Source organism: Flavobacterium sp. B167r (assembly GCF_056824315.1).
The window spans coordinates 1261742-1319412 of record NZ_CP124859.1; the positions used below are offsets into that span (position 1 = coordinate 1261742).

A 57671-nucleotide genomic window follows, 5' to 3' on the forward strand; every position below is an offset into this window, starting at 1 on the left:
AAAAAATCACTTTAAAAAATAGAATAGCGATCTCGCCAATGTGCCAGTATTCTGCAATTGACGGATTTGCAAACGATTGGCATCTCGTTCATTTAGGAAGTCGCGCAACAGGCGGCGCAGGACTAATTATTCAGGAAGCAACGGCCGTTTCTCCAGAAGCTAGAATTTCTCCTTCCGATCTTGGAATTTGGAAAGACGAGCACATCGAAAAACTAAAACAAATCAATGCTTTTATTGTTTCTCAGAATTCGATTCCTGGAGTTCAATTGGCTCATGCTGGTCGAAAAGCAAGTGTTTCTTCTCCTTGGTTGGGAAATAAAAAATTAGATTTCGCTCAAGGCGGATGGCAAACCGTTGCGCCAAGTGCGATTCCGTATCATGAAGGAGAGCCTTTTCTTCCTGAAGCATTAGACAAAAACGGAATCCAAAAAGTAATTTCCGATTTCAAAACCGCTACAAAAAGAGTGGTCGAAGCGGGATATCAAGTTGTAGAAATACATGCTGCCCACGGTTATTTATTGCACCAATTTTTATCGCCTTTAACGAATGTGAGATCAGACGAATACGGAGGAAGTTTTGAAAATAGAATTCGTTTTACCCTAGAAATTGTAGAAGCAGTACAATCAGAATGGCCTTCAGATTTGCCATTAATTGTTCGAATTTCAGCAACCGATTGGGCAGAAAATGGTTGGAATCCAGAAGAATCTGTTCAGCTTTCTAAAATATTAAAAGAAAAAGGAGTAGATTTAATCGATGTTTCGTCAGGCGGATTGGTTTCACATCAAAAAATAACATTAGGGCCAGGTTATCAAGTTCCTTTCGCAGAAAAAGTAAAGCAAGAAGCCAACATCGCAACAGGTGCAGTCGGATTAATTACTGAAGCAAAACAAGCCGAAGAAATTTTAAATTTGAATCAAGCGGATTTAATTTTATTCGCAAGAGAATCTTTGAGAAATCCGAATTTGCCTTTAGATTTCGCTAAGGAATTAAACGACGATATTCAATGGCCAAAACAATACGAAAGAGCTAAACTTTAAATTTATTAGCCACGAATTCACGAATTATAATTTTAAAATAATTCGTGAATTCGTGGCAAAAAAAAATAAACCAATGCAAAAGATTAAAACAGCATTATTATCATACGGAATGTCGGGAAAAGTTTTTCACGCTCCGTTTTTAGATATTCACGAAGGATTTGAATTATTGGGTTCTTGGGAAAGAAGCAAAAAATTAATTCAGGAAGATTATCCATACGTAAAAAGTTACGCTTCGCTAGACGAATTATTAAGCGACGATGTTGATCTGGTAATTGTAAATACGCCAGTTGGAACGCATTACGAATATACTAAAAAAGTGCTTTTGGCAGGAAAACATGCTGTGGTAGAAAAAGCTTTTACCACAACTGCTGCCGAAGCAAAGGAATTGGCTAAAATTGCCAAAGAAAAAGATTTAAAATTGGCTGTTTTTCAAAATAGAAGATGGGACAGCGATTTTAAAACCATAAAAAAAGTAATTGATGACGGAGTTTTAGGAGATTTAGTCGAAGCTGAATTTCATTTTGATCGCTACAATCCACTATTAAGTCCAAAAGTGCATAAAGAAACTGCCAATGATGGAGCAGGAGTTTTAAAAGATTTAGGCCCTCATATTATTGATCAAGCAGTAAGTTTATTTGGTTGTCCAAAAGCAGTTTTTGGAGACATTCGAGTAACCAGAGAAAATTCTGTTGTAGACGATTGGATCGATTTGTCATTGTTTTATTCTAATTTCAGAGTACGTTTAAAAGCTAGTTTTTTTGTTCGTGAAGCCAATCCAGCGTATACTATTCAAGGAAAAAAAGGTTCTTTCTTAAAGCCGAGAGGAGACGTACAAGAAGATGATTTGAAATTGGGCATGAAACCAAATTTAGATTCTTGGGGAACGGAAGATGAAAACCTTAAAGGGCTTTTGCATACCGAAATTGACGGAAAAATTGTGAGAGAAAAAATCCCAACGCTTCAAGGTAATTATTTCAGTTTCTTTGATGGCGTTTACGATTCGATTGCAAACAACAAAAAAGAACCAGTTACAGCAGACGAAGGCGTAAAAGTAATGCAGATTATAGAAGCGGCGATTGCGAGCAATGCACAGCAAAAAGTGATTAGCATATCATAACCATTCTGTAGGAATGTTTCGTCGGTAGAAAAATTATATTTGTAAAAGGAGTATTCTTAAAAATTGAGAATGCTCCTTTTTGCTTTAATAAAAAAATGAAGCAGATTATAATTCTACTAAACTCGAAATGTTGTAATTTTAATAAGATGAATTCAACTGAAAACCTTTGAATTTATAAACAATAACGTTGTAAATTGTGCATAACATTAGGTTTTATGGACTATAACGCACGTTTTTAGTATTTTTGACCACATTCCAATACAAACTCAGTATGCTGATAAACATTAATCCATTATCGCTTTTTCAAACCAAAGCCAAAATCAAGAAAGTATTTAGAGAAGCAAAAGCTTCATATTTAAACCGTATTCGTTTTGCCGTTGGAATGTTTTATTTCGGAATGGGTCTGAGTTTTGCCACGTGGGCCAGCCGAATTCCAGATATTAAAACCACTTTGCATTTAACAGAAGGCGATTTGGGTTCTATACTTTTTGCGCTTCCGGTAGGACAGCTAATCGTTATGCCTTTTTCAGGGAAAATGGTAACCAAATTCGGCAGCCATCGCATTCTGATTTTCTCTTTAATTATGTATGTTTTTTGCTTAATCAATTTAGGTTTGGCGACAACATCATTACAATTATCATTAGGATTATTTTTGTTTGGCGTGTTCGGTAACCTAGCCAATATTGCCGTAAACACACAAGGCGTTTATACCGAAGTGTTGTTCAAAAAAACAATCATGTCGTCTTTTCATGGAATGTGGAGTTTTGCCGGATTTACTGGTGCGCTTGTAGGTTTAGGAATGCTAGCTTTAGACTTAAGTCCGCTGCATCATTTTATTATTGTAGCCGGAATTGTTTTATTAATGGTGGCATTTAACTTTAAATTTTTGGTTAGGGCCAAAGAAAAAATAAAGCCAAAACAAGAAGGTAAAAAACTATTTGTAAAACCAGATACAGCGTTGCTATGGCTTGGAGTAATCGGATTTTGCAGTATGGCAAGCGAAGGGGTAATGTTCGACTGGAGCGGTGTTTATTTTAAAGATATTGTAAAAGCGCCAGGACCATTGGTAGTTTTAGGTTATACTTCTTTTATGATCATGATGGCAAGCGGAAGATTTTTAGGCGACGGCTTAATCAATAAATTTGGACGCGAACGTGTTATGCAGATTAGCGGTGTCATGATTTCAGCAGGACTTTTTACAGCTGTTTTTCTTCCTTACATAGTTCCGTGTACAATTGCATTTATGTTTGTAGGATTGGGTGTTGCAACAATTGTTCCTACTGTTTATAGTATTGCAGGTAAAAACCCAACAGTTCCTGCGGGCGAAGCCTTAACGATTGTGTCGAGCGTTAGTTTCTTAGGCTTCTTAATGGGGCCTCCAATAATTGGGCATATTGCGCAAAGTTTTGGATTACAGTTTTCTTTTGCCTTTATCGGAATTTTTGGAGTTCTAATTGCCTTTATGGTTTCTAAAATTAGAGCTTAGTATTAACTCTATTTTGCTTAACATTTATTAAAAACAAATAAATTTGTAAGAATTTATTTGTTTTTTAAATATTTTGTCTACATTTGAATTCAGCAATAGCTTGAGTTTTTAAAACTCTTTTTCCAAAAACCAATTTTATCTTTTGAATAAAGGATTTCAATCCTAAGATTATTTTCAAAGTAAATTGGATTTTTAATGGAAAAAAAATACGCAGTCTTTTTTATTGTATGGTTTTTTAATTTTGCTTTTTCGCAGAAGGAAATTACGGTAACAGGAATTGTTATTGATGCACGAACGCAAAATCCGCTAGAAAATGTAGTGGTGACGATACAAAATACGTCAGTGATGCAACTCACGTCAAAAACAGGGAAATTTGAACTTCATATATTTCCCCAAAAAGAGAAACTTCTTTTGCTGAGGAGTCAAGGTTATAAAGATTTCCTTTTAAAAGTTCAGTCCAATTCAGGGCAAAATATAGATCTCGGTATTTTACAATTAGAAGATACGTATTCAGATGAGGTTTCGGCCACATTGATTACGTTGTCAGACAATGATTTTTCAGAAGACAACAGTTCATCTGAAATGACATCAGGTCTTTTGCAATCTTCAAAAGATGCTTTTATGCAGGCATCGGCATTCAATTGGGGGCAAGCTAGATTTCGAGTCCGCGGTTTAGACAGCGAAAACGGAACAGTTATGCTCAACGGTATGGAGATGAATAAAATTTATGATGGCAGACCAAAATGGGGCAATTGGGGAGGTTTGAACAATGTGCTTCGTAATCAGGAATTTTCAGTAGGAACAGCCGCTTCCAATTATACTTTTGGAGGTATTTTGGGTACACAGCAGATTTTTACTCGTGCTTCTTTGTATCGAAAAGGATCATCACTTACGTTTTCTGGAAGTAATACTACTTATTTATGGCGTGCCATTGGAACTTATGCTTCTGGAATGAATGTTTCAGGATGGGCATTTGTGGTTTCAGCGGGAAAACGTTGGACAGATGAAGGTTATTTTGAAGGAACAGATTTCAATGGCAATTCTTTTTTTCTTAGCGTAGAAAAGAAATTAAGCAAGAAACATTCAATCAATTTTACAGGATTTTATACACCAAATTCACATGGGAAAAATTCATCCAATACCATCGAAGTTACTGAGTTAATGGGTGAAAAATACAATTCGTATTGGGGATTTCAGAATGGTGAAAAACGAAATGCCAGAGTAAAAAATATAGAAGAGCCGCTGTTTATGCTAAATCATTATTTTAAAATTGATAATAAAACCAATCTGAATTCGGCATTAATGTATCAGTTTGGTAAAGTAGGAAACAGTACAATTGATTATCAAAATGGCGATAGTCCCGATCCAGTTTATTACAAAAAAATGCCAAGTTATTTTACTTCGCTTTACGCGAAAGATCAAGGTGAATTTTCGGGTGCATTTACTCCAGATTATGAAAATGCAGAAAAAAGTAAAATTGCTTTTTTGACAAATTCGCAGATAAATTGGGATGAAATGTATTTTGCTAATCAGAAGCTTGGAGCCAATGGTTATGAGCATGCACAAAGTCACTATGTACTTTATGAAGACCGAACAGATGATAGGACTTTTGCCTTAAATTCAAATTTAAATACACAGATTACACCAAATATTTCCTTTGATGGCGGATTGACTTTTAAGAAATTAAAATCGCATAATTTTCAATATTTATTGGATCTTCTTGGCGGAGCATATTTTGAAGATATTGATCCGTTTTACAAAGGAAATCTTTCGCAATCAGATTTGCAGCATCCAAACCGTCAAGTCGGGAAAGGAGATATTTACGGATATAATTATAATTTACTGGCAAGCACTTTAGATGTTTTCGCGCAATTTAAATTTAGCTACAACAAAATAGAATTCTTCTTGGCGCAGTCTTATGCAATGTCAGATTATCAAAGGGAGGGCTTATATCAAAACGGACTTTATCCGACAACTTCTTTAGGAAAAAGCGATAAAGTGAATTTTGAAAATTTCGGTTTCAAAGGCGGGTTTACGTATAAAATTTCAGGAAAGCAATTGGTGTTTTTTAATGCGGCACATTTTACCAAAGCACCTTCGCTTAGAAATACTTTTTCGAATACGCGATTAAATAATAGTATTGTTGGCGGGATTGAAAACGAGAATATCAGTAGTGCTGAAGCTAATTATGTGTACCATGCTTCAAAACTCAAATTGCGTTTAACAGCGTATTATTCTGCAATTAAAAACACTTCAAAAACTTCTTATTTCTATGCCGAAGGAATTTTTGATAATGGCTCTGGCTACGATCTCACAGATGCATTTGTCAGTCAGACTTTGACAAAATTGAATAAGAAAAATACTGGAGCAGAATTAAGTTTTGAGTATCAAATTTCATCAACGCTAAAAACAACTTTATCTGCAGCTTTCGGAAATTATGTATATAGTAGCAATCCAAATGTGATGATAACAAATGACGCTAACAGAGCAAAAGATGGAGCCCAAACCACTTTTGATTTTGGATCAGCTTTTTTAAAGAATTACAAACAGCCAGGAACTCCACAGCAAGCATATTCTTTTGGATTAGAATATCGTGATCCGAAGTTTTGGTGGATAGGAGGAAACATAAATTATTTAGCAGAAAGTTATATTGATGTTTCGCCAATTTCTCGGACTTCTCAATTTTATATCAATCCAGTGAATGGCTTTCCTTTTTCTGAGGCAACTGCCGAAAGAGGAAATGAATTATTAAAACAAGAAAAATTTAAAGCTATAACGTTGCTGAATATTAGCGGAGGTAAATCTTGGCGTATTCATAAAAAATATATCGGGCTTTACGCCAGCGTTAATAATGTTTTGGATTTAATATATAAAACAGGCGGTTTTGAACAGGCAAGAAATGCCAATTTTAGGGCTTTAAATCAAGATGTGTCTAGCGGAACACCATCTTTTGGACCACGATATTATTACGGTTACGGCCGAACTTATTTTCTAAATCTTACAATCGGTTTATAAACTGAAAACTTATTTCCCATGAAAAAACTATTTTTATTTTTTGCCTTATCCTTAATATTCAGCTGCAGTAAAGAAGTTGAAAATCCAGAATTAGCTTGTACACAAACAAATTTTATCGCAAACGAAACAGTAGAAAAAGTATACGAGCTTACGGGGACAACGGCTAAGCAATATTTGTACGATGATATTATAGAAGCTTATGTAGTTTCGAGCGATGAAGGAGGAAATTTTTTCAAAACGATTTCATTGCAGACAAAAGAAACCGAAAAAGTACCAGCTATTGGTTTTAGTGTTCCAGTTGATGCTACAAATACCTATATTAATTATCGAGTAGGAAACAAAGTATACATAAAACTTAAAAATCAGTTTACAGATTTGTATTATGGCGGTTTAAGAATTGGGAGCTTGTATGTGAGCAATGCAGGAGATCCGACAATTGGAAGAATTTCTCAAAACGAGTACAAAAATGTACTAAACGGTTCGTGTACAAACATAGGGGAGAATCAGTTGGTAAAATCACTTTCTGTGGAGGAAGCGCTTTCAGATACTAAACTAAATACTTTGATTGAACTAAATGATGTCGAGTTTACGGAAGCAGCGCTGGGGCGTCATTATTTTGAAGAAGCGAATAATGTAGGAGGTTCAACCAATTGGTATTTGAGAGATAAAACAGGAAATCAGGTCATTTTTAGAACAAGCGCTTATGCAAAATTTGCAGATCATTTTGTGCCAGAAGGAAGCGGGAAAGCGAGAGGAATACTAACTAAATTTGGTTCAGACTATCAATTTATGGTTCGTTATGAAAGTGACATTGTGATGAACGGGAAAAGAAATACTCCGTTTTTTTCAGAAGATTTTCAATCAGTTAAAAATAATGTGAATTTTGTACTTCCTGGCTGGAGCAATATTGTAGAAAAAGCTTCGAAATTATGGGAAAGTACAGTGTATTCTGGAAATGGATATGCGGAATTTAATACTACAAGTACCGCTGCAGCTGAGAATGTGGCTTGGCTGGTTACGCCTAAAATAGATCTCACAGATTATAAAAAAACTATTCTTTCGTTTAGAAGTGCGCAACATGATTTGAAAGTTGATTCGCCTTTAAATGCTTTAGAGGTTTATATTTCAACCAATTTTGACGGGTCAAGCATTACCAAAGCAAGATGGATAAAATTGGAAGCAAAAGTTCCTACACTTTCAACACCTTCGCGTGAATTTATAAGTTCTGGAGGAATCGATCTTTCTGCTTATTCTGGAAATATAAATATTGCGTTTAAGTACATCGGATCTGGAAAGGATAAAACGTTAAACGGTGCTTTTATGGTAGATGACATAAAGATATTTGGGGAGAAGTAAGAACTAATTTAGAATAATGAAAATAATCTATTGATTTTTAGAGTATTATTGAAAAGTTTGTAGTTTTTGTATTTCAAAACGTGAAAATCTAATTGAATTTTGTATTTTGGCCGTCCCAAATCAATACAAAAACAAATATGAAAACCTACTTTATTGCCATCTTAATGATGGTGTTTCCTTGCTTGATGCACAGTCAAGATAACGTTAAACTAAAGCAGATTAACATTGTAAAGACAAATTACCAAAACTCTAAAGACGGAGAAATTGTTAACAAAACAATAGTTTTTAAAGAGGGTAAACTTCAAACCATAACTACTTCAGATGTTGTACAGCATTTCTATTACAACAAAAACGGATTGTTGGATATGACAGTAAAAGACAAAGTTGGAAGTGATTGGAAAGAAGTCATAAACTACACCTACGATGCTGATAATAACATCGCTAAATTTGTAAAAAAATACCAAGAAGGACCAAACTATATTACAAAAGTGGTGTCGTTTGTCTATGAAGGTGCAAGGGTTAAAGTAACAACTAAAAAGAGTACAAATCATCAGAATTTAGTAGACGATATTGAATATCTTGTCGAAAACGGAATTATTGTAAGACGTACTTCACGTGATAGAAACAAGGCTATTATTGGAAAATTAGAATATGTTTATGTAAACGATAATGTGTCGAGACATAAAGGATTGGTAGGAGATAAAATCTCTAAAACATATACTTATGATGATAAAAAATCGGTTGATCAATTAATAGTTCAAAGTCTTTTTGGAGATAATTACAAAGTAATCGTTCCGATGATTTCTTATCATGAAGAAGAATTTGAGTTTGAAGCAATCTCATATAACAATGAAATGAATTTCAGCCCATCATCAACAGCTTTGGTTGCGGTGAGTAGAAAATACAAATACAACAAATTAAATTACCCAATTTCTTGTTCTCAAATAGAAGAAAACGGAATTGTGAAAACGGAAAAAACGTTTATTTACGAATAAAGGTTTTAAACTTAGACCATTCATTTGAAAAGTGGAACTTTAGTTGAGTTTATCTTAACGGGTTCCATTTTTTTTTTTTTGGATTTATTTCCAAACCTTTTAGATGAAATTAATTTTATATAATTTCTCATAAGGGTTCTTTTAAATATAAATGTAAAAACAAAATTGTATAATTGATTGTAGCTGACAAATGATTAAATTTGCAACTTATTCGAGACTATGTTAGAAAAAGAAGTTATAAATTTTGAGAGAACAGTAATTGTTGGTATTGTTACTCAAAGTCAAAGTGAAGAAAAACTAAATGAATATTTAGACGAATTGGAGTTTCTAACTTTTACCGCAGGAGGTGAAGTTATTAAACGCTTTTCGCAGAAAATGGAACGTCCGAATCCGAAAACTTTCGTAGGAACGGGAAAAATTGATGAGATCAATCTTTTTGTGGTTGAAAATAAAATATCGACTGTAATTTTTGATGATGAACTAACGCCATCACAGCAAAAAAATATCTCAAGAATTATAGATTGCAAAATCCTAGATAGAACCAACTTGATTCTAGATATTTTTGCACAAAGAGCAGAAACTTCATACGCAAGAACTCAGGTTGAACTGGCGCAATGTATCTATTTATTGCCAAGACTTTCTGGTTTATGGACACACCTTGAACGCCAAAAAGGTGGTATCGGTATGCGTGGACCTGGAGAAACGGAGATCGAAACCGACAGACGTATTGTTCGTGATAGAATTTCGTTGCTAAAAGAGAAAATCAAGACGATTGACAAACAAATGGGAGTTCAGCGCAGCAACCGTGGCGCAATGGTTCGTGTTGCTTTGGTTGGATATACCAATGTTGGAAAATCAACTTTGATGAATGCAATTGGTAAAAGTGATGTTTTTGTTGAAAATAAATTATTCGCAACTTTAGATACAACAGTTCGAAAAGTGGTTATTAAGAACCTGCCATTTTTGCTTTCGGATACAGTTGGATTTATTAGAAAGCTGCCAACGCAATTGGTAGATTCGTTTAAAAGTACATTAGATGAGGTTCGCGAGGCCGATTTGCTTTTGCATGTTGTAGATATTTCGCATCCAGATTTTGAAGATCATATTGAATCGGTTAATAAGATTTTGCAAGAAATAAAAAGTAACGATAAACCAACGATTATGGTTTTTAATAAAATCGATACTTACAAACATCTTACAATTGATGAAGATGATTTGATTACAGAAAGAACTCGTAGACATTATACGCTTGAGGAATGGAAACAGACTTGGATGAGTAATGTCGGAGAAGATAAAGCGTTGTTTATTTCTGCTAGAAACAAAGAAAACTTTGAGGAATTTAGAGAGAGAGTTTATGAGTCGGTTCGCCAGATTCATATCACTCGATTCCCATATAATAATTTCTTGTATCCAGATTATAAGGATGCAGTTGAAAAAGACGAAGAAGAAGAATAAAAAAAAGCGCTCCAAAATTGAGAGCGCTTTTTTGATGCTATATGTTTGGTTTGCTTCGGATCATTAGAATCCAAAGCTAATTCCTAAACCGAATACTTGTCTGGTTTGGAATCCGCGAAATGCATTATCATCATATATTGCCTGAAACGAAAAATTCGCCGACAGGAATTTATTCACTTTCATGATAATATTAAGTGAATAATCCATGTCAACATTTTGCGGATCTTCTAAATAATTTGAATAAAGGTTTAAAGTGTTTTCTGCGGTAACATTTGTCATGATTGCTAATTTATAATACACTGACGCATAAAAACCTAGTTCATAACGCATGCTTTTGTTGGCATCTACACCAAAATAATATCCATCAGGATAAGGTAAGCCTGTCGCTGGATCAATCCCAGTGGTGTAAGCTTTGTCTACAAAGGTGAGTTTTGAGGTTAGAGGCGCAAAATTTATTTTAAGATTTTCATCTTTTGACCAATAGATACCAGGACCTGTTGTTAGATAACCCGGAGACATGAATTTGGTGTTTTCGGTTCTAATTTCTTTTCCGTTCGCATCTTGTCCGTAAAGATATCCGGTTGTAAATTGAGTTCTGAAATTTAGGAAATAAGAGTAATACCATTCTCCAAATGCTCTTTTTCCGACTATAGAGTTGAATTCGAGTCTATCGTCTGTTTTCTTTTCAAAATCGGCATTTTTAGTCTGCAATAAACCATAAGAAGCTAAAAGCTTATTGTCCCAAGTGATATCGTCTTTTTTGTAATTGAAATCGTAATTGACTCCCAATGTTCCAGAAAAGCTGTCTTCACCTCCCGCAATCCAGTTGTTAAAGCTGGACTGATTTAATAAGAGAGAGACAATTCCTTTCGTTTTCCATCCTTCTCCTTCTATGGTATCGTTAATTTTTTTAACTGCTTTTTCAGTATTTTTGACTAGCTCTTTTTCGGAATTTTGGGCTTGTACAAATGTTAAGTTTACTAAAATGAAAAGTAATAGAGTTAGCTTTCTCATGGTTTTTAGTTTAGAGTGTATTATCAAATATACTAAAAACCAATGGAAAGTTAAGGGATGTTAGCCTGTTATTGCAGGTTATTTCTTAGATTCTTTGTATAAAGGTACTGCTGAACATGCCTCGCCGTACATAATACTTCTTGCAAATGGCTGAAGATAAGTGGTAGCCAAAATGTAAGCACGCATTGGAACTGGTTTTTTAGAACAGCCTTTTACGATTACCGGTTTACTTTTATAAACTGAATAATCTAGTTTGCTTAAAATTTCTTCGTACAAACTTGCGTCAAGATCTTCGATGGTTCCGTTGACTACTTTTTTGGCAAATGGCGCCAAATGAACGCTAACCAAAATTAATGCCCAAGCCGGAATTATGGCGTCTGTACTGCAATGTACCGCCACATATTGATCTTGATATTGCGCCCAATCGTGATTTTTAAGATGTTCTCTAAAGTCTTTTTCTTTCAATAAAAATCCTTCCAAAAGCCATTGCGAAATGTCAATTTGCATACGCATTCCCTTTGGATAATAATCCTCTAAATCAAAGACTTCTAAAGCACTATTGGCAACTTTATTGATAATTTCTTCCATTTTTTTTTAAGTTTTCAGTCACAGTTTTCAGTCGCAGCTGAACACTGAGACTGAGACTGTAAGCTGTATACTTTTTTAAAGCATTCCTAATTCTAATTTCGCTTCTTCGCTCATTAAATCTTTGCTCCAAGGCGGATCGAAAGTAATTTCAACGTCTACATCTTTGATGTTTTCAATTGTTTTTACTTTTTCTTCTACTTCTCTTGGCAAACTTTCAGCAACTGGGCAGTTTGGAGAAGTAAGTGTCATTAAGATTTTTACTTCGTAATCTGTGTTTACCATTACATCGTAAATTAATCCTAATTCGTAAATATCTACAGGGATTTCAGGATCGTAAATGCCTTTTAAAACTCTTACGATTGATTCTCCTAATTCGTTTGTGTCTATTTCTTGTTCCATTTTTTTGTTGTTTTTTTGCCACGAATTTCACAAATTTCCCGAATTAAAAATTAGTGTTAATTCGTGTAATTTGTGGCGGAGAAAAATTTAATTTTTGTTTTTAGCATCAAAAGCCAAAGCGTACATTTTGATGTTTTTAATCATCGAAACCAAACCGTTGGCACGTGTTGCTGATAAATGTTCTTTTAATCCGATTTCGTCAATAAAATCAGTATCTGCTTCCAGAATATCTTTTGCTTTTTGATTTGAGAAAGCACGAATTAAAATCGCGATTATTCCTTTTGTCAAAATAGCATCGCTGTCTGCGGTGAAAACAATTTTATCATCTTGCTGTTCACCTTGCAGCCAAACTTTTGACTGGCAGCCTTTGATTAAATTCTCGTCGGTTTTGTATTCTTCTTTGATTAACGGAAGACTTTTTCCTAATTCGATGATGTATTCATAACGCTGCATCCAGTCATCAAACATTGAAAATTCGTCTATTATTTCGTCTTGAATTTCTTTTATCGTCATAATTATTCTTTAGAAAAATCAACTAATAAATTTACTAGTTTTTCGATTTCTTTTGGAGGAAAACCATTGTCGAAACCTGGAGTTTCATAGGTTTTTCCATCTTTTGTTACTTTTAAATTTCCTATTGCAGCACCATCATAAGTTCGTTTATCAGTAGGTGCTTTTAAAGTGCTTAAACTTTCCAAATTAATTTTTGAAAACGCATCGACGATTTTATTCCATTTTGCATCATCGATATTGTTTTTAACAGGTTCAGCGTTACGATCTTTAGCAACAGAAACTGTTTTGTCTTGAAGAGTTATCACTTTATAATAACCTCTTGAAAGGGCAGAATATTCAATTTGAGTCGATTTCATATCTGCTTTTTTTTGACTGCAGCATCCTGATGCAATAAAAAGTGTTACAAGTAATATTGATAGTATTCGCATATTTTTAGCTTAACATAGTTTGTGCTTTTTTCACAGCATCGACCATTGCGTCAATTTCTTCTTTTGTATTGTAGAATGAGAAAGAAGCACGAATCGTTCCTGGAATACAGAAAAAATTCATGATTGGTTGCGCGCAATGATGTCCTGTTCTAACCGCAATTCCTAATTTATCTATAATAGAACCAACATCATACGGATGGATTCCATCAATATTAAACGAAATTACAGAAGCTTTATTTTTTCCTGTCCCGTAGATTCTGATGCCTTCAATTTCAGATAAACGTTTTGTAGCGTGATCTAAAAGTTCATGTTCGTATTGTTGAATATTTTCAAAACCAACTTCATTTAAATAATCAATTGCAGTTCCTAAAACAATTCCGCCAGCGATATTTGGAGTTCCAGCTTCAAATTTATGAGGAAGATCAGCGTAAGTTGTTTTCTCGAAAGTAACTTCTTTAATCATTTCTCCACCACCTTGGTAAGGAGGAAGTTTGTTTAGCCATTCTTCTTTTCCATATAAAATCCCAGTTCCGGTTGGACCGCACATTTTATGACCAGAAAAAGCATAAAAATCACAATCTAATTCCTGAACATCTGGCTTTAAATGTGGAACAGCCTGTGCACCATCGATTAAAACGGCTGCACCAACAGCGTGAGCTTTGTCAATGATATATTTAATTGGGTTAATGATTCCCAATGCGTTTGAAATATGATTTACAGTAACGATTTTAGTTTTATCAGAAAGTAATTTGTCGAATTCATCGATGATTAATTCTCCGTTTTGATCAATCGGAATAACTTTTAAAAGAGCTCCTGTTTTTTCGCATAACATTTGCCAAGGCACAATATTGCTATGATGCTCCAAAGAAGAAACTACTACTTCATCGCCAGGTTTTAAAATAGAAGCAAATCCGTTTGCGACTAAGTTAATTCCGTGTGTAGTTCCTGATGTAAAAAGCACTTCGTGAGCATGTTTTGCATTGATGTGTTCTTTTACTTTTCCACGAGCAATCTCGTAAGCATCTGTTGCTAACTGGCTCAAAGTGTGAACGCCACGGTGAATGTTAGCGTTGATTTCTTGATAATATTTTACTTCGGCATCAATTACAACTTGTGGTTTTTGCGAAGTAGCTCCGTTGTCGAAATATACTAATGGCTTTCCGTTTACAGTTTGAGAAAGTATCGGGAAATCAGCTCTTATTTTTTGAATATCTAGCATGTCTTATTTAGAAAAAATCTATTTACAAAAGTACTAAAACTAAATTTGTTTATACAGAAATTCTATAATTTCCTTTTATGATGCCATTGTTTAAAGACGTAAATGTCGATTCTTTAAAAATCAATTCGGTTTTCTGAATTATCCGAATCAGAATTATAATTTGAGTTCTAAAAACGTGAACATAAATTATTTATATTGCAATAAAAATAACTTGATCATCATGAAAAAATTTCTCAAAGTATTATTGCTTGTAGTGGTTCTTGCTTTTTTATATTTCGGATTTACGACTTATCTGAAACTCGATTTGATTTCAGGATTTTCAGCTAAAAGTGTTGCTTCTGGGCATTTTATCGACAATCGTTCTTTGGATTTAATTGAGAAAACCGACAATGATATCAATATGGTTGATTTGGCTAAAAACACAATTGATGATGCTGGAAAATTTGCTGTTTCTTCGGTTTATGGATTGAAAGAAAGAAAAGCAATTTATAGAGAAGGTTTAGGAGCTACTTTGATTAATGATGATTTTGATGTTTCAAAACCATATTTGCTTCCGAAAAGAACGAAATTAGAAAATAATCTTCCTTTTCCATATGGAAATAACGAACCAAAAGATACGGCGTTTTCGAATGTTGATTATTCCAAATTAAAGAAAGCGGTTGATAATGCTTTCGACAAAACTAGCGGAAGAATTAAAAGAACTCGTGCGGTTGTAGTTTTATATAAAGATCATTTAGTAGCTGAAAAATACGATACAGGATTTAACAAATACAGTAAAATTTTAGGTTGGTCGATGACGAAAAGCATCACAAGTTCGGCTTTTGGCGTTTTAGCAAAACAAGGTAAAATCGATATTTATAAACCTGCTCCGGTTGCAGAATGGAAAAATGACGAACGTAAAAATATCACGCTAAACGATTTGCTTCACATGAATTCTGGTTTAGAATGGGAAGAGAATTATAGCACAATTTGCGACGCTACAAAAATGATTTTACAAGCCGAAGATATGGGAAAAATGCAATTGGATAAACCAGCGCAATTCAAACCCAATACGCATTGGAATTATTCGTCTGGAACAACCAATTTATTATCTTTAATTCTAAGAAGACAATTTAAAACACAACAAGAATATCTTGATTTTTGGTACAGCGCCGTAATCGACAAAATCGGAATGAATTCGATGATTGTTGAACAAGATATGAGCGGAACTTTCGTAGGTTCGTCATACGGATGGGCAACCCCACGCGATTGGTCAAAATTTGGATTATTATATCTCCATAAAGGAAACTGGAACGGTGAACAAATTCTAGACGAAAATTGGGTAAAATACACTGCAACTCCAACAAATACTTCGGATGGAAAATATGGTGCTCAATTTTGGTTAAACGCAGGCGGAAAATTCCCAGACGTTCCTCGTGATATGTTTTATTGTAGTGGTTATCAAGGGCAAATGGTGGCAATTATTCCTTCTTTAGATATGGTGATTGTGAGAATGGGAGTAAGAGAAGAAGAACCGGGATTTGATTTTAATGGGTTTTTGAAGGAGGTTATTGATAGTGTGAAGAAATAGTTGTCTATTCCTGCAAGGTTTTCAAAACCTTGTAGGGTATAAAGTTTTGAGTTTCGATACCTACGAGGTTTTGAAAACCTCGCAGGAGAGACGCAAGATACAAATGCAAAAAGTTCGCAAAGCTTAATAAAAACTTTGCGAACTTTGCGTAACCTTTGTGTCTTTGCGGTAAAACCCCGACTACAAATCAAATCCTAAATGCACGCCTAATTTCGTAGCAATGATTTTAGTAATTCTTTGTTTTAATTCTGGTATTTTAATGCTTTCGATAACGGCATTTGAGAATGCGTACATCAATAAAGCTTTAGCTTCTTTTTGCGGAATTCCACGAGACTGCATGTAGAACATTGCTGTTTCATCAAGTTGTCCAACAGTACATCCGTGAGAACATTTTACGTCATCAGCAAAAATTTCCAATTGTGGTTTTGCGTTGATTGTCGCTTTATCACTCAATAAAATGTTGTTGCTTTTTTGGAAAGCATTTGTTTTTTGAGCTTCTTTTTCAACCAAAACTTTTCCGTTGAAAACTCCTGTCGAACGATCAGAGAAAATTCCTTTATAATCCTGGAAACTTTCGCAATTTGGCGTTGCGTGGTTTACCAAAGTATAATGGTCAACGTGTTGTTTGTCATTCAAAATAGAAATTCCGTTAAGCGTACTTGTCAATCTTTCTCCAAAATGGTAAAAGTTCAAGTTGTTACGCGTAAGATTTCCACCGAATGAAAACGTATGAACGTAAGCGTGGCTTTCTTGTTGTTGAGAAACATAAGTGTTGTCAATTAAGTTCGCCTCGCTGTTGTCATTTTGAATTTTGTAATAATCAACAATCGCACGTTTTTGAGCAAAAATCTCTGTAACAGAATTTGTTAAAACCGGATTTTCATTCAAACTTTGGTGACGCTCGATAATTTGAACATGTGAATTTTCCCCCACAATAATCAAATTTCGTGGCTGAACCATTAATGCTGATTCGTTTCCAGTTGAGAAATACATAATCTCAATTGGTTTGTCGGCTACTTTTTTCTTCGGAATATTGATAAATGCACCTTCCATTGCAAAAGCAGTATTCAATGAAGTCAAACTGTCATCTTTGCTTGCAATTTGATTAAAGTAAGTGTCAATAATCATTTTATATTTTGGTTTGGTCAATGCCGATGACATCAAACAAACATCAATTCCGTCATGTGTTGTAGAAGACAAATGCGAACTGAAAACACCATCAATAAAAACTAATTTATAAGTGTCAATTTCATGTAAAAAATATTTTTTTACCTGATTGAATTCGATTGCATTTTCCTGCTTTGGAAAAACCGTAAAGTCATTTTTTAAGATGGCGTTTAGCGATGTATATTTCCAAGCTTCTTCTTTTTTGGTTGGGAAACCTTTATTTTCGAAGTTTTTTATAGCATTTGTACGGATGTCATGCAAATCTGAATGCACATCAACACGCTCTTCAAAAGCCATAAAAGACGATACTAATTTTTCTTTTAAATCCATTTCTTTTTTTAGTCTTAAAGTCGAAAGTCGAAAGTCGAAAGACTTTAGATTGTCGACTATTTTTGTGAAAAAATCATAAATTAAGTTGAGTCTGAAAAGACTTTACAACTTTTGACTTTATGACTTTTGACTCAAATATTTAATGAAACCGCTTAATAATTTCGATATTTCTGTAACCGATTCTAAAAGCATTTCAAATTCTTCCTTTATAATATATTCTAAATCAAAAGCTAAATATAATTGAGATCTAACTTCTCCTGCAGATGCTTTGGCTACATATAAAAAATAAACAAACTCTTTATCTGTATTTCTTTCAAAACCTTCTGCAATATTTGATGATATAGAAAGCGATGCTCGTCTTATTTGTCTAACGAAATCAAAGTCTTTTTTAAAAGTAGAATTTTCAGTAGCCAGATATATTTTTTTATTGAAGATTCTTGATTTTTGCCAAGAATTTATTTCTTCAAAAGATCGGAACTTACTCATCTAGTTTTGGACTTTATGACTTTAGACTTTAAAACTTTACGACTCAGAATTAATTCTCTGCTTTAATCCAGTCGTATCCTTTTTCTTCTAATTCGTAAGCTAACTCTTTTCCTCCTGATTTTACAATTCTTCCGTTGTAAAGAACGTGAACGAAATCTGGAACGATATAATCTAACAAACGTTGGTAGTGCGTGATAACGATAATTGCGTTTTTGTCGCTTTTTAATTTGTTTACACCATTTGCAACAATTCTTAAAGCATCGATATCAAGACCAGAATCGGTTTCGTCAAGGATTGCTAATTTTGGCTCTAACATTGCCATTTGGAAAATCTCGTTTCTTTTTTTCTCTCCTCCAGAAAAACCTTCGTTTAAAGAACGAGATAAAAATTTACGGTCGATTTCTAACAATTCAGATTTCTCACGAATCACTTTCAGCATTTCGTTTGCAGGCATTTCTTCCTGTCCGTTTGCTTTACGAGTTTCGTTGATAGCCGTTTTCATAAAGTTAGTTACACTAACTCCAGGAATCTCTACCGGATATTGAAAAGAAAGAAAAACACCTTTGTGTGCTCTTTCTTCAGGAGCTAAATCAGCAAGATCTTCTCCGTCAAGAATTACCTCTCCGTCTGTAACTTCATAATTTTCGTTTCCTGCGATAACAGCAGAAAGTGTACTTTTTCCAGAACCGTTTGGTCCCATTATCGCGTGAACTTCTCCAGCTTTAACTTCTATATTAATTCCCTTAAGGATTTCTTTATCACCAATCGCGGCGTGAAGGTTTTTTATTGATAACATTGTTCTTTATTTTATATAAATGTCAATTCTATTTTTGTTTGTTGGTTTAGGATGTTTGCATTGTAATGCGCGTGTCCTAAATATTCCATGCCTAAATAATCGGCTGATTTTTGAAACGGAATGTAAAAACTCTCTTCGATTTCATTATCGTGTGAATTTGTGATTACTCCGATTTTCTTTCCTCTTAGTTTTCTTCCGGTCTCTTTTTCAATTCGGATTAAATCTGAAATCCTGTCGAAAAAAACCTTCATAATTCCGCTCATATTATACCAATAAATGGGCGTTGCAAAAATTAAAGTGTCATACTTTTCGATAATTCCTCTTATCAGAGGCAAAAAATCATCGCCTATATTTTTGCTTTCGTAATCATAATAGGAAATAGTATAATCACTTAAATTAATTACATCTATGTTGTGTTCTTTCGAAATTTCATCCACAATTTTTGTTGTGTTTCCGTTTTTTCTTGAAGAACCTAAAATGATGACTTTTTTATTTTCCATTAATACTTATTCGTAATGTCCTTTTAGCGAAAGGATATTTAGTATTTCTATATTGTTTTCTTCAGTAATTCTGTAAATTATTCTATGTTCCTTATCAATTCTTCTTGACCATCTTCCAGCCAATTCATATTTTAATTGCTCTGGTTTACCAAGCCCTTCATAAGGATGAAGTAAAATATCTTCAATTAAACTTGTAATTTTATTCATTACCGATTTGTTTCCCGATTTCTTCCAAAAAATAATATCTTTTTGTGCTTTTTCAGAATAAATTATTTCCACAAATCTTCAACTTTTATTTTAACTCCTTTTCCTTCTTCAATACTTTTTTCTGCGTCAAGAATTTCTTTTACAAAATCTGAATTATATGGCTTCTCTTTCTCTTCAACAATTTCAAAACCAAGAGATTTAGCCAGCGATTTTAAAACTGGAAAATCTTTTTTCTTTACATTTTTTAAGATGATGTCCATAATTTTTGTTTTTTATTATCCTACAGAACCTTCTAAAGAAATCTCTAATAATTTTTGAGCTTCAACAGCAAATTCCATCGGAAGTTTGTTCAATACATCTTTACTGAAACCGTTTACAATTAAGGCAATCGCTTTTTCAGTCGGAATACCTCTTTGGTTGCAATAAAATACCTGATCTTCTCCAATTTTACTTGTAGTTGCTTCGTGCTCGATTTTTGCAGATGGATTTTTACTTTCGATATAAGGGAAAGTATGCGCACCACAATTGTTACCCATTAATAATGAGTCACATTGAGAAAAGTTTCTTGCATTTTCTGCTCTTGGCGAGATTTGCACTAAACCACGGTAGCTATTTTGTGATTTTCCAGCCGAAATACCTTTAGAAATAATAGTCGATTTAGTATTTTTTCCTAAATGGATCATTTTTGTTCCAGTATCTGCTTGTTGGAAATTATTGGTAACAGCGATAGAATAAAATTCTCCTACTGAATTATCTCCTTTAAGTACGCAAGAAGGGTATTTCCAAGTTACAGCAGAACCTGTTTCAACTTGTGTCCAAGAAATTTTAGCGTTAGTTTCGCATAAACCTCTTTTAGTTACGAAGTTGTAAACTCCACCTTTTCCTTCTTTATTTCCAGGGAACCAGTTTTGAACTGTAGAATATTTAATTTCAGCATCATCCAAAGCGATTAATTCAACTACAGCAGCGTGCAATTGATTTTCGTCACGACTTGGTGCTGTACATCCTTCAAGGTAAGAAACATAACTTCCAGCATCAGCAATAACTAGAGTTCTTTCGAATTGTCCAGTTCCTGCTTGGTTGATTCTGAAGTAAGTTGAAAGTTCCATTGGGCAGCGAACGCCTTTTGGAATGTAACAGAAACTTCCGTCAGAGAAAACAGCTGAATTTAAAGCAGCATAGAAATTATCTTTCTGAGGAACAACTGTACCTAAATATTTTTTTACTAATTCAGGATGTTCTTTGATAGCTTCAGAAATTGGACAGAAAATAATTCCTTTTTCAGCCAAAGTTTTTTTGAAAGTAGTTGCAACAGAAACAGAATCGACAACAATATCCATAGCGACATTGTTCATCATTTTTTGTTCGTCAACAGAAATCCCAAGTTTTTTGTACATCTCTAACAATTCCGGATCGACATCGTCCAAAGTTTTGTTAGGATCTACAGCTTTTGGAGCCGAATAATAAGAAATTGCCTGAAAATCTGGCTTTTCGTAGTGAACATTTGCCCATTCTGGCTCGATCATTTCTTTCCAAGCGCGGAAAGCTTCGATACGCCATTCGGTCATCCACTCAGGCTCTTCTTTTTTAAGAGAAATAGCTCTTACGATTTCTTCGTTTAAGCCAATAGGGAAAGTTTCAGATTCTATATTGGTATAAAATCCGTACTCATATTCTTTAGTTTCCAGTTCGATTTTTAAATCGTCTTCGGTGTATTTGCTCATTATATTTTAATGTTGTCTTAAAGTTGTAAAGTCATTCAGCAGTCTTTGAGACTTTATGAATTTCGGCTTTCGACTAAAGCGAAAATGATTCTCCACATCCGCAAGTTCTGCTTGCGTTAGGATTGTTGAAAACAAAACCTTTTCCGTTTAATCCGCCAGAAAATTCTAGAATTGTCCCAGCTAAATAAAGGAATGATTTTTTTTCAACAGCAATTTGTATGTCGTTGTCAACGAATATTTTGTCGTCTTCTCCTTTAGATTTGTCAAATTTTAAATCGTAAGACAAACCAGAGCACCCGCCACTTTTTACGCCTACTCTTACGTAGTCGTTTGCGGCATCAAAACCATCATCAGTCATCAGGTCGATGATTTTCTTTTTGGCAGTATCAGAAACTTTTATCATTTTATATAGTATTTATCTTTTTCAACATTCCTTTTAAATCATTCAAAAATAGTAATCAAATTATTACAATTAAAGTGCTGTATGTCAATGTTGAAATGAAATTATCTGCAAAGATACGACTTAAAAACCTTTTTCCATAACGGTTCACATTATTATAACAAATGTTAAAATAGATATTACTTATTTTGACAAAATTGAAGTCAAAATTAGAAAAGGAATTATTTTTTTTTTAATCGGGCCGCAAATATCGCTCCTAAATGTTAAAAAACAAGTATTTCTACTGATTATAGCCGTTTTATATTTGGTATTTTTGCGGAAAATTGTGAGTAATTATGAAAAAACAACAGAAAAATAAGTGGTTAAAACCCTTATTAGTAGTAATTTTTGTTTTTGGATTAGGTGCTGCAGTCCTAGTTTTTAGCAGTGAATCTGATAAAAAAGAAGATAAAATCGAAAATAAAAAAGACTTCGCGGTTAATAGCGAAACAACTGAGCAGGAAAACATTTTAGATTCATTAAACACACTGAAAACAGCTTATGATCTTACTATTCTTGAAAAAACGGCTTTATCTAAGGAGTTGGAATTAGAACGCAAGAATGTTGAAAATTTAATCGAAATAATTAAGGTTTCGCAAAACCCATCTGTTGATCAAATTAGAATTTATAGAAATCAACTTTCTGGATTGAGATCTTCGTTGGACAGTAAAGTGATGGAGATTAAAAAATTGAAATCTCAGAATAAAAATTTATTGACAGAAATAGAAAGCCAAAATGTTGTCATGTACCAGCAAAAGGCAGAAAATGACACATTAATTTCTAAACAAAAGGAATTAGAATCTACTCTTAAAGATGCTTCAAGGCTTTATTTAAGCAATTTTAAAGCAATTGCACTTCGCGAAAAAAGTTCTGGAGCAGAACTGGAAACGTCAAAGGCAAAGAGCACAAAAAAACTAAAAATTAGTTTTACCGTTAACGGAAATGCCGTTGCAAAGACAGGAAGAAAAGTCTTTTATGTTCAGGTTTTAGATCAAAAAAACACAGTTTTAGGAGACAATAAATTGATCGAATTTGGAAATGATAAAGCGCTGGTTTATAGTTTTATTGTCAGCGCCGATTTTCAAGGTAAATATCTAAATGCTTATGGAATTTTAAATGCTGATCAGTTTAAGAAAGGAACTTATTTTGTGAATTATTTTGATAAACAGGAAATAATGGGAAGCACTTCCATCACATTAGAATAATCGAAAAGTTTTTAATCTTAAATTTTTAGCAAAAGGAGTTTGAATTTTCTAGCTTTGTTCTTTTAGAAAATCATTCTCATGAAACTTTACCCAATAGAATCTGGAAATTTTAAGTTAGATGGAGGTGCAATGTTTGGCGTTGTTCCTAAAACAATTTGGAATAAAACGAATCCTGCCGACGCTAATAATCTTATCGATATTGCTGCGCGTTGTTTATTAATTGAAGATGGAAATCGTCTCATTTTAATTGACACGGGAATGGGCGATAAACAATCGGAAAAGTTCTTTGGATATTATTCACTTTGGGGGTCGCATTCTTTAGATAAATCTTTAGCAAAATACGGATTCAATCGTGATGATATTACAGATGTTTTCATGACGCATTTGCATTTTGATCATTGTGGAGGAAGTGTGCAATGGAATGCTGCCAAAACAGGTTACGAGCCTGCTTTTAAAAATGCTAAATTCTGGACAAACGAAAACCATTGGGAATGGGCAACAAAACCAAATCCTCGTGAAAAAGCTTCTTTCCTTTCGGAAAATATTCTGCCAATGCAGGAAAGCGGGCAATTGAATTTTGTTGAAAGACCAGAAACTGATTTTGGTTTTTCGAAGGAATTAAATTTCGACATTTACTACGTTGATGGCCATACCGAAAAACAAATGATTCCGTACATCAAATACCAAGATAAAACGATTGTTTTTTGTGCCGATTTATTAGCCACAGCTGGGCATATTCCGCTTCCTTATGTTATGGGATACGATACAAGACCTTTGCTGACAATGCCAGAGAAATCGAAATTTTTAAATTTAGCTGCAGATAACAATCATTATTTGTTTTTAGAACATGACGCTCATAATCAGATTATAACTGTTGAACACAAAAAAGGAGTTCGATTAAAAGAGGTTTTTACTTGTGAAGAAATTCTTTAAACAGAATATTGACTAGTCCTAAATAATCGATACAGATTATTAGACAAATATATTTAATTAAACACCTGTAATATTTTTTATTGCGGGTGTTTTTCTTTTATAAGTTCTCATCTTTACTACACTTTGTTGATGCATTTGACTTGGAGTGAGCATATAATTGGAATAATGTGGTCTTTTGTTATTATAAATGTCAATTGCATTTTTTACTAAAACCTTTATTACATCAAGTTTTAGATTAAACTTGTCAATATTAAATTCTTGTTTTAAAATTCCATTTATTCTCTCAGCTACTGCATTCTCATAGGGATCGGAATTTTCTGTCATACTGCATTTTATATTGTTTTTATGTAATAGTTTTTGATATTGATCAGAACAATATTGTATTCCTCTATCTGAATGATGTATTAATGTTTTGCCTCTATCTCTGCGTTTTTTTATTGCATTTTTTAAAGCTGTTAAACTACTATGAGCATTCATATTATCTGCGACATTAAAACCCATTATTCGTTTAGAGTAAGCATCAGTTATTAGACTTAAATAACATGGATTCTCTTTTTTTCCAATATAGGTTATGTCTGATACCCAGACTTGCTCCGGCCTGCAGATCTGTAGCTCTAATATTTGATTTTGATGTTTTCTAAATCTATGATGAGAGTTTGTTGTTATATGATAAGAACGTTTTGGCATTATCAGTAAATGATTTGCTCTAAGTATATCTATAAATTTATCTCGGCCTATTTTAAGTTGATTCAACTCGCTTTTTAAAAGGTAATACAGTTTTCTTGCTCCAATTCGAGGCATTGTATTTCTAATTTTCAAAACCATATTAACAACTTCTGAAGCCAAAAGCTTCCTGGAGTTACTTTTTTTTACTCGACGATAATAAACCTGCCGGTCAATCCCGAACAAAGTACAGGCAAACATTATTGTTTGTTGGTGTTCTTTTTTAAAATGGTCGATTGTTCGGGTGGTGAGTTTTTTCGAATGTCAATTTGATATTCTTTTTCTGCTATATCAATCATCATATCGAAAATAATAGCTTTTTTATCAGCGACGAAAGCCTGCTGTTCTAAAAATGCTTTTTGTTTTTCTAATAACTTCACTTTGGCTTCAAGTTCCATTATTTTCTGTTCAGGAGATTTTTGCATAATAGAAGGTGTTTGATTGTCCCAATCAAAGTTACCAAATTTTCGCAGCCACTGAACAATTGTTGAACGGGATTGAATAGCATAATCTTTTTTAACTTGAGTAATTGAGGTTCTTCCTTGTTCTATTTCTTGAACAATTTGAAGTTTAAAAGACATACTGTAATCTTTCTGGGTGCGCTTAATATATCGCAATTCTTGATCTTTTTCCATAATGATACTTTTTGTGTATCGCTATTTCAGGACAAGACATATTTTAAATATAAAAAATCCCATTTTCAACTGAATGAAAATGGGATTTTTTGATTTATTTAGTGATGATTATTCTACGATAACTTTTTTCGCAGAAGCGGCATCTCCATTAATTAAAAACACATAATAAACTCCTATAGGCAAGCCAGATAAATTGATTGTATTATCTGTGTTTGCATTGTTTAAAGTAAAAGATTTTACTAATTGTCCTAACGAATTGTAAACTGTTGCTTTGTCTAACGAAATGTTACTAATGTTTATCTCTCCTTTTGTTGGGTTTGGATAAATTACAGCTTGACTGCGAGTAGATTCATCAACGCCCAAAGTTTTACAAGTATTAGCATAAACCGTAGTAGATTCTTTAATATTTGACCAATTTGCATTTGAATAATTCTCATCATCAACTTGTATGCAGCTAAGAGTTGTAAGCCCTAAGAAAGAAGTATACAATCCAGAAGCAGATTTTTTACCAGTTGATGGAAGAATAAAATTAAGGTTATTTCCGTTTCGAATATTTAAAGAAACCAAAGGATTATTCACTGCATATACAATTGTCAGTTTCGTATTTTTGGAAACATCTAATGTCGTAAGCTGATTGTTACTCACGTCTAATGTTGTTAATGAAGTAAAATATTCAAGTCCAGTTAAATCTTTGATGTTGCTGTTTGAAAGATCCAAACTTGTAACAGAACTTACATCTGCAATTGAAATTTTTCCATTTAAGCCGTCAGTGTCAATTCCTAAATCAATTAATTTTTGTTCGAAATTAGTGTCCGAAAGCACCACAGTTGTTGTCTCACATGTGGTATTATAAGTTGCATTTGCATCTTTAAGAGCAGACCAATTTGCGTTTGAATAAACAGCGTCATCAACTTGAATACAAGTCAAATTTGGATTGTTTGTAAATTTTGTATAATTGGTTAAAAGAAAATTTTTATTATTTCCATTCTTCAAATTTAGACTCGTTAATTGATTAGAAACAGCATATAAACCAACCATGGAAGTATTTACGCTAATGTCTAAAGTGGTTAGTTGGTTTTTTGAACAGTTTACATATTCTAAAACTTTATTTTTGCTTAAATTCAAATCTGTTATTTGATTAGACTGACAATACAATTCTGTTAGAGTACTGATTTTAGAAACATCCAATGAGGTTAATTTATTTTCGCGGCAATCCAGCAGATTTAAAGCTGTATTATTACTTACATCTAAACTAGTTAATTGACTTGTATTACAGCCCAAAAATGTTAAAGCAGTATTTGAGCTTACATCTAAAGAAGTATATTGGTTTGAACCCGAATCTAATTTTGTTAACGCCGTATTTGCTTTAACATTTAAACTAGTTAATTGATTGGCATAACAGCTCAAAGTAAGCAAAGCAATATTATTACTTACGTCTAAAGAGGTTATTCTATTGCTACTACAATCTAAAGTAGTTAGAGCGGTATTTTTACTTATATTTAATGTTGTTAATGAATTTTGACCACAATACAAATCAGTTAATGATGCAAAATCTTGTATTCCTGTTAAATCTGAAATATTACTTTTGGTAACGTCTAAGAACATTAGAGTGCTAATATTCTTGGTAAGAACTTTTCCATTTAATCCATCAGTGTCAATTCCTAATTCGATTAATTTTTTCTCAAAATTAGCATCAGGAATCAAGGTATAAGATGGTGGTGCAGGAGTATATAAAGCAGAAAGTTCTGCTGGAGTCAAGACACGATTCCAAATAGCAATATCATCTAAGGTTCCTTCAAAAAAGTCTTTTTCATTGTTTTTTCCTATTCTTAATGAATCACCAAATCCGTTAGGGAACAAATCTGCAGTTCCAGACAATTCGAGAACATTATTGATATATAATGAAAAGAAATTAGTGTTATCATCAAAAGTCAAAGCAAAAAAGGTCCACTGATTATTGAAGTAATTTTTTTGAGATGAAAAAGTTTGTTTTTCAAAAATGACATCTAAATAACCTTTAGAATAAAAACTCATTTTAAAAGCGTTATCTGGATTGTTTCCGTAATTTATTACTGCAAAATCCATGCTTTTGCTAATGGGCGTAGAGGCTTTAAACCAGCCAGTAATAGTTCGGGTATTATTGACTTGAGGATTGTTTGCCAAATAAGGTTGCATGCTACTGTTTATTCCATTAAATGAATAAGCAGAATTGCTATTTCCAAACCGATCAGAGACAGGAGTTAGATTTGAAGGATTTCCGTTGATATTATGTCCGCTTATGTCATTTGCGTTTCCGTTAAAAGGATAGTAAAAAAGCAAACCATTTGCAGGAACATTCGAAGGGAGTGTTTGGGCAAAGGACGATAAACCGATAAAAAAAAGTAATAAAAGTAGTTTTATTCTCATAGAGTAGATTTTTGGTTTTGTTTATACAAGTATACAAATTAATCGTAAATGATTTTCTTACGAATTAAAACGTTTTTAGTCTATAAAAAATCCCATTATCAATAGAATGAAAACGGGATTTTTTGAATTTAACTAATTGTAATTTTAAGATTTAGTTGGTTTTGAATTTCCAAACTTGACCTACGGTTTCACCACCTTTATTGTCTTTTACAACAATTTTCCAATAATACTGCGTAGTAGGCTGAAGTGTAACATCAAATGATTTTGAACTTGCATTCTCGCTTACTTTTGCGGTTGGCGGATTTGCAGTTCCAAAATAGACATCATAAGTAAGAACATCAGAAGCGTCAACATCTGATGCGTTCCATTTCAAACTTGTGGTTGTTGTGCTCACAGCATTGATTGTCGGAGAAATCAATTCTGGCAAAAAAGGCAAATGATTCACAACAGCTTCTCCTGAAGTATAAAATTTAAATGTTGAAGAATGAGCGCTTGACAAACCTTTGCTGTCTGTTGCTTTTACTCTCCAATAATATGCTGTGTTTTTGTCTAATTGCAAGGCGCTTGTAGAAAGCGACGCATTGTCTAACGTAAGTGCAATTTGACTGAATGCATTGTCTTTTGCAATTTGAATCTGATACACAATAACATCTTTCTCTGCATCTGTAGAAGCCACCCATTGAAAGGATACGTTATTGTCTAGACATAATTTATTGTCAACAGGAAGCGAAAGAACAGGGACGCTTGGCGCGGTATTTTCTGCAGGTTTTGGGTCATCACCGCCTCCGCTGCAAGCTGCAAACGATAAACTGATAATCAACAGGTATATAGAGTTCTTCATTTTTTAGTTTTTTATAATTTTAATGTATTCTGGAGTTTCCGAATTGATCTTAGCGGCATAAATTCCTGAAGGTAATTTTTCAAGATTTAAAAGCACTTTTCCGCTTTCAGTATTGTAATTTCCTTTAGAAACCAATTGACCGCCAAAGTTGAATAATTCAATTGAAACTTCCGTTTTTGCATTTGGAATTTCGATTTCAATCGTACCAGAAGTAGGGTTTGGATATGCGGCAAGCATAGTTCCTAATTCATAAGAAGAAACTTTTTTGGCAAAAATACCTTCACAGGCTTTTGCCGTTGCCACTTCAACCAATCCTGCTTTGTCTAAAGCAACCGTAAAATTGGTGTCTGTTGTCTTAAATTGTTCAGTACCATCAACAAATACAGTAAAAGGAGCAGTTCCTTCTGTAATTTCGACTTCTACATTCTTAGCCGTTACATTTGATTTTCCTGTAGTAGTTGCCGCTTTCGGAATAGTTACTTTAAAGTTTTGTTCGAAAATTTCGTTCGGAATAGTAATAGAAATCGTATAGTTTCCAGGAGCTAAATTTGAATAGCTTAAAGTATTATTTGTAAATGATACTGTTTTGTCATTAATTTTTGCCTGATAAGCAAAAGACTCTTTAGCCGTAATGTTTATCGCTCCGTTATTTTCACCTTGACATGATTCTCCTTTTGCTTCAACAGTAAAATTATTAGGAAGAAGCGTAAGAGGTCCAGCGCAATCTTCAGAAAATCTAACATTTGGATCTGCATAATAAGCCCAATTTGTTTTGGCATAAGTTGCATCTGTCACCTGAATACATTTTAAATCAGGATTGTTTTTATAATTAGGAACTTCAAGATTGATATAAAGTTGCTGTATGCCATTTTGTAAATTTAAATTGGTAAGCTTGTTGCCATTGGCATTTACATAAATTACTTTTTTATTATTTGAAATATCAAATGTCGTTAATTGATTATTATAAAAATCAACATATTGTAGCTCTAAATTATTTACAATGTTTAAAACTTTAAGTTTATTATTCGAAATTAGTAAATATGATAATAAAGGATTTTTTGTTAGATCAATTTCTGTAATTTGATTTTCAGATACATAAACATCAGTTAGTTTTGAATTTTTAGATAAATTAATAGCTGTTAAATTGTTTATGGCAGCCGTTAATTTTTTTAATTCAGGTAAAAATGTAACATCCAATTCGTTTAACTGAAGATCACTACAATCTAATTCTCTAAGTTTTAAATTTTTTGAAATATCAAATCCTGAGATCGTATTTGTTCCGCACGCAAGAGTGGTTAGATTGACATTTTTGGTAACATCTAAACTAGTCAATTTGTTCTTTGAACATTTGAATTCTGCTAATGATGTTGATGAAGTTATATCAATATCGGTCAGTAAATTATTTGTGCAATTAAAGTAAACTAAATTTGGCTTATTGGTAGTATTTAATGTAGTAAGCTTGTTATTTTCAACATATAGTTGCGTTAATCCGCTTTGGTTAGAAAGATCCAAACTGCTTAATTCATTAGTGCCGCAAGACAATAAAGATAATTTGCTGTTCGTTACATCTAGATTTTTTAATTTATTATCACTACAGCTAATTTGATATAGCTTTTTATTATTAGTAAGATTAAGTTCTGTCAAGTAATTGCGAGATACATCAATAGAAGACAATTCTAAATTATTTGAAATATCTAGAGATGTTAATTTGTTAGAAGAACAATATAGATTTATCAGCTTTGTATTTTTGCTAACATCCAAACTAGTTAATTGATTTCCCTCACAATATAATTGTGTCAAAGCAGTGTTCTTAGAAACGTCAAGTTTAGTAATTTTTCCGCAGCCACCACCGCTTGTAGAGATACAGCCGCTTCTGCATTCAAATAATTCTAATGCAGTAAAGTCTTCGATACCAGTTAAATCAGCAACTAGAGTTGGATCAACTTTTAATGATTTTACAGTGGCGATTCTTGAAGTTAAAACTCTTCCATCAGCTGTTCCAGAATCGATGCCTAATTCAATCAATTTTTTTTCAAACTCTTTATCAGGAATAGCGGTATATGTAGGAGCAGAACATGCACTAGTATAGTTTACATATGCATCTTTTTGTTTCCAATTTAGAGTAGAATAATTTACATCATCAACTTGTATGCAATATAGACTTGGGTTTCCTGTTAAATTTATACCTGTAATCTTGGTATTATTACCGTTTTTTAAATTTATTTCGCCTAACACGGGATTGAATTGACAATATACCGTAGTCAAATTAACGTTTTTAGAAAAATCAAGAGTTTTAAATTGACCATGACTTCCCGCAAAACGTTGCAAGTTTAAATTTTTAGAAAGATCAATTGTAGTTAATTCTTTTGATCCACAGTCAATTGCTTTTAAGTTAATGTTTTTAGAAACATCTAAAGTTGGGAGTGTGGTATCTGTGAAAAGTAAAGTTTGTAAAGCAATATTATTTGATAGATCTAAACTTGTTAGCGGATTATTAGAACAATCAAGATTAACTAAATTATAGTTTTTTGATATGTCAATAGTTGTAAATGAATTGCCATAGCAATATAATGTCACTAGGCTAGTATTTTTTGAAACATCTAAAGTTGTTAGTTTGTTTCCGGATACATTTATAAGAAGTAATCCTGGATTTTTACCAAGATCAAATGAGGTTACTTTTGTATAAGCACAAGAAAATGAAGTTATATTCTGGTTCTTTGAAATATCAATCGTAGTGATTAAATTACTGTCTACTGATAATAACCATAAGTTAGGATTATTAGCGGTGTTGATTGAAGTTAATTTATTTTCTCCGCAATTTAAATAGTTTAACTTGGTATTGTTAGAAACATCCAAACTAGTCAATTTATTCACAGAACAATCTAGAGATAGCAAATTGATATTTTTAGAAATATCTAATGTTTTCAATATACCATCAGACTCGGCAGTAGGATAAAGATAATTGGCTCCTTTTGCAACCAATGTTTGTAAAGCTGTAAAATCCTGAATTCCTGTCAAGTCAGAAATTACCCTTGTGTCAAGAGTTAATGATGTAACAGTTTTAATATTAGATGTTAATACTTGTCCATCTGTTGCGCCGCTATCAAGACCTAAAGAGATCAATTTTTTTTCGAATTCAACATCAGGAATTTTGGTATATTGTAGAGGAATATCTTTTACATCTACAATTGAAACATTATCAACCAAAATTTCAGAATTAAGAGATCCATAAGTCCAGATATCCAATTCAATATTTTCAGATACAGTCGGAGTATATTCAAATTCTATTTTTCTCCACTCAGTCGTAGAAAAAGTAGCATCCGATTTTTTGATAATTTCTTCCTTAAAAGTGCTAGGTTTATGATACAAACTAAGTTCGATAGAAGTAAATGTTCCTTTCGCAAGCCTGTGATATAAAGTCACTCTATACGTTTTACCAGCTGTTACCGGAAAATAATTAGTATTAATAAAATTAGATGTTCCACTGGCGATCATCATATTGGCACTAGAAGCACCATTTTGCGCGATAGTGCTTTTAGAAACATAGCCACTAAAATATAGTAACCAATTGCTTGGTTGATTCGAGGAACTCCAAGTTTCGAAATCTCCATTCGAAACCAAGTTCGTTTGCGCATTAATAGAAAAATTTGCCAATAATAGCAATAAGAGTAGTTTTGCTTTCATAGAAAAAATTTAGAATTCGATCGGGCAAGTTTAGGCCAATTAAACGGATATTCCTTACGGGAAGCCGTAAGCAATATGTTTTTTGTCGATTTTTCATAATTCAAAAACAAATACATACAGAAAGTATATTTTTAGGTGAGTTGAGTCATTTTTTGTAATGATTTGATTCGTAAATATTTGCAAGAAGTATGGTTTTGAATAATTTTCGTCAAAATTTCATAACACATTGTTAACGGTTAGTTTTTTGTAACAAAAAAGCATAATTTAGACCCATCTTTTAACTTTACTTATAATATAGATACATGAATCATATAAAACCTCTTAAATTATCTGCTTTTGCATTGCTTGTTTTAGCAGGATGTAGCGCTACAGTACAAGCGCAGGTTTCTACTTCAAAAGAGTTTATTACAGCGCCTGCAGCAGTTGTAAAAAAAGCTCCTCTTAGCGAAAATGAATTAAAAAGATGGAGTCATCTTGATTTAATAAAAGATTCAATTCCGGGAATGAGCGTTGACAAAGCTTATGCTGAATTATTGCAAGGTAAAAAAGGGCAGAAAGTAATCGTAGGAATTGTAGATTCTGGTGTAGATATCGAGCACGAAGATTTGCAAGGAATGATCTGGACAAATAAAAAAGAAATTCCAGGAAACGGAATCGATGATGACAAAAACGGATTTATCGATGATGTTCACGGATGGAATTTCCTTGGAGATGCTGTTCATGAAAATCTGGAAATGACTCGTATCGCAAAAAAAGCCGATGACGGTTCTCCAGAATATAAAGCAGCTTTAGCAGAGTATACTAAAAAATATGAAGAAGCTCTTCAAGACAAACAGCAAGCAGATTTTTTACTTGATGTTCATAACACAATTAAAAAAGAACTGAATAAGTCAGATTATAAAATCGAAGACTTAAGCGCAGTTACTTCAACAGATCCAAAAGTCGCAAGAAGTAAAGCAATTATGACTCAGATTTTTACAAATGCTGGCCCAACTTTCAATCCAGAATCTGAATTAACTGAATATAGCGAACAAGTTGAAGATCAGTTAAAATATAATTTAAATAAAGATTACGACGGAAGAAAAATCGTAGGCGATAATCCAGAAGACATTAAAAACAATCATTATGGAAATAATGTTGTTTTTGGTCCGGATAAAGAAAAAGCGCTTCACGGAACTCACGTTGCCGGAATTATTGCTCAAATTAGAGGAAATAATTTAGGTGGAGACGGAGTAGCGAATAACGTTGAAATTTTGACTGTAAGAGCAGTTCCAGATGGAGATGAGTACGATAAAGATATCGCATTGGCAATTCGTTATGCAGTAGACAATGGAGCAAAAGTTATCAATGGAAGTTTTGGAAAAAGCTTCTCTCCGCACAAACAATGGGTTTATGATGCTATTTCTTATGCGGCTAAAAAAGACGTTTTAATTGTTCATGCTGCTGGTAACGACGGTTACAATATCGATGAAGCAAAAAACATCAATTATCCAAACGATTCTAAAGACAACGTAAAAGAATTTGCTGACAATTTAATTACAATTGGAGCAATCAATAAATCATACGGAGAAACGGTTGTAGCTTCATTCTCAAACTTCGGAAAAATAAACGTAGACGTTTTTGCTCCAGGTGAAGAAATCTATGCAACAGTTCCAAACAATAAATACAAATATTTGCAAGGAACATCAATGGCATCTCCAAATGCAGCAGGTGTTGCAGCTTTAATTCGTTCTTACTATCCGAAATTGAAAGCGGCTCAAGTTAAAAAGATTTTAATGGACTCTGGAGTTGCGCTTCCTTCAACCGTTGTTTTAGGAAAAAGTGAAAATCCTGCAGAAAAACCAACTGCTGTTTCTTCTGTAGAATCATCAAAAACAGCTAAGATGGTAAATGCTTACAATGCTTTATTAATGGCAGAAAAGATGTCTAAAAAATAAACGATAATACACTATTAATCCGATGGAAGGGCTAACGCTCTTCCATTTTCTATTACATATAAACATGCGAAAAATTATTTTACTTTCTTTCCTAAGCTTAGGTTTTAACTCAGCTTTTGCACAAAGCGCCCCATATTGGCAGCAGCACGCTGACTACAAAATGGAGGTTTCTATGGACGTAAAAAACTATCAGTACAAAGGAAAACAAGAATTGGTTTATACCAATAATTCTTCTGATACTCTGAAAAAAGTATTCTATCATTTATTTCCAAACGCTTTTCAACCAGGAAGCGAAATGGATGCACGTCTTCATTTTATTAAAGATCCAGACGGAAGAATGGTAAATAAAGTAAAAGGAGCAGATGGAAAAGAAGTAAAACAAAGCCGTATTGAAACTTTAAAACCAAATGAAATTGGTTATTTAAAAATTACAAACTTCAAACAAGATGGTGCTGTTGCTCAAACAAGAGTTTCTGGAACTATCTTAGAAGTTACTTTGGCTAAACCAATTTTGCCAAAATCTAAAACAACTTTTACTTTAGATTTTGACGGACAAGTACCAGTTCAAGTTCGTCGTTCTGGAAGAAACAATTCTGAAGGAGTTGAACTTTCTATGTCGCAATGGTATCCAAAATTAGCCGAATTTGATTTTGAAGGATGGCATGCAGATCCGTACATTGCAAGAGAATTTCACGGAGTTTGGGGTAATTTTGATGTGAAAATTACAATCGATAAAGAGTATACAATTGGTGGTTCAGGATATTTACAAGACAAAAATGCTATCGGACACGGTTACCAAGATGCGGGCGTAACAGTTACATATCCTAAAAAAGCAAAAACACTTACATGGCATTTTATCGCACCAAATGTTCACGATTTTACATGGGCTGCTGATAAAGAATATACTCACGATATTGTAAAAGGGCCAAACGATGTTGATTTGCATTTCTTTTACAAAAACAACGAAAAAACAACTGCAAACTGGAAACAGTTAGAGCCTTTAATGGTTAAAGTAATGGATTATTACAACCAAAGAGTCGGAGCTTATCCATACAAACAATACTCATTTATTCAAGGTGGAGACGGAGGAATGGAGTACGCAATGTGTACTTTAATGTTAGGAAACGGAACTCTTGAAGGAATTTTGGGTACAGCTACACACGAATTAGGACACTCTTGGTTCCAGCATATTTTAGCTTCAAACGAATCAAAACACCCTTGGATGGACGAAGGTTTTACAACTTACATCGAAGACAGTGCTTTGAATGAATTAAAAGGAGACAAAAAAGAGGTAAATCCTTTTGTTGGAAATTATAAAGCGTATTACAGTTTAGTAAATTCTGGAAAAGAACAGCCACAAACAACTCACGGAGATCGTTATGACGAAAACCGTCCGTATAGTATTTCTTCTTACATCAAAGGAAGTCTTTTCCTTTCTCAATTAGATTATTTAATCGGAAAAGAGAATGTTGATGCAACTTTAAAAAGATATTTCAACGATTTTAAATTCAAACATCCAACTCCAAATGATATCAAGAGATCAGCAGAAAGAGTTTCTGGAGCTGAGTTAGATTGGTATTTAATCGACTGGACACAAACTACAAATACTATCGATTACGGAATTGCAGCTGTAGCTGATAATGCAGGAAAAACAACAGTCTCTTTAGAAAGAATTGGAAGAATGCCAATGCCTATCGATCTAAAAGTGGATTACACTGACGGGACTTCTGAAACATTCTACATTCCGTTAAGAATGATGAATTTCATCAAACCAAATCCAAATCCAAACGAGAAAAGAACAGTTCTAGAAGACTGGGCTTGGGCACAGCAAAACTACAGTTTTACAATTGATAAAAACAAAACGTCAATCAAAAAAATCACTATAGATCCAAGCGGATTAATGGCTGATGTAAAACAAACAAATAACGTTTTTGAAGTGAAATAAAACTTCAAATCTGTAAAACAAAAATGCCGTTTAGAAATTTTCTAAACGGCATTTTTGTTTTTTAATTAAGTTTGAAAATTAACTCAAATGCTCAATCATATCTTTTGTCATAGTTTCCAAATCAAATTTATGATTCCATCCCCAGTCTTCTCTGGCTTCAGCATCATCAATACTTGCTGGCCAGCTATCCGCAATTTTCTGACGGAAGTCTGGATTATAAGTAATCTCAAATTCAGGAATATGTTTTTTGATTTCTGCAGCAATTTCAGTAGGAGTAAAACTCATTGCAGCCAAATTGTATGACGAATGTATTTTGATTTCTTCAACTGGCGCTTTCATAATATTGATTGTTGCATCAATTGCATCATCCATATACATCATTGGCATTTTGGTTTCAGATGACAAAAAGCATTCGTATTTTTTATCAGCAATAGCTTTAGAGAAAATATCAACAGCATAATCTGTCGTTCCGCCGCCTGGAGGAGTCGACCAGCTGATTAAACCTGGATAGCGAATACTTCGTACATCAACACCATAAATATTATGATAATATTCGCACCATCTTTCACCCGCTTGCTTACTGATTCCATAAACCGTTGAAGGCTCCATTACGGTATATTGAGGCGTATTTTCTTTTGGAGTTGTTGGCCCAAAAACCGCAATACTTGAAGGCCAGAAAACCTTCTGAATCTTTTTAGCTTTAGCTAAATTCAAAACATGAAAAAGTGAATTCATATTCAAATCCCAAGCAAAAGCTGGATTTTTTTCGGCAGTTGCTGATAAAAGCGCAGCCATAAGATACACATCGGTAATTTTATGCACTTCAACCAAATGTTCGATCTGATTAAAATCTAAAGCATTGACCACTTCAAAAGGTCCTGAATTTACAACATCAGTATTTAATTTTCGGATATCAGAAGCAATTACATTCTCTGTTCCGTATATTTTACGCAGCTTTTGAGTCAGCTCCGTTCCAATCTGACCGCAAGCGCCAATGATCAATATTTTTGGATTCATTTTTTCCATGATTTTTTAGTGAGACAAATATAACGTTTTCGTAATCAAATGCTTTTTTTTGAAGCATAAATTATTAATTCAGTAATTTAAAACTTTGTTTGTTAGATTATTCATTTTACTAGATTGTGTCTTTATGTCTTTTTATTTCAGTATTAAATGTCATTTTTAAACAAAACAAAACGAAAAAACGTCTTATTTAACGTTAGAAAAGGCAAAAAAAATAACCTTGATTTATAGAATCTTTAGCATAAAAACAGAATTCATAATTGTAAATTTACTTCGTAACTTTGCAGCCTAACATTTTAATAAATGAAATACAAAATATCTCTTTTTCTGCTTTTGACAACTGTATTATTTTCTTGCCAAAATGAAAATGAAAAACGCCTTGCGGAAAATGCAAAAGAAGCGAAAAAGAAAGAAGTTATTTTTAACAATATAAGTAAAGGCTGGACTTTTCTAGATGAACCAATCAACGAAATCTCAGAATCACAATTGAATTCATGGACAGAGTGGCGTGAATTTATAAAGGAAATTGGAGAAAAGCCTAGAAAAACAATTGGAGCTTTTCAGAAAAAATCGGCTGCGATTTCTAAAAAAGCTATAGCTTTAAACAACAATATACCGCCGCAATTTAATCAGCCACAGATTAAAAGCCGTATTTCTATTTTAATTACTAAAATTAAAATGCTGGATTTATTTATTCATTTAAGTACTATTCCAGATGATAAAGTTGTGTTTTTGATACAAGAAATCAATAAGGAAATGATTTCGTTGGAAAGGCAAATGGATAAAATTGTTGAAAAAGCTAAAATTCCGAAAGAAGAAGGAGAAGCAGAATTCCTTAGAATGTTAGACACAACCCGCGCGATTCCGAGTTCGGCACCGCCAGTAGATCAAAATATACCAAAAGTTGAGTAAAAACGCCTTATATACAACCTACGATAATCTGCCAAAAGCACAGCAGATTGCATCAAGTTTACTGGAAGGAAATCAGGTAAAAATGAACATCAGCGGATTGTTAGGATCCGCAGTTTCATTTGTTATCCGTTCCGTTTTCAGGAAAACCGAACTGCCTTTTCTGATTGTTTTAGACAACAAAGAAGAAGCGGCATATTACCTAAACGATTTAGAACAAATGATCGGCGAGCAAGACGTATTGTTTTATCCCGCTTCATTTCGTCGCCCGTATCAGATTGATGAAACCGACAACGCGAATGTTTTGCTTCGTGCTGAGGTTTTAAATAGAATCAATTCAAGAAAAAAACCGGCCATAATTGTTACGTATCCAGAAGCACTTTTTGAAAAAGTTGTTACTAGAAGAGAATTAGATAAAAACACTTTAAAAGTAGCTTTGAATGATAAAATTTCTATCGATTTTATCAACGAAATTTTATTTGAATATGAATTTAAAAGAGTAGATTTCATCACAGAACCTGGAGAATTTTCGGTTCGTGGAGGAATTGTCGATGTATTCTCTTTTTCAAACGATCATCCATACCGAATTGAGTTTTTCGGAAATGAAGTTGACAGCATAAGAACTTTTGATGTTGAAACGCAATTGTCTGTCGAAACGCATAAAAAAATCACGATTATCCCGAATGTTGAAAACAAACTTTTTCAGGAAAATCGTGAAAGCTTCTTAGATTATATTGCTGAAAAAACAGTTATTTTCATCCAAAATACAGAAGGGCTTTTTAGTCAGTTGGACAAGCAATTTGCAAGAGCTGAAGAAGCTTTTGAGAAATTGTCGAAAGAAATAAAACACGCTACGCCAGAACAATTGTTTTTAAATCAGGCGTCATTTATAAAAAGATCTTTGGACTTTTCGGTTGTAGAATTGGCTTCAAGGCCAGTTTATAAAACAGCTAAAAAATTCGAATTTCATATTCAGCCTCAGCCATCTTTTAATAAACAATTTGATTTATTGCTGAATAACCTGAGCGAAAATCATTTTAACGGATATGTCAATTATTTGTTTTGTTCGAATTATACTCAGGCTAAACGGTTTCATGATATTTTTGAAAGCTTAGATGAAGCCAATTCGGAGAATATTAGAAAACAGTATCACACTATTGTATTGCCTTTATATCAAGGTTTTATTGATGAAGAAAATCAAATAACGGCTTATACAGATCACCAGATTTTTGAGCGTTATCATAAATTCAACATAAAAAATGGGTATTCGAAAAAGCAGAATATCACTTTAAAAGAATTAACCGCGCTTTCTGTTGGCGATTATGTGACGCACATCGATCACGGAATCGGGAAATTTGGCGGATTGCAAAAAATTCAAGTTGAAGGAAAAACTCAAGAAGCCATAAAATTGGTTTATGCTGATAATGATATTGTGTATGTGAGTATTCACTCGCTTCATAAAATCTCAAAATACAACGGAAAAGACGGAACGCCTCCAAAAATTTACAAACTCGGATCGAACGCTTGGAAGGTTTTAAAACAGAAAACCAAAGCGCGCGTCAAACATATTGCGTTCAATTTGATTCAGTTATATGCGAAGCGTCGTTTAGAAAAAGGTTTTCAGTTTGCACCCGATAGTTATCTTCAGAACGAATTAGAAAGTTCGTTTATTTATGAAGATACTCCCGATCAAACCAAATCAACGGCTGAAGTAAAAGCCGATATGGAAAGCGATCGCCCAATGGACCGTTTGGTTTGTGGTGATGTTGGTTTTGGTAAAACTGAGGTTGCGATTCGTGCTGCTTTTAAGGCGGTTGACAACAGTAAACAAGTTGCGGTTTTGGTTCCGACTACGATTTTGGCGTATCAGCATTTTAGAACCTTTTCGGAACGTTTGAAAGATATGCCAGTTTCAATTGGTTACTTAAACCGATTCAGAACGGCGAAACAAAAAACGCAAACTTTAAAAGATTTGGCGGAAGGAAAATTAGATATCGTAATTGGAACTCATCAATTAGTAAACAAAAATGTGGTTTTTAAAGACCTTGGATTATTGATTGTTGATGAAGAACAAAAGTTTGGAGTAAACGTAAAAGATAAACTAAAAACCATCGCTGCGAATGTTGATACGTTGACATTAACAGCAACGCCAATTCCAAGAACGCTTCAGTTTTCATTAATGGCGGCGCGTGATTTATCGGTAATTACAACGCCTCCGCCAAACCGTTATCCGATAGAAACAAATGTGGTTGGTTTTAATGAAGAAATTATCCGTGATGCGATTTCGTATGAAATTCAGCGAAACGGACAGGTTTTCTTTATCAATAACCGAATCGAAAATATAAAAGAAGTGGCAGGAATGATTCAGCGTTTGGTTCCAAATGCAAGAGTCGGAATCGGCCACGGACAAATGGATGGTGCGAAACTAGAAGAATTGATGTTAGGTTTTATGAACGGTGATTTTGATGTTTTGGTAGCCACAACAATCATCGAAAGCGGATTGGACGTTCCAAATGCGAACACGATTTTCATCAATAACGCGAATAATTTTGGATTATCAGATTTGCATCAAATGCGTGGTCGCGTTGGGCGAAGCAATAAAAAAGCTTTTTGTTATTTTATCTGTCCGCCGTATTCATCGATGACCGAAGATGCGAGAAAACGTATTCAGGCATTGGAACAATTCAGCGAATTGGGAAGCGGTTTCAACATCGCTATGAAGGATTTGGAGATTCGTGGAGCAGGAGATTTATTAGGAGGCGAACAAAGTGGTTTCATTAATGAAATTGGTTTTGATACGTACCAAAAAATCATGAACGAGGCGATTGAAGAATTAAAAGAAAACGAATTCAAAGATTTGTATCCAGAAGAAAATGATATTGAAACTAAGGAATATGTAAAAGATTTACAAATCGATACCGATTTTGAGCTTTTATTTTCTGATGAATATATCAATAATGTCACGGAAAGATTGAGTTTATATAACGAATTGGGTTCTGTAAAAAATGAAGAAGAATTAGTCATTTTTCAAAATAAATTAATTGACCGTTTTGGGCCATTGCCTCCTCGTGCCAATGCACTTATGAATAGTATTCGCATTAAATGGATTGCTACGGCTGTTGGTATTGAAAAACTGGTGATGAAGAAAGGTAAAATGATTGGTTATTTCGTATCCGATCAACAATCAGATTATTATCAGTCTTCGAAATTTAGAAAGGTTTTGCAATTTGTACAAAAGCATAGTTCGCTTTGCCAAATGAAAGAAAAACAAACACCAAATGGTTTGCGACTTTTATTAACTTTTGAGAATGTAAAATCGACCAAACGCGCTTTGGAATTGATGGAATTGTTGGGAGAGTAAAAAAAATGGACACAAATTGCTTCACCCGTTCGCTATCGTTCAGGTCACGATTTATTTTTTAAAATTCTAATTTAAATAAAACTTTAAAAATTAAGTTTTATTTACCTTTTATTTAAGAAAAACCTTAGAACTAAAAAGTTTTCTTTGAATCAAAATTTTCAAAGCCAACTTTTATGCAAAATCAATTTCTTGTTCTTTTTTTATTTCTCGGACTTACGTCAATTTTCGCTCAAGGAAAAGGCAAAACCATTTTAAATGATACTTTAAAATCTGAAACTATTGACCCGCTTCGACCTGCGAAAGCGGCATTTTATTCTGCTGTTTTGCCAGGTTTAGGTCAGATTTACAATAAAAAATATTGGAAACTTCCTTTGGTTTATGGTGCAATTGGCACGAGTGCTTATTTGTATGTAGACAATCAGAAAAACTACAATATTTATAGAAACGAATATAAAAACAGACTCGAAGGTAAAAAGAGTGATTCTGAATTTTTGGCAAGACTCAGCGAAAGCCAGTTAATTACAGCTCAAAAAGGCTATCAAAGAAACAGAGATTTATCTGCCTTGTTTATGATTGGTTTTTATGTCTTAAACATTATAGATGCCAATGTTGATGCGGCTTTATCTCAGTTTAATGTAAGTGAAAAGCTAGCTTTTAAACCTTCGCTAATAAGCAATGATATAACTTCTAAGAATAATGTTGGCTTCGCTATGAATTATTCGTTTTAGAAATAAAAAAAGGCGTATGAGTTATTTTCATACGCCTTTTAAGTTTACTTTAAAAAAGTTATTCTAGTTTCAAATAATGTAAACCTTTATTTCCTGAAACAATAATTTTCGATTTAGAAAAAGAAATATCATTTACTACTGATTCTGCTGGTAATTCAAGCTCCAATTCCCATGTTGCTCCAGCATCTTTTGTAACATAAATTTTATCGCCAGATTGTATGTACCACTGTGTTTCTGTTCTAAGAAATACACTTTTTACATCAGTTTTAACTACACTCCATGTTTTTAGCATATCACTAGAAGCAACTAGTGCTTTGTTTGTATTGTCTATAGTAAAAATCTTGTTGATGTTTAAGAATTTATAACCGTAAGAAAGGTCAAGATTTGTTTTAGAAATAGTATCAATCACAGTCCAATCGCTATATCCAGTTGAAGATTCCATTACAACATTTCTATGTTTATTTGAACCATCTTTAATATAATCATTTATTATTCCTAACTGATAAAATTTACCGTTTGATGTAGATTTTGCTAAAGTAGTGATAGAAGCTCTATAGAAATTTCCTCTAGCTGTCCATACTGGAGGATCGTTTTTAATAATTGTAGCTCCATTATCTGCTGTATAAATCTGTGCTCCTCTAAATGTACTTACGATACTTATATTCTGATCTAGATAGCTAATATTTAATCCATTAATTGCAGGACTAAAATTTGATGTTACACTTGTAGCGTTATTATTTTCAAAACCGCTGTCAGAATAAAATGCTTGACTAGTATTTGTTAAAACACCAGATTTATCATTTATCATTTTAAAAGCACCATAGCTGCCAAGTTGTTTAATATAAGTTTGTTTAAGACCTTCTGAAGTTGCTTGTAGTTTTGCTGGAAATCCCCAGAATGCAAAATCACGGATATCACTGTCCGCAAATGAGAAAACAGAATTACTGTCATCAAATACGTTAGAAGTCATAATATCATATGACCCTAAACCATTTAATTTATTCCATCCTTTTTTCATAACATAGAAATTGGAACGGTCACTTAGTGTTTTATTAATTTGAATTCTTATCGAATTTGTACCCGCTTTTATTGCATCTGTTACTGAAATTACAATTTTGGTATCTGTAACTTCCTTAGCAGTGATTTGCTCTGTATCATTTATAAATAATACAGTTGGGTAATCTTTGTTAACAAAATTTGTCCCTTTAATTTCTAAATCTTGTCCAGTAATTACAAAATCAGAAATTGCTGTAATAGTAATTGGCAATGGGTCTTTTACTACAGGTGCAACTGGAGTTTCGGGTTTATCTCCAGAATCGTCGCTGGAGCAAGAGAAAAATAATCCTCCTGCTAATATAAGGCTAAGTAAAAGTAGTTTTTTATTCATTTTTTTTGGGATTAAATTAAAGTGCAAATAAATGAAATCATATGGTGAAATCAATACGGGAAACCTCATTTTGAATTACTTTATTAATGAAATTTATCATACGTCTTAAATTGATTCTGTTGTGTTCTTATTTGGCAATCAGTTTTTCAGTTGCTTTGAAATCTTTAGAAATAATATTGACAATATAAACTCCTGAAGATAAGTGATGATTGAATTGTTATCTCATCATTAGAAATTTTTAAATTCTAACATTTTAAAAACTAATAAACTTGTCAAGTATTGATTTTATTGGATTTTTTTTAAATAAAAAATTAAGAGAAGTCAAAAAAAAATCACTCCTAAGAGTGATTTCAATGGCATTATTGTGGTTTTGGTTAGATAATTGTATCGTCAATTTGAAAAAAGCATTATTCGATTTGAACTTTGGGAATACTTATTTCAAAATAATTTAATTCATTATACAGTCAAAATTGGTGTTTTTTCTTGATGCGTTAGCAAATATATAAAAATATTATTCTTAATAAATTATATTTAAAAAAACTTAATTCGTATTTTTTGTTAGTTTTTTGTGTAAAAGATATAAAATGTAGCGTCAAGTGGCTTTTTACAAGTAAGTGTCATATTGACGCTTTTATTAAATAAAATTTATTTCAGAATCTATCTTTTCAGAATATTCTTATCATAAAAAAGAATATTAACATCAGATTAAAAAAACAAATCCTTTTATCTTCAGGAAAGATAAAAGGATTGCGTGCAAAGGAGAATCAAAAGGATTCTTTATTGTATATATTATTAGTTAGTTTTTCAAGTCTTTAATTACTTTGAAAGCGACATCAACTTGATCTTCTCCGACCAAAATAGTAAACTCATTTGAAGTCGAAATTACCTCATTGATAATGATTCCTTCCCATGCCAAACGTTGGAAAATGAAATAATAAATACCAGGAACTACGATATTTTCTTTTGGTAATTTTACTGTAATCGAAGCTAAATTATCTAATTTCTGGATTAATTTTTCTCTCATAAAGTGTTTTTCAACTAAGTGATTTACACTGCTGCTGACAACGATATTGGTTTCGTTTACACCACGAGATGACGTATAAAATATATCAGATAAAGCATTAATGTCAGAAATCAAATCTGCTTGTTTATTTAAAACAGTTTCAGACGCTGCGAAAGTGTAATCTGTAAGTTCAGAACGAACGGTGATTTCACCTATATTTTTAATGACTTTATTGATTTTGTGGTTTAATTTAAAATCTAGTTCTTCTGTCAGTCGTTTTAAAGACATTACAACAGCGCCTTGTTTTACTTCTTTACCAAACTCACTTTCTAATTCGGTCATGATATTTCGCGAAAGTGATGTTAGGTTAATAATTCCGAGCGACAGGGCATTTAATAAAAATGGTTTTGTTTTAATGTAGTTTTCTACAATAGAAGAAACAGTTTTCATAATTCTTTTTTTTTTTTGGGTAACAGTTGAGTTGGTAGTTAATTTAACATTACGATGTTATAATTCTTTGCAAATATAAATAAAAAAACAAATTGTTACAATTATAACAATAAAAAATTATGTTAAAAGTGATAAAATGCATCAGTAAGATGTTCAATTGCAATAGATTCCCCGTTTAAATGGATTGCAATGATATCAAAACGGATTTCTAAATCTTCCTGAAAATCTTTTTCCCTATCGTTTATGTAGGCATTTACTGCTTTAATAAGTAATTGTATCTTTTTTTGCTTTACAAAATCTTGCGGAGAACCAAAATCTAAACTCGAACGTGTTTTTACTTCAACTATCGCCAAAATAGAATCCTTTTCTGCAATTATGTCTATTTCAGCTTTATTAGAAACGTAATTTCTTTCTCGAATAGTATATCCATGTTGTTCAAGATGCGCCACGGCTAGATCTTCTCCTAGTTTTCCTAAATCATTATGTTTTGCCATTGCTGTAGTATTCAGTCTCAGTCACAGTTTTCAGTGTGAAAATCTTTGAATTTATTTTTACTAAATGAATATTGCACGAAAAAACGCAAAATCACAAAGCATTTTAAAACTTTGCGACTTTGCGTCTTTGCGAGATTTTTATGTGGTATTTGAAGTCTCCTTAATAAAGGAGATTGTGTGATATTATTTTTTGAAAGTAACCGTACTTCCTGAAGCAGTAACTTCTATAGAAACGGTATTTCCCATAATTAAAGCTCTATTGTCTCTAATATGGCCCGCCGGGAAATTGAAAATTACTGGAATATTGTATTTTTTGGTTACATCATCAATAATTTCTAAAGCATTTTTTCCCCACGGAACTTCGTTGTCTTTCATGCTTGTCATTCCTCCAATAATAATTCCTTTCAGATTTTCGATGCATCCGTTACGTTTTAGATTCATCATCATACGGTCAATATGATACAGATATTCATCTAAATCTTCAATAAATAAAATTTTATCCCTACAGTCAATTGCCGATGGAGATCCCAGTAGACTATATAAGATTGATAAATTACCGCCAACTAATTCTCCTGTTGCGCTCCCAAAACGATTCATAGGGGTTGGGCTGATTGAATACGAAATTGGTTCGTTAAATAAAGCTGCTTTTAACGAACTAACAGCATCTGGAGTTGCTCTAGGAACCGTTACAGGCATAATTCCATGAATAGATTTGTAGCCCATCGTATTCAAATGATTATGAAGAACCGTTACATCGCTAAAACCGATAACCCATTTTGGATGCTGTTTGAATTTAGTAAAATCTAATAAATCTAACATTCTTACAGTTCCGTATCCGCCTCGAACACACCAAATTGCTTTAATATTTGGATTGTCCAATTGTTTTTGAAAATCGGCAGCTCTTTGCTCATCAGTTCCAGCCAATTGATGATAATCTAAACCGATTGTAGATCCCACTACGGCTTCTAAGCCCCAACTGTGCAATAAATCTATAGTTGGTTTTAAATTGTCATCGATATTTTTTCGTGCAGTTGCTAAAAGCGCTACAGTATCTCCTTTTTGTAAATACGGCGGTGTTATCATGTTTTGTTGAGATTGACAGTTGAATGATTGTAAAGCAAAAATAAGAAATGCGAGTTTACAAAAGACAAAATGTCTCTTTATATGGTGAAGGCAGTTTTTATTCATTTTTTTCTTTTGCTTAAAATTATAAAATTAATTTTTAAGGTTTAGCCATTTAACCTCCGTATTGTTTTTGAAGTTCGCCTAAAAGCAGCATTAAACCTTTATCAGCTTCTTCAGACTGTACATTGGCAAATAGTATAAAAGCTTTATTGATGTCTTTGCAAATATACACTTTGGTTAAAAATGTTCCTGGATTTCCGAAGTGAAAAGAATATTTTAAATCTGAATTTTTATTTGTTTCAGAATACCATCCAAAAGAAAATTCTGGTAAGCCAAAATGCATTTTATTAAATTCTTCTTGAGATAATACTTTTGATTTTCCTAATAAACCTTGTAATTGCATCTGAGTAAATTTGCAAAAATCAGGAAGATTTACATTGACATTTCCTGCTGATGAAAGCCAATTTAATTTGTAATTTAAAGCTGGTTTCTCAGGTTTTAATTCTTCATCATGTCCCCAAGGCTGATTGACATCAAGTAAATTTGGTTGTCCAAAACCAAAATTGATATTTAAAGTATCGCCTAACTCTTGAACTAATTTTTCATAACTTTTTCCGGTGGCTTTTTCTAGCATAAGACCGGCTGCGACATAACTTGGATTTGACCAATAGACATCTTGCTTTTCAGAAATAACTTTATTTTGTTTAAAAAACCAAGAGATAAATTCATAACGCTGCTGCTGGTCATTACCTTTAATTTCTTTTTGTGTTGGCGAAGTATTTCCGTACGACCAAGTTGGAATATGAGCCCTTAAGGTGATAAAATCTTGCAAAGTAAAATCATGAGTATTCGGATTGCTTTCTGCCTTTAATTCAGGATATAAATCAAAGAATTTGGTATCCCATTCTATCTTTCCTTCCTTCACTAAAAGCGTTGCAATATAACTTGTAACGGTTTTTGTTATGGATCCTAAACGAAATTTGTCATCGATTTTTGCTTGAAACGAAGAGTTGAGACGCTGCGAACCCAATGCCTGAATTTCAAAAATAGAATCTGAAGAAACTACCGCATAGGCTAATTCTGGAATTTTATATTGTTTTCGAATTTCCTCTGCTCTGGGACTATTTTTTTGCCCGTAAAAAGTGTTTAAAAAACTTAATAAGAAAGCGAAAAGCAATATTTTTTTCATGTTATAAATGGTCAGATTTTTTCAGCAAGTTACAAGACTTTATTCGAAACAAATATATTATTTCTAAAATTTAATTTAATAAAAATCTTACAAATTAATTAGATTTGCCTTTTTAAATGTTTTTTATATGCCATTAAAATCTAAATTTTGCTTGCTTTTTCTTTTTTCACTGCCACTTTTGTTTGGTCAATCTAAAAAGTATAAAATACATACTGTTGCGTTCTACAATTTTGAAAATTTTTATGATACTGTAGATGATGCGTTTACAAATGATGACGAATGGACGCCAAACGGAGCGCAACACTGGACAGCAGAGAAATATCACCAAAAATTAAAGAACTTGGCAAGAGTTGTATCTGAGATTGGAATGCCAGAAAATTCAAATGCGCCAACTTTAATTGGTGGAGCTGAAATAGAAAATCGCGGCGTTTTAGAAGATTTAATCAAAGAGCCAAAACTGCAGCCGTTAGATTTAGGGATTATTCATTTTGATTCGCCAGACAAACGTGGTATAGATGTGGCTTTGCTTTATCAGAAAAAATATTTCAGACCGACTTCCTATTCAAATATTCCTTTAATTATTTATAGAAAAGAAATTCTTAAAAAAGAAGAAACAGAAGTTTTGGATGATGAAATTGAAGTTAAAAAGGAAAATAAAAATCGAGTTTTTACGAGAGATCAGCTTTTGGTTTCGGGATTTTTAGAAGATGAAGAAATACATATTATCATAAATCACTGGCCATCGAGATCTGGCGGAGAAAAAGCAACAAGTTTGTTTCGAGAAGCTGCAGGAAAATTAAATAGAAGAATTATTGATTCATTGCAACAAATTAATCCGCAAGCAAAAGTAATGACAATGGGAGATTTCAATGACGGGCCATTGAATAAAAGCATAAAAACAGGATTAGGGGCAAAAGCAATAAAAGCTGAAGTTCAAGAATTTGGAGTTTTTAATCCGTTTGAAGAGCTTGCAAATAAAGGCTTAGGAACTATTGCTTATCGTGATTCTTGGAATATTTTTGACCAAATCATAATGACAGAATCTTTAGTTAAAGCTGATTTTTTGACGTTTAATTTTTGGAAAGCAGGTGTTTTCAACAGATCTTATCTTATTCAAAATTCTGGGCAATATAAAGGTTATCCGTTGCGAAATACATTAGCGGAAGCTGGTTTTAGCGATCATTTTCCGGTTTATATTTATTTGATAAAAGAATTTAGATAAGTTTACAGTCACAGTCGCAGTTTGCAGTTTTACCTAGACTTGTCAACGCAACTGCAAACTGCGACTGTGACTGAATACTTTTCACTACCTTAGCTATTCATAAATTTAGTATTAAAAAAAATGGCTATATCAAAACCTTTTAACCTAACCCAATGGATAGACGAAAACCGTCATTTATTGAAACCGCCTGTTGGAAATAAAAATCTATATGTAGATTCTGGAGATTATATTGTGATGATTGTAGCGGGACCAAACGCTCGTAAAGATTACCATTATAACGAAACTGAAGAACTTTTTTATCAGTTAGAAGGAAGCATTAAAGTTGTAATTCAAGAAGATGGTCAGCGCAAAGAAATGGAATTAAATGCGGGCGACATGTATTTGCATCCTGCTAAAGTGCCACATTCTCCTGTTCGTTCAGAAGGCTCTATTGGTCTTGTAATTGAAAGAAAACGCGCTGGACAAGGTTATACAGATGGTTTACTTTGGCATTGCGATAATTGCAATCATAAATTGTATGAAGTGTATTTTGAACTTCATAATATAGAAAAAGATTTCCTTCCTCATTTTGAACATTTTTACAATTCAGAAGAGCTAAGGACTTGCGATAATTGCGGAACTATAATGGAAACTGATCCGAGATTTGTAGCGAAGAAATAGAAAAAACAAAACCCGACAAATTTAAAAAACTTGTCGGTTTTTTTTAGATGTATTTTCATTCAAAAATAAAGGAATACATCATTTTTTATATATATTTGTATCATAAATGACACAAAACTACTTCAGTTATGATACAAGAAATTATTGCTTATAAAAATATAGTTAATGATATTGAAGATTTAATAAGTAAATCACCTTTTAAAAAAAACTATATCATTGAGAAAATAGGAATTCCCAGTCCTACTTTTTATCGTAAATTAAAAACTCAGACTTTTACTCCTGATGAAGTTCTTTCAATTGCTAAGATAATTTCGCCTGAAGAAAATTATATGTTAGAATTGAAAGCTGATATTGAACAAGGAAAACGTGATTTAGAGAATGGTGATTTTATTACCCATGAACAAATGTTAGCAGAATTAAAAAGTAAAAACTTTATATAAACATCTTTATTGGCTTTTGACGATTGTTATAGAAAGTAATTAACTCTATTTGTTCTTCCTTTATTCTATAATATAATTTTATCTGTTTTGAAATTAAGATTTCTCGACATATTAAATTTGAATTGTATTTACCAAGCAAAGGATTTTTTTCTAAAAGTGTAATTATATGTAAAACATCTTTAATAAATTTTTAGGCTACAATTGGAGACCAAAAGTGTTCAACATAGTTTCGAATATTATAAAAAGTATAATTCGCCCTCTTTGACCAAATAATTTCCATTAATAAAATTTAATTAGTCAGCTAAAATATAAAAAATAACCTACAAATATTTGATTATAGATCAAACTTCTTCCCTTGTTCAGGATAAATAATTTGGACACCTAAATCATTTTGATTTTTCAACTGCTCTTTAATTTTTTCAATATTCTTTGCAGGAGGCTTTAAATGTGTGATGATAATTTTAAAGTTTTTCAGAGAACCTTTTCCTGCCAAATCTTCTAGAACATGAAGTTCTTTCATTAAATAATTCGGAGTTAAATGTCCAAATAAAAACTTGTCTGGCTGTTCGTTAGGAAAAGAAACTTCAATAAAAATCCCTTTTAATTGTCCTTGTTTAACTAAAGGTGCAACTGCGGTCCATAAATCACGAAGATTATTGCTTTTTTCGACTTCATCTGGTCCTGTGTCTCCCAAATACAAAGCATAGTTATTATCGTTTTTAATTAAGAAAGCGGTACTTTCAAACGGATTAACATGACTTAAAGGAAATGCTTTAACAGTCATTTTGGCATTGGTCAAAAGAGTTTCTTTTGCCAAATCTAAAGTTTGAAAATGATATTTTTTTAAACGAAACCCTGGTCCAGAATCTCCAAAATTTGCCCAAGTTTCATTGTTGAAATAATGATTTTCCATCATTTCCATGCATTTTTTAGTTGCATAAACTGTTTTTGAAGAATCGGCAGGAGAATTGATTATTAAGCCAGAAACATGATCTAAATGCGCGTGAGAAATCAAATATCCTTTAATGTATTTACGTAAAACTTCGTTTGTCGAAACTTTAAACGTTTTCTTTTCAATCGCTTTTTCAATTCCAGCATTTACAGTTCCAGCGTCAAGACAGATATAATCGTTTGTATTTGATGGAGCTATTAAATAAGCCGAAAGGTTTTTTTCATCAATACCACCCATTACTCCTAAAGGAACAACAGAAAAAGAAGTTTTAGCTTTTTGCGAAAATATTGAAGTTGAAACTAAAAGAAAACAAAGCAGAAGCCTATTAAAATGGGTCATATTTTTAATTTTAAGTATTGCAAATTTCATGAAATAAATTCAATATTGGGTTTCCTTTCAGTTAATACTATAAAATAAACTTAAATTTACGTTCATTTATGAATTAACTTCAATCGTAAATTAATTCTAAAACAATATCTTTACATAAAAATATAACAATTTTAACTAAAAAAGTTACAATGACAACAATAGCATCGCAATTTGGAATGAAGGAAGCTCTTGAAAAATTGGGCATCAAGACAATAAATGACGGAACATCAACAGGAATTAATAATTTTTCTTCAGGAGAAATCTTAGAGAGTTATTCGCCAGTTGACGGAAAATTAATTGCTTCGGTAAAAATGTCAACAGCTGAGGATTATGAAAAAACAATTCAAACAGCGGCAGAGGCATTCAAAAAGTTTAGATTGATTCCTGCTCCACAGCGTGGTGAAATTGTACGTCAGTTTGGAGAAAAATTGAGACAAAATAAAGAAGCTCTTGGTAAATTGGTTTCTTATGAAATGGGAAAATCATTGCAGGAAGGTTTCGGAGAAGTTCAAGAAATGATTGATATCTGCGATTTTGCAGTTGGTTTATCTCGTCAGCTTCACGGATTGACAATGCATTCTGAAAGACCAGGTCACCGTATGTACGAGCAATATCATCCGTTGGGAATTGTTGGAATTATTTCGGCATTTAATTTCCCAGTTGCCGTTTGGTCTTGGAATACGGCTTTAGCTTGGATTTCTGGAGATGTTTGTGTTTGGAAACCTTCAGAAAAAACACCTCTTTGCGGTATTGCTTGCCAAAATATTATTGCTCAAGTTATTAAAGAAAATAATCTTCCAGAAGGAATTTCGTGTTTAATAAACGGAGATTACAAAATAGGGGAGTTATTGACTGCAGATACTCGTATTCCGCTTATTTCTGCAACTGGTTCTACTAGAATGGGGAAAATTGTAGCGCAAACTGTTGCAGGAAGATTAGGTAAATCGTTGTTAGAATTAGGAGGAAATAATGCGATTATCGTTACTCCAGATGCAGATATAAAAATGACTGTTATCGGAGCCGTTTTTGGAGCTGTTGGAACTGCTGGACAACGCTGTACTTCAACTCGAAGATTGATCATTCACGAAAGTATTTATGATAAAGTAAAAGATGCTTTGGTTGCTGCTTATAAACAATTACGAATCGGAAATCCGCTTGACGAAAACAATCATGTTGGGCCACTAATTGATACTCATGCTGTTGAAATGTACGCTGAAGCTTTAAATAAAGTAGTGGCTGAAGGCGGAAAAATCCTTGTAGAAGGAGGAGTGCTTTCTGGTCAAGGTTACGAAAGTGGCTGTTATGTAAAACCTGCAATTGCAGAAGCTGAAAATTTATTTAAAATTGTACAACACGAAACATTTGCTCCAGTTTTATATTTACTTAAATATTCTGGTGAAGTAGAAAATGCAATCGAAATTCAAAACGGTGTTGCTCAAGGATTATCTTCTGCAATTATGACAAATAATTTACGTGAAGCGGAAAGATTCTTGTCTGCAACAGGTTCAGACTGCGGAATCGCAAACGTAAATATCGGAACTTCGGGAGCTGAAATCGGCGGTGCATTTGGAGGTGAAAAAGAAACTGGAGGCGGCCGCGAATCAGGTTCTGATGCTTGGAAAATTTATATGAGACGTCAAACGAATACAATCAATTATACAACAAATCTTCCGCTTGCTCAGGGAATTAAATTTGATTTGTAGATTTATTCATTTTAATAAAAAGTCCTTTTTCATAATTTATGAAAAAGGACTTTTTCATTTATAGTATTTTTCTTTATTTTTGGCCAAAATTCATTAAATGAAATATAAAATTGTATTGTTGTTAATTGCACTTTTTGTTTTCGGCTGTAATAAAAAGCCAAGTGTAGTAACTAAAACATCTAATGTTGACACATTAAATCAGAATTTATCTGAAGAAAAAGAAGAGAGTGTTAAAGAAGACTTGACTTTGGAACAAACAAATTTTCCAAAAACAGGAAAAAACATTGGAGATTTTGTTTTAGAACCTTACGAAATACAAATCAAAGCAGAAGGTTTTTTAAATGATGATGCACTGAAGGATGTTGTGATTGTATTGATAAATAAAAATGATGTTTCAGATAATCGTGCGGTATTAGTCCTTTTAAAACAAGCAAAAGGAGGATATAAACTTCAAGATATATCTTGGGAAGCTTTAGAACCTTATTCTCAAGAAGATGGTCTTGTGATGTATGACCATGAAAAAATTTCTATAGATAATAAAACATTGCATATTTTGTTGCAAGGGACTGGACCAGTCAACGCAAGAGAAACGCTTTACAATTATGTTGATAATGTTTTGGTTTTAATTGGTATCAGTACTTTTCATTCTGGTGCTGGTTCTTTTGTAACCAGCAATTATAACTTAATTTCTGGCGAAGCTGATCATGAATTAGCCAATACAATTAACGATAGTCTACCAAGTGAGTATGTGGTTAAAAAAAATTTTGAGTTAAAACGAAAAATGTTATTTGCTTCAGATAATCCGAATACTATTTTAGAAAGCCTTCCTCATGCTGAGTGGTAAAATGCAACACGGGAAATGTTCTAAATTTCCTAAAATCAAAAACAATATAATGAAGGCATTTTTAACACTTCTTCTTTTAGCAGCCATTGCTGTTTCACTACAGTATTATTTTCTTAACGGAGAACATCATTCTGAGAACTGGACAACATTAACAATGCCGATTACTATGGTTGTTCTCTTGCTTCTTATTTATTTTTATGCGCCTAAAAAGACCTTTTATAGAAGATTCTTTGGTGTCATATTAGTAATTTGCAGTATTATTTCCATTATATTTTTTGGACTTTTTTGGTATGTAGTTCAATTAGGTAAAGCGTTTTCGCATTAAATTGATTATGAAATATTTTGTAAAAAAAGAAGATAGAATTAATGTACTCCTAATAGTTTTATTGGTTTGCATAGTACTTGCAAATTTGATTCAGATTTATAATTATAAGGCAGATGAAAGATTTACATGGGACAGCGGTGTTCTGAGTAAAAAGGGAAACATAGTACAAGTAAGTACTTGTTATTTTCATCACACAGGTGCTTGGAACTATGATGTTGATAAAAATCGAATAATTGACAATGGGTGGGACGAAATCAATTATTCTGAACAAAGTAAGGATAATGCTTTTTATCCAGATAGTTTATCTATAACTTGGTTTTCTTATACAGAGCGAAAATTCTATAATGGGGATTTTAAGTTGCCTTATGAAATCATTTTAGAAAAAGCAAAACACCTCAGAGAGACAACAACTCAGTATGAAAGCACTTTTGCAAGAGAAAACCCCAATCAAATTTTGTTAAATTTTTTAGCTGAAATATTGCCAAATGGAAAAATTCGGGTATGGATTTCAGATTATGATAAAAAGTTGAAAATTGGCGAATATCAAGCAAAATCTGCAAATAAAACTTGGCATATTTTTGATGATTATAATGAGAAAGATCCTGATTCAAAAATTGATATTGCAAAAAAAGTTGCATTGGTAATGGAGCAACACTCTTATAATATTGATCTCAACTTACCAGATGGGTTAAATTTAACAGAAGCACAAGTTGAATTATATAATCAAAACAATTGGAGCTTGGAAGATGCGACAAATGGCAAACCATATATTTTTCAAAATATTCCTAGTGGCATTCGCCTCTCATGGGGAAATGATAAAAAAGAATTCGCATCACAAATTAGCTTTAATGAATTAGTAATTTTGAATGCTTTTAGAAAAATGAATGATTCTAAAAAAGAAAAACCACTATTGTTAGAACTAACCGTAAATGAAAAGAACGATAGCATTTTGATATTTTTAAAGGATGATTATAAAGTAGTAAAAATAGTTCCCTCTTACTTGGATGTCTATCCTTTAGCCAAAAATAATGAAAATGAGGCTGAAGTTTCTAAATAAATTCAAAGTGAATGTTTTGGTGCTGCAGTTAAAATGGAAATAGATAAGATAAAATATTTATATTTTTTTAAATTGAAAAAAAGGCTTCCAATTGGAAGCCTTTTAGTTGAGATAATTTTACTTTTTTATAAGAGTTTGGTTAAATGATCCATCAACAGTATAAATTTTCGCTAGATAAGTTCCAGGAATTAAACTGCTCGTATCAATGCTTTCAGAGTTTCCAGAATTAATTACTAGATTTCCAGAGATATTGTAAATAAGTACTTTTTGTACTTTTTGTTCTGTATCAGATAAGTATAATGTACTAGAGACAGGATTAGGATATAAAACTATTTTTGAAGTTTCTGTAGCGGTTGCCGTTTCGGCTACAGCCATTTTTAAAGTGCTTCCGCCATAAACTGTGCTAATATAGAATAAGTTGGCAACAGAACCTTTGGTTATCGTATGAGAACCAGCCGCAATCGAAGCTGTTACAACACCTGCCGATGCTGTATAAGAAACATTATCAACTTTGATAGTTCCAGTAAAACTTGCATCAAAAACTAAAGTTAAAGTTGACGCGCTTGTTGTTGAATACGCTATTGATGTGCTTGATTCTATTTTTAGACGTTCAGTAATCGTTAATCCGTTATAAGTTACAGAACCTGGAGTTGAATTCATATTTCCTGTAATAGTATAGAATGAACTTGTTTTTCCAGAAGTTGTAAAATTATGAACCTCAGATCCGCCAGACGAACCAGTTGTAACGGTTATAGTTCCAGAAGCAGTTAGAGGAGTTCCTGCGCTTCCAGAAGTTGTTACAGAATAAGATACGTTTGCGGTTGGAGTTCCTGTAATAGTTATCGTTTTTGCAGATGTGTTTTTCACAAAAGATAATCCAGAAGCTGGTAATCCCGTTACAGTTGCGTCTGTTGCATTTCCACCCCAAGTGAACACAATTGAAGCAATAGCTGTTCCAGAAGAAACAGTTTGGCTGTTGTTGCCAGTAGAAGTTAAAGTTTGAGTGCCTGCCGCGGTAACGGTTACAGTTCCTGAACCAGTGGCTGGGGAACCACTAGTTCCAGAAGTTGCAATTGAGTACGAAACTGTTGCAGTTGGCGTACCCGAAATAGTTATAGTTTTAGCTGTAGTATTTTTTACAAAAGTCAATCCAGAAGCTGGTATTCCAGTTACAGTTGCATCAGTTGCATCTCCGCCCCATGTAAAAACGATTGATGAGATTGCCGTGCCACTTGCAACAGTTTGATTGTTATTTGAAGAAGATGTCAAAGTTAAAGTCTGCGTTCCAGCTGGAGGATTTCCTTCGCCTTGTATCGCAACTAAAGTTCCAGTGTAATTTGTAAGAGCTGTTTTTAATGCTGTAATAACCAAAGAAGAAGTATCATCTGTAGCATTGTTGAATGTCCACTTCAAATCCCCCCCAGAAACACGTCCTGCATATTGAGTAGTTTTTGTTTTCGCGGCAAGAGGAGTATCAATTACTAAATTTTTTACATACAAATTAGCATCTGTGTCGAAGTTGTTGTACATATTAGCTCCAGATTTAGATTTTACAGAACTGCTTACAACTTCACCTCTTGTTGTTGCTACATACGCATCAAAATCTGTTGTAGAACTTATTTTTCCTGAGATATTGTATAATGGATTAGGATCATTGTAAGCTACAAAACGCATGTTGTTTGTTCCGTTAGAAGCGTCAAAAGTATTGTTGAAAGCTTTAATACTTCCTCCAGCTTCGCCAGAAAATGTCCCCATTGTTCCTGCATTATTTACTTGGTTGGCTTCATCCCAAATGTCAGAACCTTGAAGAGAAGTTAGCATTGGGTGTTTGCTGTTTCTGTAATAATTTCCTTCAACAAAAAGTGAAGAACCTAATGTTGATCCTGCACCATATTTAGAAACTCCGTCATAATAATTGTTATAAATATGCGCCGAATAGTAACGCACACGAGGATGACGAGAATCAGAGTGGTCAAACCAGTTGTGATGATACGTGATATATAGTCCAGAAGTTGTTCCTTCGCTTAAGCCTAGAAGACTTGCTTTTCCATTATCCCAAAAGTGGTTGTATGATAATGTAATGTATGTCGAAGTTTTATTGTCTAATGCTCCGTCACCTTTAATCTGGTCGGCATCGCTTCCTGCATTTCCATAGAATAAATCGCAGTTGTGAACCCATACGTGATCATTGTCCTGCTGCATTCCCACGTTGTCACCCGCTGTACTATTGCAATTCATAAATCCAAGATTGCTTACTTCTATGTTTGAAGCCGATTTCAA

General features: G+C 33.0%; 49 protein-coding genes (2 of these 49 running past the window's edge). 22 read left to right on the plus strand and 27 right to left on the minus strand.

Going from position 1 to position 57671, the window contains the following annotated elements; translation table 11 throughout:
- The 7 genes from QLQ96_RS05780 to hflX form a co-directional block, all read left to right on the plus strand.
- Positions 1-1037: the 3' portion of an NADH:flavin oxidoreductase/NADH oxidase gene (locus tag QLQ96_RS05780; RefSeq protein ID WP_482495438.1), read on the plus strand. Its footprint begins 34 nt before the window's first position; the window shows 1037 of its 1071 coding nt (coding positions 35-1071); its start codon lies off the left edge, out of view; it ends in the stop codon at positions 1035-1037.
- A 73-nt stretch (positions 1038-1110) separates the two neighbouring features.
- The gene (locus QLQ96_RS05785; protein ID WP_482495439.1) at positions 1111-2154 is read left to right on the plus strand and encodes a Gfo/Idh/MocA family oxidoreductase; all 1044 of its coding nucleotides are present in this window, start codon (positions 1111-1113) and stop codon (positions 2152-2154) included.
- A gap of 271 nt (positions 2155-2425) precedes the next feature.
- Positions 2426-3640 carry an MFS transporter gene (locus tag QLQ96_RS05790; protein ID WP_482495441.1) on the plus strand — a complete coding sequence of 405 codons (1215 nt, stop codon included), beginning with the start codon at positions 2426-2428 and terminating at the stop codon, positions 3638-3640.
- A gap of 195 nt (positions 3641-3835) precedes the next feature.
- Entirely contained in the window at positions 3836-6655 is a 2820-nt protein-coding gene (locus QLQ96_RS05795) for a carboxypeptidase-like regulatory domain-containing protein (RefSeq protein ID WP_482495443.1), read from the plus strand.
- An 18-nt stretch (positions 6656-6673) separates the two neighbouring features.
- On the plus strand, positions 6674-8011 hold the full coding sequence (locus QLQ96_RS05800) for a DUF5689 domain-containing protein (protein WP_482495445.1): 1338 nt from the start codon (positions 6674-6676) through the stop codon (positions 8009-8011).
- 137 nt (positions 8012-8148) lie between these two features.
- Complete coding sequence (locus QLQ96_RS05805) at positions 8149-9006, plus strand: hypothetical protein (RefSeq protein ID WP_482495447.1); 858 nt, start codon at positions 8149-8151, stop codon at positions 9004-9006.
- Positions 9007-9225: 219 nt separating this feature from the next.
- Positions 9226-10461 carry a GTPase HflX gene (gene hflX / locus QLQ96_RS05810; protein ID WP_482495448.1) on the plus strand — a complete coding sequence of 412 codons (1236 nt, stop codon included), beginning with the start codon at positions 9226-9228 and terminating at the stop codon, positions 10459-10461.
- 63 nt (positions 10462-10524) lie between these two features.
- Here the strand turns inward: hflX and QLQ96_RS05815 are convergent, their stop codons facing one another.
- From QLQ96_RS05815 to QLQ96_RS05840, 6 genes are all read right to left on the minus strand, one after another.
- Positions 10525-11475: a DUF3078 domain-containing protein gene (locus QLQ96_RS05815; protein ID WP_482495450.1), complete on the minus strand. Its 951-nt coding sequence runs from the start codon at positions 11473-11475 to the stop codon at positions 10525-10527.
- A gap of 78 nt (positions 11476-11553) precedes the next feature.
- Positions 11554-12063 carry a DUF2480 family protein gene (locus QLQ96_RS05820; protein ID WP_482495452.1) on the minus strand — a complete coding sequence of 170 codons (510 nt, stop codon included), beginning with the start codon at positions 12061-12063 and terminating at the stop codon, positions 11554-11556.
- Positions 12064-12138: 75 nt separating this feature from the next.
- Positions 12139-12462 (minus strand): SUF system Fe-S cluster assembly protein, encoded by a 324-nt coding sequence (locus QLQ96_RS05825; RefSeq protein ID WP_012023258.1) that lies wholly within the window; start codon positions 12460-12462, stop codon positions 12139-12141.
- A gap of 87 nt (positions 12463-12549) precedes the next feature.
- The gene (locus QLQ96_RS05830) at positions 12550-12975 is read right to left on the minus strand and encodes a SufE family protein (protein WP_482495455.1); all 426 of its coding nucleotides are present in this window, start codon (positions 12973-12975) and stop codon (positions 12550-12552) included.
- Positions 12976-12977: 2 nt separating this feature from the next.
- Positions 12978-13403, minus strand: coding sequence for a hypothetical protein (locus tag QLQ96_RS05835; RefSeq protein ID WP_482495457.1), 426 nt, complete (start codon positions 13401-13403; stop codon positions 12978-12980).
- A gap of 4 nt (positions 13404-13407) precedes the next feature.
- Complete coding sequence (locus QLQ96_RS05840; protein ID WP_482495459.1) at positions 13408-14622, minus strand: aminotransferase class V-fold PLP-dependent enzyme; 1215 nt, start codon at positions 14620-14622, stop codon at positions 13408-13410.
- Positions 14623-14842: 220 nt separating this feature from the next.
- Here QLQ96_RS05840 and QLQ96_RS05845 point away from each other — a divergent pair, with 220 nt between their 5' ends.
- Complete coding sequence (locus QLQ96_RS05845) at positions 14843-16192, plus strand: serine hydrolase domain-containing protein (RefSeq protein WP_482495461.1); 1350 nt, start codon at positions 14843-14845, stop codon at positions 16190-16192.
- A gap of 180 nt (positions 16193-16372) precedes the next feature.
- Here QLQ96_RS05845 and sufD read toward each other — a convergent pair whose 3' ends face one another.
- The 8 genes from sufD to QLQ96_RS05885 all read right to left on the minus strand — a co-directional run bounded on the left by sufD (position 16373) and on the right by QLQ96_RS05885 (position 21805).
- Complete coding sequence (sufD, locus tag QLQ96_RS05850; protein WP_482495463.1) at positions 16373-17689, minus strand: Fe-S cluster assembly protein SufD; 1317 nt, start codon at positions 17687-17689, stop codon at positions 16373-16375.
- Positions 17690-17806: 117 nt separating this feature from the next.
- A complete protein-coding gene (locus QLQ96_RS05855) occupies positions 17807-18175 on the minus strand; it encodes a four helix bundle protein (RefSeq protein ID WP_482495465.1) in 369 nt (122 codons plus the stop codon).
- 49 nt (positions 18176-18224) lie between these two features.
- Positions 18225-18971, minus strand: a complete 747-nt coding sequence (sufC, locus tag QLQ96_RS05860) for a Fe-S cluster assembly ATPase SufC (protein WP_008466070.1) — start codon at positions 18969-18971, stop codon at positions 18225-18227.
- Positions 18972-18982: 11 nt separating this feature from the next.
- Positions 18983-19471: a flavodoxin family protein gene (locus QLQ96_RS05865; protein WP_482495467.1), complete on the minus strand. Its 489-nt coding sequence runs from the start codon at positions 19469-19471 to the stop codon at positions 18983-18985.
- A 6-nt stretch (positions 19472-19477) separates the two neighbouring features.
- Positions 19478-19750, minus strand: a complete 273-nt coding sequence (locus QLQ96_RS05870) for a Txe/YoeB family addiction module toxin (protein WP_482495469.1) — start codon at positions 19748-19750, stop codon at positions 19478-19480.
- Positions 19741-19938 (minus strand): DUF2683 family protein, encoded by a 198-nt coding sequence (locus QLQ96_RS05875; protein ID WP_482495471.1) that lies wholly within the window; start codon positions 19936-19938, stop codon positions 19741-19743. The genes QLQ96_RS05870 and QLQ96_RS05875 overlap by 10 nt, the downstream gene beginning before the upstream one ends.
- Before the next feature lie 15 nt (positions 19939-19953).
- Complete coding sequence (gene sufB / locus QLQ96_RS05880; RefSeq protein ID WP_482495473.1) at positions 19954-21402, minus strand: Fe-S cluster assembly protein SufB; 1449 nt, start codon at positions 21400-21402, stop codon at positions 19954-19956.
- 73 nt (positions 21403-21475) lie between these two features.
- On the minus strand, positions 21476-21805 hold the full coding sequence (locus QLQ96_RS05885; RefSeq protein WP_482495475.1) for a HesB/IscA family protein: 330 nt from the start codon (positions 21803-21805) through the stop codon (positions 21476-21478).
- A 332-nt stretch (positions 21806-22137) separates the two neighbouring features.
- Between QLQ96_RS05885 and QLQ96_RS05890 the strand changes: the two genes are divergently transcribed.
- Both QLQ96_RS05890 and QLQ96_RS05895 read left to right on the plus strand, forming a co-directional pair.
- Positions 22138-23046, plus strand: a complete 909-nt coding sequence (locus QLQ96_RS05890) for a hypothetical protein (RefSeq protein ID WP_482495477.1) — start codon at positions 22138-22140, stop codon at positions 23044-23046.
- A 78-nt stretch (positions 23047-23124) separates the two neighbouring features.
- Entirely contained in the window at positions 23125-23979 is an 855-nt protein-coding gene (locus tag QLQ96_RS05895) for an MBL fold metallo-hydrolase (protein ID WP_482495478.1), read from the plus strand.
- Between the two features lie 57 nt (positions 23980-24036).
- Here the strand turns inward: QLQ96_RS05895 and QLQ96_RS05900 are convergent, their stop codons facing one another.
- From QLQ96_RS05900 to QLQ96_RS05920, 5 genes are all read right to left on the minus strand, one after another.
- Positions 24037-24903, minus strand: a complete 867-nt coding sequence (locus tag QLQ96_RS05900; protein ID WP_482490791.1) for an IS3 family transposase — start codon at positions 24901-24903, stop codon at positions 24037-24039.
- Positions 24903-25337 carry a transposase gene (locus tag QLQ96_RS05905; protein ID WP_482490792.1) on the minus strand — a complete coding sequence of 145 codons (435 nt, stop codon included), beginning with the start codon at positions 25335-25337 and terminating at the stop codon, positions 24903-24905. The genes QLQ96_RS05900 and QLQ96_RS05905 overlap by 1 nt, the downstream gene beginning before the upstream one ends.
- 108 nt (positions 25338-25445) lie before the next feature.
- On the minus strand, positions 25446-27743 hold the full coding sequence (locus tag QLQ96_RS05910) for a LamG-like jellyroll fold domain-containing protein (RefSeq protein ID WP_482495480.1): 2298 nt from the start codon (positions 27741-27743) through the stop codon (positions 25446-25448).
- A 151-nt stretch (positions 27744-27894) separates the two neighbouring features.
- On the minus strand, positions 27895-28584 hold the full coding sequence (locus QLQ96_RS05915) for a hypothetical protein (RefSeq protein WP_482495482.1): 690 nt from the start codon (positions 28582-28584) through the stop codon (positions 27895-27897).
- Positions 28585-28587: 3 nt separating this feature from the next.
- Positions 28588-32268 carry a T9SS type A sorting domain-containing protein gene (locus QLQ96_RS05920; RefSeq protein WP_482495484.1) on the minus strand — a complete coding sequence of 1227 codons (3681 nt, stop codon included), beginning with the start codon at positions 32266-32268 and terminating at the stop codon, positions 28588-28590.
- Positions 32269-32570: 302 nt separating this feature from the next.
- On the opposite strand from QLQ96_RS05920, the gene QLQ96_RS05925 reads away from it, so the two are divergent.
- Complete coding sequence (locus QLQ96_RS05925) at positions 32571-34205, plus strand: S8 family peptidase (RefSeq protein ID WP_482495486.1); 1635 nt, start codon at positions 32571-32573, stop codon at positions 34203-34205.
- 64 nt (positions 34206-34269) lie between these two features.
- Positions 34270-36150: a M1 family metallopeptidase gene (locus tag QLQ96_RS05930; protein ID WP_482495488.1), complete on the plus strand. Its 1881-nt coding sequence runs from the start codon at positions 34270-34272 to the stop codon at positions 36148-36150.
- A 78-nt stretch (positions 36151-36228) separates the two neighbouring features.
- On the opposite strand, the gene QLQ96_RS05935 is transcribed toward QLQ96_RS05930, so the two are convergent.
- On the minus strand, positions 36229-37167 hold the full coding sequence (locus QLQ96_RS05935) for an L-threonine 3-dehydrogenase (protein ID WP_482495490.1): 939 nt from the start codon (positions 37165-37167) through the stop codon (positions 36229-36231).
- A gap of 309 nt (positions 37168-37476) precedes the next feature.
- Between QLQ96_RS05935 and QLQ96_RS05940 the strand changes: the two genes are divergently transcribed.
- The 3 genes from QLQ96_RS05940 to QLQ96_RS05950 all read left to right on the plus strand — a co-directional run bounded on the left by QLQ96_RS05940 (position 37477) and on the right by QLQ96_RS05950 (position 42171).
- A complete protein-coding gene (locus tag QLQ96_RS05940) occupies positions 37477-38085 on the plus strand; it encodes a hypothetical protein (protein WP_482495492.1) in 609 nt (202 codons plus the stop codon).
- Positions 38078-41443: a transcription-repair coupling factor gene (gene mfd / locus QLQ96_RS05945; protein WP_482495494.1), complete on the plus strand. Its 3366-nt coding sequence runs from the start codon at positions 38078-38080 to the stop codon at positions 41441-41443. The genes QLQ96_RS05940 and mfd overlap by 8 nt, the downstream gene beginning before the upstream one ends.
- 173 nt (positions 41444-41616) lie before the next feature.
- Complete coding sequence (locus QLQ96_RS05950) at positions 41617-42171, plus strand: DUF5683 domain-containing protein (RefSeq protein WP_482495496.1); 555 nt, start codon at positions 41617-41619, stop codon at positions 42169-42171.
- Positions 42172-42229: 58 nt separating this feature from the next.
- Here QLQ96_RS05950 and QLQ96_RS05955 read toward each other — a convergent pair whose 3' ends face one another.
- The 5 genes from QLQ96_RS05955 to QLQ96_RS05975 form a co-directional block, all read right to left on the minus strand.
- Positions 42230-43558, minus strand: a complete 1329-nt coding sequence (locus QLQ96_RS05955; RefSeq protein ID WP_482495498.1) for an IPT/TIG domain-containing protein — start codon at positions 43556-43558, stop codon at positions 42230-42232.
- Positions 43559-44354: 796 nt separating this feature from the next.
- Positions 44355-45011, minus strand: coding sequence for a hypothetical protein (locus tag QLQ96_RS05960; RefSeq protein ID WP_008466087.1), 657 nt, complete (start codon positions 45009-45011; stop codon positions 44355-44357).
- 122 nt (positions 45012-45133) lie between these two features.
- Entirely contained in the window at positions 45134-45505 is a 372-nt protein-coding gene (locus QLQ96_RS05965) for a YraN family protein (protein ID WP_482495501.1), read from the minus strand.
- Between the two features lie 183 nt (positions 45506-45688).
- Positions 45689-46588: a S66 peptidase family protein gene (locus QLQ96_RS05970; protein ID WP_482495502.1), complete on the minus strand. Its 900-nt coding sequence runs from the start codon at positions 46586-46588 to the stop codon at positions 45689-45691.
- A gap of 154 nt (positions 46589-46742) precedes the next feature.
- Entirely contained in the window at positions 46743-47819 is a 1077-nt protein-coding gene (locus tag QLQ96_RS05975; protein ID WP_482495504.1) for a serine hydrolase domain-containing protein, read from the minus strand.
- Between the two features lie 127 nt (positions 47820-47946).
- On the opposite strand from QLQ96_RS05975, the gene QLQ96_RS05980 reads away from it, so the two are divergent.
- The 3 genes from QLQ96_RS05980 (at position 47947) to QLQ96_RS05990 (ending at position 50141) form a co-directional block, all read left to right on the plus strand.
- Positions 47947-49041, plus strand: coding sequence for an endonuclease/exonuclease/phosphatase family protein (locus QLQ96_RS05980; RefSeq protein WP_482495506.1), 1095 nt, complete (start codon positions 47947-47949; stop codon positions 49039-49041).
- A 120-nt stretch (positions 49042-49161) separates the two neighbouring features.
- Complete coding sequence (locus QLQ96_RS05985) at positions 49162-49701, plus strand: 3-hydroxyanthranilate 3,4-dioxygenase (RefSeq protein WP_482495508.1); 540 nt, start codon at positions 49162-49164, stop codon at positions 49699-49701.
- Between the two features lie 128 nt (positions 49702-49829).
- Entirely contained in the window at positions 49830-50141 is a 312-nt protein-coding gene (locus QLQ96_RS05990) for a hypothetical protein (RefSeq protein ID WP_482495509.1), read from the plus strand.
- Between the two features lie 334 nt (positions 50142-50475).
- On the opposite strand, the gene QLQ96_RS05995 is transcribed toward QLQ96_RS05990, so the two are convergent.
- On the minus strand, positions 50476-51432 hold the full coding sequence (locus tag QLQ96_RS05995) for an MBL fold metallo-hydrolase (protein WP_482495511.1): 957 nt from the start codon (positions 51430-51432) through the stop codon (positions 50476-50478).
- A 179-nt stretch (positions 51433-51611) separates the two neighbouring features.
- On the opposite strand from QLQ96_RS05995, the gene amaB reads away from it, so the two are divergent.
- The 4 genes from amaB to QLQ96_RS06015 all read left to right on the plus strand — a co-directional run bounded on the left by amaB (position 51612) and on the right by QLQ96_RS06015 (position 55391).
- On the plus strand, positions 51612-53165 hold the full coding sequence (gene amaB / locus QLQ96_RS06000) for an L-piperidine-6-carboxylate dehydrogenase (protein WP_482495513.1): 1554 nt from the start codon (positions 51612-51614) through the stop codon (positions 53163-53165).
- A 97-nt stretch (positions 53166-53262) separates the two neighbouring features.
- The gene (locus QLQ96_RS06005) at positions 53263-54009 is read left to right on the plus strand and encodes a hypothetical protein (protein ID WP_482495514.1); all 747 of its coding nucleotides are present in this window, start codon (positions 53263-53265) and stop codon (positions 54007-54009) included.
- Between the two features lie 49 nt (positions 54010-54058).
- Entirely contained in the window at positions 54059-54334 is a 276-nt protein-coding gene (locus tag QLQ96_RS06010) for a hypothetical protein (RefSeq protein ID WP_482495516.1), read from the plus strand.
- A gap of 7 nt (positions 54335-54341) precedes the next feature.
- Positions 54342-55391 (plus strand): DUF2931 family protein, encoded by a 1050-nt coding sequence (locus tag QLQ96_RS06015; RefSeq protein WP_482495518.1) that lies wholly within the window; start codon positions 54342-54344, stop codon positions 55389-55391.
- Positions 55392-55508: 117 nt separating this feature from the next.
- On the opposite strand, the gene QLQ96_RS06020 is transcribed toward QLQ96_RS06015, so the two are convergent.
- Positions 55509-57671: the 3' portion of a pectate lyase family protein gene (locus QLQ96_RS06020; protein WP_482495520.1), read on the minus strand. Its footprint extends 681 nt past the window's final position; 2163 of the gene's 2844 nt are visible here — the last part of the coding sequence; its start codon lies beyond the right edge, outside the window; its stop codon occupies positions 55509-55511.

What these genes read in the sequence shown, in the direction of transcription:
- QLQ96_RS05785 (WP_482495439.1), top strand. Translation starts at nt 1,111, where the DNA reads ATGCAAAAGATTAAAACAGCATTATTATCATACGGAATGTCGGGAAAA.
- QLQ96_RS05790 (WP_482495441.1), top strand. Translation starts at nt 2,426, where the DNA reads ATGCTGATAAACATTAATCCATTATCGCTTTTTCAAACCAAAGCCAAA.
- QLQ96_RS05795 (WP_482495443.1), top strand. Translation starts at nt 3,836, where the DNA reads ATGGAAAAAAAATACGCAGTCTTTTTTATTGTATGGTTTTTTAATTTT.
- QLQ96_RS05800 (WP_482495445.1), top strand. Translation starts at nt 6,674, where the DNA reads ATGAAAAAACTATTTTTATTTTTTGCCTTATCCTTAATATTCAGCTGC.
- QLQ96_RS05805 (WP_482495447.1), top strand. Translation starts at nt 8,149, where the DNA reads ATGAAAACCTACTTTATTGCCATCTTAATGATGGTGTTTCCTTGCTTG.
- hflX (WP_482495448.1), top strand. Translation starts at nt 9,226, where the DNA reads ATGTTAGAAAAAGAAGTTATAAATTTTGAGAGAACAGTAATTGTTGGT.
- QLQ96_RS05815 (WP_482495450.1), bottom strand. Translation starts at nt 11,475, where the DNA reads ATGAGAAAGCTAACTCTATTACTTTTCATTTTAGTAAACTTAACATTT.
- QLQ96_RS05820 (WP_482495452.1), bottom strand. Translation starts at nt 12,063, where the DNA reads ATGGAAGAAATTATCAATAAAGTTGCCAATAGTGCTTTAGAAGTCTTT.
- QLQ96_RS05825 (WP_012023258.1), bottom strand. Translation starts at nt 12,462, where the DNA reads ATGGAACAAGAAATAGACACAAACGAATTAGGAGAATCAATCGTAAGA.
- QLQ96_RS05830 (WP_482495455.1), bottom strand. Translation starts at nt 12,975, where the DNA reads ATGACGATAAAAGAAATTCAAGACGAAATAATAGACGAATTTTCAATG.
- QLQ96_RS05835 (WP_482495457.1), bottom strand. Translation starts at nt 13,403, where the DNA reads ATGCGAATACTATCAATATTACTTGTAACACTTTTTATTGCATCAGGA.
- QLQ96_RS05840 (WP_482495459.1), bottom strand. Translation starts at nt 14,622, where the DNA reads ATGCTAGATATTCAAAAAATAAGAGCTGATTTCCCGATACTTTCTCAA.
- QLQ96_RS05845 (WP_482495461.1), top strand. Translation starts at nt 14,843, where the DNA reads ATGAAAAAATTTCTCAAAGTATTATTGCTTGTAGTGGTTCTTGCTTTT.
- sufD (WP_482495463.1), bottom strand. Translation starts at nt 17,689, where the DNA reads ATGGATTTAAAAGAAAAATTAGTATCGTCTTTTATGGCTTTTGAAGAG.
- QLQ96_RS05855 (WP_482495465.1), bottom strand. Translation starts at nt 18,175, where the DNA reads ATGAGTAAGTTCCGATCTTTTGAAGAAATAAATTCTTGGCAAAAATCA.
- sufC (WP_008466070.1), bottom strand. Translation starts at nt 18,971, where the DNA reads ATGTTATCAATAAAAAACCTTCACGCCGCGATTGGTGATAAAGAAATC.
- QLQ96_RS05865 (WP_482495467.1), bottom strand. Translation starts at nt 19,471, where the DNA reads ATGGAAAATAAAAAAGTCATCATTTTAGGTTCTTCAAGAAAAAACGGA.
- QLQ96_RS05875 (WP_482495471.1), bottom strand. Translation starts at nt 19,938, where the DNA reads ATGGACATCATCTTAAAAAATGTAAAGAAAAAAGATTTTCCAGTTTTA.
- sufB (WP_482495473.1), bottom strand. Translation starts at nt 21,402, where the DNA reads ATGAGCAAATACACCGAAGACGATTTAAAAATCGAACTGGAAACTAAA.
- QLQ96_RS05885 (WP_482495475.1), bottom strand. Translation starts at nt 21,805, where the DNA reads ATGATAAAAGTTTCTGATACTGCCAAAAAGAAAATCATCGACCTGATG.
- QLQ96_RS05890 (WP_482495477.1), top strand. Translation starts at nt 22,138, where the DNA reads ATGAAAAAACAACAGAAAAATAAGTGGTTAAAACCCTTATTAGTAGTA.
- QLQ96_RS05895 (WP_482495478.1), top strand. Translation starts at nt 23,125, where the DNA reads ATGAAACTTTACCCAATAGAATCTGGAAATTTTAAGTTAGATGGAGGT.
- QLQ96_RS05900 (WP_482490791.1), bottom strand. Translation starts at nt 24,903, where the DNA reads ATGTTTGCCTGTACTTTGTTCGGGATTGACCGGCAGGTTTATTATCGT.
- QLQ96_RS05905 (WP_482490792.1), bottom strand. Translation starts at nt 25,337, where the DNA reads ATGGAAAAAGATCAAGAATTGCGATATATTAAGCGCACCCAGAAAGAT.
- QLQ96_RS05910 (WP_482495480.1), bottom strand. Translation starts at nt 27,743, where the DNA reads ATGAGAATAAAACTACTTTTATTACTTTTTTTTATCGGTTTATCGTCC.
- QLQ96_RS05915 (WP_482495482.1), bottom strand. Translation starts at nt 28,584, where the DNA reads ATGAAGAACTCTATATACCTGTTGATTATCAGTTTATCGTTTGCAGCT.
- QLQ96_RS05920 (WP_482495484.1), bottom strand. Translation starts at nt 32,268, where the DNA reads ATGAAAGCAAAACTACTCTTATTGCTATTATTGGCAAATTTTTCTATT.
- QLQ96_RS05925 (WP_482495486.1), top strand. Translation starts at nt 32,571, where the DNA reads ATGAATCATATAAAACCTCTTAAATTATCTGCTTTTGCATTGCTTGTT.
- QLQ96_RS05930 (WP_482495488.1), top strand. Translation starts at nt 34,270, where the DNA reads ATGCGAAAAATTATTTTACTTTCTTTCCTAAGCTTAGGTTTTAACTCA.
- QLQ96_RS05935 (WP_482495490.1), bottom strand. Translation starts at nt 37,167, where the DNA reads ATGAATCCAAAAATATTGATCATTGGCGCTTGCGGTCAGATTGGAACG.
- QLQ96_RS05940 (WP_482495492.1), top strand. Translation starts at nt 37,477, where the DNA reads ATGAAATACAAAATATCTCTTTTTCTGCTTTTGACAACTGTATTATTT.
- QLQ96_RS05950 (WP_482495496.1), top strand. Translation starts at nt 41,617, where the DNA reads ATGCAAAATCAATTTCTTGTTCTTTTTTTATTTCTCGGACTTACGTCA.
- QLQ96_RS05955 (WP_482495498.1), bottom strand. Translation starts at nt 43,558, where the DNA reads ATGAATAAAAAACTACTTTTACTTAGCCTTATATTAGCAGGAGGATTA.
- QLQ96_RS05960 (WP_008466087.1), bottom strand. Translation starts at nt 45,011, where the DNA reads ATGAAAACTGTTTCTTCTATTGTAGAAAACTACATTAAAACAAAACCA.
- QLQ96_RS05965 (WP_482495501.1), bottom strand. Translation starts at nt 45,505, where the DNA reads ATGGCAAAACATAATGATTTAGGAAAACTAGGAGAAGATCTAGCCGTG.
- QLQ96_RS05970 (WP_482495502.1), bottom strand. Translation starts at nt 46,588, where the DNA reads ATGATAACACCGCCGTATTTACAAAAAGGAGATACTGTAGCGCTTTTA.
- QLQ96_RS05975 (WP_482495504.1), bottom strand. Translation starts at nt 47,819, where the DNA reads ATGAAAAAAATATTGCTTTTCGCTTTCTTATTAAGTTTTTTAAACACT.
- QLQ96_RS05980 (WP_482495506.1), top strand. Translation starts at nt 47,947, where the DNA reads ATGCCATTAAAATCTAAATTTTGCTTGCTTTTTCTTTTTTCACTGCCA.
- QLQ96_RS05985 (WP_482495508.1), top strand. Translation starts at nt 49,162, where the DNA reads ATGGCTATATCAAAACCTTTTAACCTAACCCAATGGATAGACGAAAAC.
- QLQ96_RS05990 (WP_482495509.1), top strand. Translation starts at nt 49,830, where the DNA reads ATGATACAAGAAATTATTGCTTATAAAAATATAGTTAATGATATTGAA.
- QLQ96_RS05995 (WP_482495511.1), bottom strand. Translation starts at nt 51,432, where the DNA reads ATGACCCATTTTAATAGGCTTCTGCTTTGTTTTCTTTTAGTTTCAACT.
- amaB (WP_482495513.1), top strand. Translation starts at nt 51,612, where the DNA reads ATGACAACAATAGCATCGCAATTTGGAATGAAGGAAGCTCTTGAAAAA.
- QLQ96_RS06005 (WP_482495514.1), top strand. Translation starts at nt 53,263, where the DNA reads ATGAAATATAAAATTGTATTGTTGTTAATTGCACTTTTTGTTTTCGGC.
- QLQ96_RS06010 (WP_482495516.1), top strand. Translation starts at nt 54,059, where the DNA reads ATGAAGGCATTTTTAACACTTCTTCTTTTAGCAGCCATTGCTGTTTCA.
- QLQ96_RS06015 (WP_482495518.1), top strand. Translation starts at nt 54,342, where the DNA reads ATGAAATATTTTGTAAAAAAAGAAGATAGAATTAATGTACTCCTAATA.